The sequence below is a fragment of the Massilia sp. Root133 genome (assembly GCF_001426525.1).
GTDB lineage: Bacteria > Pseudomonadota > Gammaproteobacteria > Burkholderiales > Burkholderiaceae_D > Telluria > Telluria orientalis.
In genome coordinates, this window is the sequence record NZ_LMEW01000013.1 from 1 (window position 1) to 57,671 (window position 57,671).

Genomic DNA, 57,671 nt, shown 5'->3' on the forward strand with positions numbered 1-57,671 from the left:
CCTGGCGAGCCAGCAGGATGTGTTCGCGGGTCTGCGGCATCGGGCCGTCAGCAGCGGAGCACACCAGGATCGCGCCGTCCATCTGGGCAGCACCGGTGATCATGTTCTTGATGTAGTCGGCGTGGCCCGGGCAGTCGACGTGTGCGTAGTGGCGGTTGGCCGTTTCGTACTCGACGTGCGCGGTGTTGATGGTGATGCCGCGTGCTTTTTCTTCCGGAGCCGCGTCGATCTGGTCGTAGGCCTTGGCTTCACCGCCGAATTTCTTCGACAGGACGGTTGCGATTGCCGCCGTCAGGGTGGTTTTGCCGTGGTCAACGTGACCGATCGTGCCGACGTTCACGTGCGGCTTGGTCCGTTCGAATTTTTCCTTTGCCATTTTGATCTTCCTTTAAAAGAACAATTATCTAGTTTTTGTTCAGGCCAGGCGGGGTACCGCCGGCCTGTTATTTGTAACGCTCTTGCGGGACAGAGCAGGGTTCATCGCCTTTGCTCTGTCCCCAACTGACTATTACTTGGCTTTAGCCGTCACGATGGCGTCCATCACATGCTTCGGTGCTTCAGCATAGTGCTTGAATTCCATCGTGTAGGTCGCACGACCCTGGGTTGCCGAACGCAGCACGGTCGAGTAACCGAACATTTCCGACAGCGGGACTTCGGCCTTGATGATCTTGCCGCCGCCGCCCGGGATTTCGTCCATGCCCTGCACCATACCGCGGCGGGACGACAGGTCGCCCATCACGGTACCGGCGTAGTCTTCCGGCGTCTCGACTTCCACGGCCATCATCGGCTCGAGGATGACCGGGTTGGCGCGACGGCAGCCTTCCTTGAATGCCATCGAACCGGCCATGCGGAACGCGTTTTCGTTCGAGTCCACGTCGTGGTACGAACCGAAGGTCAGCGTGACTTTCACGTCGACCACCGGATAGCCGGCCATCACGCCGCTCGACAGCGTCTCGCGCACACCCTTCTCGACTGCCGGGATGAATTCACGCGGAATCACACCACCCTTGATCGCGTCGATGAACTCGAAGCCTTTGCCCGGTTCCTGCGGTTCGATCGACAGCACGGCGTGACCGTACTGACCACGACCACCCGACTGCTTGACGAACTTGCCTTCGACGTCGCTGACCGACTTGCGGATCGTTTCGCGGTAAGCAACCTGCGGCTTGCCGACGGTCGCTTCCACGCCGAATTCACGCTTCATACGGTCGACGATAATCTCCAGGTGCAGCTCGCCCATACCACCGATGATGGTCTGGCCCGATTCTTCGTCGGTGCGCACGCGGAACGACGGGTCTTCCTGAGCCAGACGGTTCAGTGCCAGGCCCATCTTTTCCTGGTCGGCCTTGGTTTTCGGCTCGACGGCCTGCTGGATCACCGGCTCCGGGAATACCATCTTTTCCAGGATGATCGGAGCAGCCGGGTCGCACAGCGTTTCACCGGTGGTCGCTTCTTTCAGGCCCACGGCAGCGGCGATGTCGCCTGCACGGACTTCCTTGATCTCTTCGCGCTGGTTCGCGTGCATCTGCAGAATACGGCCGACGCGTTCTTTCTTGCCCTTGATCGGGTTGAACACGGTGTCGCCCGACTTGATGACGCCCGAGTACACGCGGAAGAAGATCAGCTGGCCGACGAACGGGTCGGTCATGATCTTGAATGCCAGCGCGGCAAATTTCTCGTCGTCCGATGCCGTACGGGTGACCGGCTGGTCGTCCTCGTCGGTACCGCTGACCGGCGGAATGTCGACCGGCGACGGCAGGTACTCGATGACCGCGTCCAGCATGGCCTGCACGCCCTTGTTCTTGAAGGCGGTGCCGCACATCATCGGAACGATTTCCGAAGCGATGGTGCGCTGGCGCAGTGCCTGCTTGATCTCGGCTTCGGTCAGCTCGCCCTCTTCGAGGTACTTGTTCATCAGGTCTTCCGACGCTTCAGCAGCGGTCTCGACCAGTTTTTCGCGCCATTCGTTGGCTTGATCGACCAGCTCGGCCGGGATCTCGCGGTAGTCGAACTTCATGCCCTGGGACGCGTCGTCCCAATAGATCGCCTGCATCTTGACCAGGTCGACCACGCCCTTGAAGTTGTCTTCGGCGCCGATGGGGATCTGCAGCGGGATCGGGTTGGCCTTCAGGCGGGCGCGCATCTGCTCGTACACCTTGAAGAAGTTCGCACCGGTACGGTCCATCTTGTTGACGAATGCCAGACGCGGGACTTTGTACTTGTTAGCCTGACGCCACACGGTTTCCGACTGCGGCTGCACGCCGCCGACTGCACAGTAGACCATGCAGGCGCCGTCCAGGACGCGCATCGAACGCTCCACCTCGATGGTGAAGTCGACGTGGCCCGGGGTATCGATGATGTTGAAGCGGTGCGGCTCGAAATTGTTGGCCATACCCTTCCAGAAGCAGGTCGTCGCTGCCGAGGTAATGGTGATGCCGCGCTCTTGCTCCTGCTCCATCCAGTCCATGGTGGCTGCACCGTCGTGCACTTCACCGATCTTGTGGTTAACACCGGTGTAGAACAGGATGCGCTCGGTGGTCGTCGTCTTACCGGCGTCGATGTGAGCGGAGATACCGATGTTACGGTAGCGCTCAATAGGGGTAGTGCGTGCCATAAATTTTCCTAACTTTTGAATGGACAAAACCGAGCAGCATTCTGGTGATCAAAATGAGCTCGGCCTGAACAACTGATACTGCATGGCCGCACGACCCCGGAGGCGTTCTGCCTCCAAGGGTAGTTGGCCATTCGCTTAGAAGCGGAAGTGCGAGAACGCCTTGTTCGCTTCAGCCATACGGTGCACCTCGTCACGACGCTTCATCGCGCCGCCGCGGCCTTCTGCTGCTTCCATCAGCTCGCCACCCAGGCGCTGCGGCATGGATTTTTCGCTACGCTTGTTTGCGGCTTCGCGCAACCAACGCATAGACAGGGCCATACGGCGGACCGGACGCACTTCAACCGGCACCTGGTAGTTGGCGCCACCGACGCGGCGGGATTTCACCTCGACCATCGGCTTGCAGTTGTTGATCGCGGTTGCGAACACTTCCAGCGGGTCCTTGCCCGATTTGCTCTGGATGTAGTCGAATGCACCGTAGATGATGTTTTCTGCGACCGACTTTTTGCCGGACAACATCAGAACGTTGACGAACTTGGCGAGATCGATGTTGCCGAATTTCGGATCCGGCAGAATTTCGCGCTTGGGTACTTCACGACGACGTGGCATTTCAATTCCTTCCTGTCTTCAGTTGAGTGCTTATCGCACTCGCGAAAGGCCATCAAAGCCCTTCACTTACTCGGCCTTCCGGCCGCCTCAACTAACTCAATATTAATTTACCCAGATTGCAAGAAGATTACTTCTTGGCAGCCTTGGCACGCTTGGCACCGTACTTCGAACGGGCCTGCTTACGGTCTTTCACGCCCTGGGTATCCAGTGCACCGCGGACCATGTGGTAACGCACACCCGGCAAGTCTTTCACACGACCGCCGCGGATCAGCACGACCGAGTGTTCCTGCAGGTTGTGGCCTTCACCGCCGATGTACGAAATGACTTCGAAACCGTTGGTCAGGCGAACTTTGGCGACTTTACGCAGTGCCGAGTTCGGCTTCTTCGGGGTCGTCGTGTAGACACGGGTGCAGACACCACGCTTTTGCGGGCAGTTTTCCAGTGCCGGCGACTTGCTCTTCACAACCGCGGCTTCACGCGGCTTGCGAATCAGTTGATTGATGGTTGGCATCGTTCAAAAATCCAACAAAATAACTACTAGTTAATGACCCGGGGCTCTTGCTTTCCGGGGGCTGAAACCTTGTCCCGCAACTCTCCGTACAGGCGACGAAAGCCACTCACCAGCGGGAGCGGCTGTTATGCGTAAACCATGCGCAGAATAATTCGAGAACTCGCGAGTATAGACCTGAAGCGGGGCCGGGTCAACAAACTTGCTGACCGGGCACCGCGACAGCGGCGGAAGATTGTGTAATTGCTCAGTAGATGTCGTGATAACGACACAACCAGTGTACGCCGGATTTCATCCGTTGTGCAGATGGAATAGCGTTACCAGTGGCAAAAACCGGATAATAGCCGACTTCGCCTCCGCGCTGCCGCACACGTTCGTTCGATGTCATTCCTGCTACGCCCGCGCAACCTGTACGTCGCGCTCACTTATCTGCTCCTGTCCTGCGTGCCGTACGTGGCGCCGCTGTTCGGCCAGCCGCTGTCGCACCCCGGCCAGGTGGCCGGCATCGAACTGCTGGCCTGGCTGGGCGTGTGGGGCGTGTTCAAGCGCCCGGCGTACTTCCACTGGCTGCTGCTGCCCGCCTTCCTCGCGCTGCCCGTCGAGCTTTATTTATATGCGTTCTACGGCCAGGGCATTTCCACGCACCACCTCGGCATCATCGCGGAGACGAGCCCGGCCGAGGCCATGGAATTCCTCGGCAGCAAAGTCTGGCTGCTGATCGGCGTCTTCGTCGGCATGCTCGCGTGGTTCGTCACGAGCTGGATCGCGGCCTGGCGCACGCGCGACCTCGACTGGGCTGACGTGTCGCGCCCCGTCGTGCTGGGCGTGCTGGCGGTCGTGGCCGTCGTGTTCGCCTACGGCCTGAAGTACGGCGTCGCTCCGCCGCCACTCGCGGCTGCCGGCCCGGCAGCTGCCAGCGCGCGGCTCGTGAAAGCCTCCGACAGCGTCGAGGCCGCCAGCGAAGAGACCGCGGCGCCGCGTCCGTCCAGCATACCGCGCCCCGCCTCGCTGCCGCCGCTGGCGCACTGGATGAAGCTGCCGTTCGACCTGGACACGTTCGCGCATTCGTGGCCGTTCGGCCTGGCCGCGCGCGGCGTCGATTTTTACAAGGAACGGGTCTATCTCGCCGACCTGAACCGTCGCAGCGCCAACTTCCGCTTCCACGCCCACCTGGCCGAGCCGAACGACGACCCGCAGGTGATCGTGATGGTGATTGGCGAATCGTCGCGCTACGACCGCTGGAGCCTGAACGGCTACGACCGCGACACGAACCCGCTGCTGTCGCAGGAGCCGAACGTGGTGCCGCTGCGCGACGTGATCACGTCCGTCTCCGCCACGCGCCTGAGCGTCCCCGTCATCATCTCGCGCAAGCCGGCCACGCAAAGCCTCAAGGACGGGTTCTCGGAAAAATCGTTCCTGACCGCGTTCAAGGAAGCGGGCTATAAAACGTTCTGGCTGTCGAACCAGATCTCGTTCGGCAAGTTCGACACCCCCGTGTCCGTGTTCGCGAAGGAAGCGGACGTCGTCGACTTCCTGAATCTGGGCGGTTTTACCGACAATTCGAATTACGACGAAATCCTGTTCGGCCCTTTGAAACATGCCGTCGCGGATCCGGCGCCGAAGAAACTGATCGTGCTGCACACGCTGGGTAGCCACTGGAACTACAGCCACCGCTACCCGAAGCAGTTCGACAAATGGCTGCCGTCGCTGTACGGCATCGACAAGCCCGTCTACACGGACATCAGGATCAAGGACAAGCTGAACAACAGCTACGACAGCTCGATCCTGTACACGGACTGGTTCCTCGACCACGTCATCGGCACGCTGAAGGAAGCCGACAAGCCGGCCGCCATGCTGTACGTGGCCGACCACGGCCAGACGCTGTACGACAACAGCTGCCGGCTCGCCTTCCATGGCCACAACACGCAATACGAATTCCACGTCCCCGCGTTCGCCTGGTATTCGGATGCGTACGCGGCGCGCTTCCCGGACAAGGTCACGCAGCTGCGCCGCCACCGCAAGGCGAAGCTGGCAACCGAAAACATGTTCCACACCCTGCTCGACCTGGGCGACGTGCGCTACCCGGACGAGCGCCTGGCGTGGAGCTTCGTCAACGCCGCCTTCAAGCAACACAAGCGCTACGTCGACAGCTACGGCTGGACCGACTACGACAACGCCACCATCAAGGGCGACTGCCACGAAGTGATCGCCAAAGGCAAACCGTTGCCGCGCGACTAGAGCTCAAATTCGGGGTCAGAGCACATTAATTTTCGCGGCTGCTGGCAAATCGCCAGCATGTTCGCGGAATGCCCAACCAACTCCTGCCAACTCGCCGGTCACCGGTCAAAAAATGTGCTCTGACCCCGAATTTTTCCGGGCCGTGCGAACCACGGATAACGGTGCGCGGGCTGCGAGGCCAGCAGGTACAGGAACGCCCAGGCAAGCCGGGCGAGACGGCGACACAAGGTGCTGGCAAAGGTGGACATCGGTGCTCCGCTGCGTGATCGTGATCCATCCCATGCAAGGTCGATGCCCGCCCGCGTCCATCGCCGTGGCGCACGGCCTGCGCGAAATACGCACCAGATCGGCGCATGGACGCACCGCCGCGGCGCGCCGCGAACGTGCGCACGGCACACGCACACAGGGAGCGCTTGTACGAAACCCGCTGGCACCGTTCTTGCAAATTGAACCTGCAACGAGAGGTGGGCCGATGTCGGCATCGCGCACATCTCGACAAGGTGGCTAGGGTTCCGACCGCGCGAGCGGTGCTGGTCCGAGAGCTGCCGGTTCCCCGCCGCCACGCGGCAAGGAGCTACACGGAGGGATAAAAGCCCGGGAGGACGATTGCGCCGCAATCGCTTGCCTCTCGTTTTTATCCACTTCGGGAGCTCCATCATGCGTTTCTTCCAGCATCACCGCATCCTTCGCAGTTCCATCGCAACGGTCCTCGCCCTGTGCGCGGCGCTGTCGGCCGCCGGGCCCGCGCACGCCGAGGTCAAGGTCGGCCTGTCCGACTGGCCGGGCTGGGTGGCCTGGTACGTCGCGGACCAGAAGGGGTTCTTCAAGCGGCACGGCGCCAACGTCAAGCTGGTCTGGTTCGGTAATTACACGGACTCCGTCGCCGCGCTGTCGGCCGGCCAGCTCGACGCCAATGCGCAGACCTGGTCGGACACCATGACGCCGCTGGCGAAGAAGGTCGACGTCAAGGCCGTGCTGGTCAACGACAACTCGGCCGGCAATGACGCGCTGATGGTCGGCCCGAAGATCAAGTCGTTCGCGGACCTGAAGGGCCGCACGGTGGCGCTGGAGCAATTCAGCATCTCGCACTTCGTGCTCGCCACGGCGCTGGCCCGCAACGGCATGAGCATGAATGACGTCAAGGTCGTCAACCTGTCCGCCGGTGATGCGGCCGCCGCGTTCGTGGCCGGCCGCGTGGACGCCGCCGTCGTGTGGAACCCGTGGGTCAACAAGATCCAGGCGAGCGGCAAGGGCCACGCGCTGTTCACGTCGCGCGACATGCCGGGCCTCGTGCCCGACCTGCTCGTCGCCCACGGCAAGTCCCTGCGCGACAAGATCAAGCGCCAGGACCTCGTCGGCATGATCCAGGCGTGGTTCGACACGCAGGCCTTCATCCACGACCATCCGGACGAGGCGGTGCAGATCATGTCGAAAGTGGTCGGCATCAAGCCGGCCGAGTACAAGGTCTTCCTGCCGGGCACGCGCTTCTTCGGCCGCGCCGACAACCAGGCCGCGCTCGACGCCAGCAAGCCGCAGTCGCTCGTCGCGGCCGGTCCCGAGATCCACAAATTCCTCAGCACGAACAAGCTGGTCGCCGGCCCGGTCGACTACGCCGCCGGCATCGACGCCTCGCTGCTGGCCGACGCCCTCAAGAAGTAAGCCATGCGCGACGACCTGTCCCCTCTTGACGGCGCGGCCGGCCCCACGGTGATGCGCAACCGCCGCTCGCCGTGGGACGTGCGCGGCGATCTGCGCCGCCGCAGCGCGCTCGCGCTGGCCGTCGCCGGCTTCGTGCTGCCGCTCGCCGTGTGGATCCTCGTGTCGCTGAACGGCTGGGCCGATCCCGTATTCCTGCCGCCGCCGTGGCAGGTGCTGGCCCAGCTGGGCGAGTGGTACCGCGACGGCGACCTGCTGGGCGACGTCATCGTCAGCATCGGCCGCGTGCTGGGCGGCTTCTGCGTCGCGGCCCTCGTCGCCGTGCCGCTCGGCGTGCTGGTCGGGACGTATGCGCCGGTGCGCGCGTTCCTCGAGCCGCTGACGGAATTCACCCGTTACCTGCCCGCCGTCGCGTTCATCCCGCTGATCATGCTGTGGGTCGGCATCGAGGAAAGCGCGAAGATCGCGGTGATCTGGGTCGGCGTGTTCTTCCAGATGCTGCTGCTCGTCGCCGCCGACGTGGCGCGCGTGCCGGACGCGCCGATCGAAGCGGCGCGCACGATGGGCGCGACGAACGAGGAAATCATCAAGTACGTGCTGATCCCGGCCGCGCGTCCCGCGATCCTGACCACCTTGCGCGGCGCGATGTGCCTGGCGTGGACGTACCTCGTCGTGGCCGAACTGGTGGCCGCGAACTCGGGCCTGGGCTACGCGATCCTGAAGGCGCAGCGCTTCCTCCAGACCGACAAGATCTTCGCCGGCATCCTGCTGATCGGCCTCGTGGGCCTGCTCACGGACCAGGCGTTCCGCTGGCTGCACAAGCGCTGCTTTCCCTGGCATCACCTGCGAGGCTGAACCATGACACCCAAGATAGCCGTACGCGGCCTGTACAAACACTATGGCCGCGGGGCGCGGCGCACGCTCGCGCTGCAGCACGTGGACCTGGACATCGCAGCCAGCGAATTCGTGACCCTCGTCGGCGCGTCCGGCTGCGGCAAATCGACGCTGCTGCGCACGATCTGCGGCCTGGAGGAATACGGACAAGGCAGCATCGTCTGCAACGGCCGCGACGTCGACGGCCCCGGCGCCGACCGCGCCATGGTCTTCCAGAGCTACAGCCTGTACCCGTGGCTGACGGTGAAGGACAACATCCGCTTCTGCCGCCGCCTCAAGCACCACGCCGCCGCCACGTCGAGCGACGTCGAAATCGCATCCGGCCGCGCGGACGCCCTCATCGGCCTGATGGGCCTTGCGCACATGGCGCATGCGTATCCGGCCGAACTCTCGGGCGGCATGCAGCAGCGCGTGGCGATCGCGCGGGCGCTGATGGCGCGGCCGGACGTGCTGCTGATGGACGAGCCGTTCGGCGCGCTGGACGCGCAGACGCGCGAAGTGATGCACGACCTGATCCGCCACGTCCACCACCTGGAAAAGACCACCATCGTGTTCGTCACGCACGACGTCGAGGAAGCGATCTACCTGGGCGAGCGCGTCGTCGTGATGGCGCCGCGTCCGGGCCGCATCGATTCGATCGTCGACGTGCCGTTCGGCGCCAAACGCCACCAGGACCTGAAGCTCGCGCCCGAATTCTCCGCGCTGAAGCGCCAAATCCTGAACCGCATCCGCGAGACGTCCGGCGTCAAGACCGACCTGGAACAGCTCGAAAAACTCACTCGCACGACCTGACGGAGCCACCATGACACACACCGAACACACTCTCGAACTGGCACCGGACCTGGACCCGGCCCGCGTGCTGTGGACCGAACGCTTCCCCGGCGGCGCGCACTGGTCGTACCGCGTGCGGCGCGGCACCACGCTGCGCTTCATCGCCGTGGAAGCCGGCGCCAACACGTCCGTGCTGCTGTATCGCGCCGACGAGCGCATGGAGCGCCTCAACGTGCCGGACACGCTGAAGGCCCAGCACACGGCACACCTGACGGCGGGCCACGTACTGTACTCGGACATGGGCCGCATCCTCGCGTCGATCCCGCGCGACACGGTGGGCTGGCACGATCCGCTGTGCGGCCTGTCGGATGCGGAAGGCATCGCGCGCCGCCACGGCGTCAAGCGCTACCAGGAACACCGCAACGCGATGCACCGCAACGGCAAGGACAGCCTGCTCGTCGAGATGGGCAAATGGGGTTTGGGCCTGCGCGACCTCGTACCGAACCTGAACCTGTTTTCCAGGGTGGCGGTCGATGCCGACGGGCGTTTCCGCTTCGCCGAGAACCACGCAAAGCCCGGCGACTTCGTCGAGCTGCGCTTCGAGATGGACACGCTGGTCCTGGTCTCCACCGCGCCCCACCCGCTCGATCCGCGCCCCGACTACGCGCCGGGTAAGGTCGCCATCGTGGCCTGGGATTCCGGCCCGGCCGGCGAGGACGACGTGTGCCGCCTGTCGTGCGCCGAAAACGGCCGCGGCTTTCATAACACCGAACTGATTTACCGCTGAGGAGACCGTCATGCACACCCTGCGCGAGAGCACGCTCGATCCCGCCGCCGCCCTGGCCATCCACGACCTGCCGGCCGGCGAACCGTGGCTGCACGAAGTCAAACGCGGCCAGACGCTGCGCATCGTCGACCTGGAAGGCAACCAGGCCGTCGACACGATCTTCTACAACGCCGCCGACACGGCTGAAAGCTACAGCGTGACCGACACGCTGCAGCGCCAGGGCGGCATCTACCTGTCGGCCGGCTCGGTGCTGTATTCGAACCGCGGCCGGCCGATGCTGGCTATCGTGGCCGACACGTGCGGCCGCCATGACACGCTGGGCGGCGCCTGCGCGGCCGAGAGCAACACGGTGCGCTATGCGCTGCAGAAGAAATTCATGCACAGCTGCCGTGACAACTACCTGCTCGCGCTGGCGCGAGCGGACATCGGCATGGACAAGCGCGACCTCGTCCCCAACGTGAACTTCTTCATGAACGTGCCGGTGACGGAAGGCGGCGGCCTGTCGTTCGAGGACGGCCTGTCCGCGCCGGGCAAGTATGTCGAGCTGCGCGCCGAGATGGACGTGCTGGTGCTCGTGTCGAACTGCCCGCAGCTGAACAACCCGTGCAATGCCTACAACCCCACCCCGGTCCGCTTCGTGATCTGGGGGACCTCCCCCTCCGCCTGAAAGACCGCCATGTTCGACAAGATCCTGATCGCCAACCGCGGCGAAATCGCCTGCCGCGTGATCCGCACCGCGCGCCGTCTCGGCATGAAGACGGTGGCCATCTATTCCGAGGCCGACGTCGAATCGCTGCACGTGCGCCTGGCCGACGAAGCCGTGTGCGTGGGCCCGGCCGCCGCCAGCGACAGCTATTTGTCGGCCGAGCGCGTGCTGGCGGCGGCGCGCAACACGGGTGCGCAGGCGATCCACCCCGGCTACGGCTTCATGAGCGAGAACGCCGGCTTCGCGGAAGCGTGCGCCGCCGCGGGCATCGTGTTCATCGGCCCCACGCCGCGGCAGATGCGCGACTTCGGCCTCAAGCACACCGCACGCGAACTGGCACGGCAGGCCGACGTACCGCTGCTGCCGGGCACCGGCCTGCTGGACGGCGTCGAGGAAGCGCTGACGGAAGCGCGCCGCATCGGCTACCCCGTCATGCTGAAAAGTACGGCGGGCGGCGGCGGCATCGGCATGCGCCTGTGCCGCGACGACGACGAACTGGCCGGCGCCTACGCGTCCGTGCGCCACCTGTCCGAGAACAACTTCAAGAACAGCGGCATCTACCTGGAAAAATTCGTGCAGCGCGCGCGCCACGTCGAGGTACAGATCTTCGGCGACGGCCGCGGCAACGTCGTGTCGCTGGGCGAGCGCGATTGCTCCGTCCAGCGCCGCAACCAGAAGGTGATCGAAGAGACGCCCGCGCCGGACCTTTCGGACGGCACGCGCCATGCGCTGGCCGCCACCGCCGTGCGCCTGGGCGCAGCGATCCACTACCTGTCGGCCGGCACCGTCGAATATGTGCTGGACGCGGACACGGGCGCGTTCTACTTCCTCGAAGTGAACACGCGCCTGCAGGTGGAGCACGGCGTGACGGAAGAAGTGTTCGGCGTCGACCTCGTCGAATGGATGATCCGTGCGGCGGCCGGCGAGCTCACGCTGCCGGACCAGGCATCGCTCGTGCCGCACGGCCACGCGATGCAGCTGCGCGTGTACGCGGAAGACCCGGCGCGCAATTTTCAACCCTGCTCCGGCGTGCTGACGGCCGTCGAATTCGCGCCGGGCCTGCGCGTGGACACGTGGGTCGAGCGCGGCGTCACCGTCAGCCCCTACTATGACCCGCTGCTGGCCAAGCTGATCGTCAAGACGGACAACCGGGCCGCGTCGGTCGACCAGCTCGTGCGCGCTCTCGAGACGTCGCGCATCGACGGCATCGAGACCAATCTTGCCTACCTCGCGCGCATCCTGCGCTACGGCGATTTCGTCGCCGGCCGCCAGATCACGCAGATGCTGGCCGCGATGGACTTCGCGCCGCAGACCGTCGAAGTGCTGGACGGCGGCATCCAGACGACGGTGCAAGACTACCCGGGCCGCCTGGGCCTGTGGGCCGTCGGCATCCCGCCGTCCGGGCCGATGGACGCCTACGCGCACCGCGTGGCGAACCACCTGCTCGGCAACGATGTCGCCGCGCCGACGCTGGAGATGACCTTGCAGGGCGCGGCCCTGCGCTTCAACTGCGCGTGCACGATCGCGCTGGCCGGCGCCGATCTCGGGGCCAGCGTGTCCGGTGCGGACGGTAAACGCGACCTCGCGAACTGGCAAGCACACGCCATCGCGGCCGGCGAAACGTTGCGCTTCGCCGGCGTGCGCGGCGCGGGCGTGCGGGCTTACGTCGCATTCGCGGGCGGCCTGGACGTGCCGGACTATCTCGGCAGCCGCGCCACGTTCACGCTGGGCCAGTTCGGCGGTCACGGGGGCCGCGCCGTGCGCGCGGGCGACATGCTCAAGCTGAAGCCCGTGCCGGCGTTCACTCGCGAACTCGCACCCGCCGCGATCCCGGCCTATGCGCACCACTGGGACATCGCCGTCCACTACGGCCCGCACGGCGCGCCGGACTTCTTCACCGGCGACGACATCGTGACGTTCTTCGGCACGGACTGGCAGGTGCACTTCAATTCCAGCCGCACCGGCGTGCGCCTCGTCGGCCCGAAACCGCGCTGGGCGCGCACGGACGGCGGCGAAGCGGGCCTGCACCCGTCGAACATCCACGACAACGCCTATGCCATCGGCTCCATCGACTTCACCGGCGACATGCCCGTGATCCTCGGTCCGGACGGCCCGAGTCTCGGCGGCTTCGTGTGCCCCGCGGTGATCGTATCGAGCGACCTGTGGAAGATGGGCCAGCTGAAACCGGGCGACACGGTGCGCTTCCACCGCGTGTCCGTCGACGAGGCGGCGGCCATGCGCGCGGCGCTGGACGCCGTGTTCGAGCGGTCGGACGCGGCGCCCGTGTGGACGCCGCCGGCGTCGCCGCTAGGCCTGGCCCAGCCGGCCGTCGCGGGCGAAGCAGCGCTGCCGGACGGTACGCGCGTCGTGTTCCGCCGCGCCGGCGACGACTACCTGCTGGTGGAATTCGGCGACCTCGCGCTGGACATCAACCTGCGTTTCCGCGTGCATGCGCTGATGTGCGCGCTGGAAGACGCACGCCTGGGTGGCGTCGTCGACCTCACGCCCGGCATCCGCTCGCTGCAGGTCCACTTCGACCATCGCCGCCTGGGCGCCACGCGCCTGCTGGAGCGGATCGGCGCGCTGCTGGCGGCGCAGGGACCGGTCGAGGACATGGTCGTCCCGTCGCGCATCGTGCACCTGCCGCTCGCGTGGAACGACACGCAGACGCGCCTCGCGATCCAGAAGTACGAGACGACCGTGCGCCCGGACGCGCCCTGGTGCCCCAGCAACATCGAATTCATCCGCCGCATCAATGGACTGGACTCGATCCGCGACGTGTACGACGTCGTGTTCAAGGCCAGCTACATGGTGCTGGGCCTGGGCGACGTCTACCTGGGCGCGCCGGTCGCGACGCCGGTCGATCCGCGCCACCGCCTCGTGACGACGAAGTACAACCCGGCGCGCACGTGGACGCCGGAAAACGCGGTCGGCATCGGCGGCGCCTACCTGTGCGTGTACGGCATGGAAGGCCCGGGCGGCTACCAGTTCGTCGGCCGGACAGTCCAGATGTGGAACCGCTACCGCCAGACGGCCAGCTTCCGCGACGGCAAACCGTGGCTGCTGCGCTTCTTCGACCAGATCCGGTTCTACGAGGTGACGGAAGACCGTTTGCTCGAGCACCGGCGCGATTTCCCGCTCGGCCGCTTCGACGTGCGCATCGAGGAGACCACGTTCTCGCTGGCCCACTACAACGCGTTCCTGGCGCGCGAAGCGGATGCGATCGCCGCGTTCAAGTCGCGCCAGCAGGCCGCGTTCGAGGCCGAGCGCGAACGGTGGCGCACGAGCGGCCAGGCCGAATGGGTCAGCGAGGAAGCGACGCTCGATGTGGGCGCGCCGGCCGACCTGCCCGACGGCAGCCAGTACCTGTCCGCCGTCGTTCCCGGCAGCGTGTGGAAGATCGTCGTGCCGCCCGGCGCCGCCGTGCGCGAGGGCGAGACGCTGGCGATCTTCGAATCGATGAAGATGGAAATCCCCGTCGTCGCCACCGCCGACGGCGTGCTGGACGAATGGCTCGTCGCCGAGGGCAAGCCCGTCGCCGCCGGCCAGCGCATCGCCGTCTTCACTGCATCCTGAATCCGAACTACCCAACACAAGGAGTCCCGCATGTACGACAAGAAGATCGCTCTCGCCATCGCCACGCTGCTGCTGGCAGGCACCGCGCAAGCCGACGACGCGCCTGCGTTCACCGGCCACGTGGACCTGGTCAGCAAATACATCCTGCGCGGCGTCAGCTCGACCTATGGGCCCGGCCTGCCGGGCCTGGGCAACGCCGGCGCCGACGCGCCCGAGTCGGACCAGCCCGCGCTGCAATGGGGCGTCGACTGGAACGATCCGTCCGGCTTCTTCCTCGGCTACTGGGCGTCGCAGATCAACTACTCGTACAAACGCCTGGGCGAGTCGTATGCCGATCGCAGCATCGCCGACTTCCAGCACAAGAAATCGATCGAGAACGACTTCTACGGCGGCTACAACGGCAAGGTGGGCGACATCGGCTACACGGTCGGCCTGACGGGCTATTACTACGTCAACGGCGAGCACGCCAACGCGTTCGAGACCAAGCTGGGCGCCAGCTACGGCCCGTTCAGCGTGACGGCGCAGACCCTGCTCAAGGACGTCGTCTGGGGCAACCGGGGCGACACCTACTGGACCTTGGCCGCGAGCCAGCCGCTCCCGCACGACATCACTCTCTCCGCCACCCTCGGCTTCTACACGTACCACAAGGAAGGCCGCTACCTGGGCACGGTCGACACGCTGACCGGCACGCGCTGCGCGGCCGGCACGAGCTTCATCGTCAACGGCTGCTTCGCGGGCGGCGCGCCGTCGTCGGGCGGGTGGCGCCACCTGACCGTCGGCTTCACGCAGCCGCTCGGCGCCGGTTTTACCTGGGGCCTGCAAGGCCTCCTCGGCGGCGACAACCGCTACGGCGTCAAGCAGGGCAACCGCCTGCTGGCCACCCTCGGCTACGCCTTCTGATCCTTTTACGCGAGACATCATGACGATCACCGACATCCACGCCGACTACCTGAGCGGCGCATCGACGCCCAGCCGCTGCATCGAGCAGGTACTGGCCCGCATCGCCGCCGCGGACCGCCCCGAGATCTGGATCAGCCGCATGGACGCCGCCGCGCTGCGCGCGCAGGCCCGCGCGCTCGACGCCGTGCTGGCGGCCGAAGGCGCCGCCGCGCTGGCGCGCCTGCCGCTGCTGGGCATCCCGTTCGCCGTCAAGGACAACATCGACGTGACCGGCATGCCCACCACGGCCGCCTGCCCCGCCTACGCCTACGTACCGGACGAATCCGCGCCGGTAGTGCAACGACTCCTTGCGGCCGGCGCCCTGCTGGTCGGGAAGACGAACCTGGACCAGTTCGCGACGGGCCTCGTCGGCACACGTTCGCCGTACGGCGCAGTGCGCAACGCGGTCGATCCTGCCTATGTGTCGGGCGGCTCGAGTTCCGGCTCCGCCGTCGCCGTGGCGCTGGGGATGGCCGCGTTCGCGCTCGGCACGGATACCGCCGGATCCGGCCGCGTGCCGGCGGGCCTGAACGGCATCGTCGGGCTGAAGCCCACGCGCGGGCTGCTCTCGACGCGCGGCGTGGTGCCGGCGTGCCGGACGCTCGATTGCGTCTCCGTGTTCGCGGCGGACGTGGCCGACGCGTGGAAGGTGGTGCAGGCGGCGGCCGGGTACGATGCGCACGACCCGTATTCACGCCGCATTGCACCGCAGGGCGTGCGCCGGCGCGGCTATCGCATCGCCGTGCCCGCGCAGCTGGAATTCTTCGGCGACGTCGCCGCGCAAGCCGCCTTCGAGGCGACCCTGGCACGCCTGCGCGACCTCCCCGGCTGCACGTTCGGCACGGTCGACTACACGCCGTTCCGCGACGCCGCCGCCCTGCTGTACCAGGGCCCGTGGGTCGCGGAGCGTCACGCCGCCGTCGGCGCCTTCATCGACGCGCAGCCGGACGCCGCGCATCCGGTAGTCGCAGGCATCATCGGGCAGGCCCGGGAATACGATGCGACCGATGCGTTCATGGGCCAGTACCGGCTGGCGGCGCTGCGCCGTGCGGCCGAGGACAGCCTCGCGGGCTACGACTTCCTGCTGGTGCCCACCACGCCGACCATGCCGCGCATCGCCGACGTGCTGGCGCGCCCCGTGGAACTGAATGCGCAACTGGGGTATTACACGAACTTCGTGAACTTCTTCGACATGGCCGCGCTGGCCGTGCCGGGGATTTCCCGTGCGGACGGCCTGCCGGCGGGCGTCACACTTATCGGCGCCGCCGGCAGCGACCACCTACTGGCGACGGCGGTCGCGGCGCTGCTCGGCGGCGCGGAAGCCGATGCGCTGGCTGCGGATCCCCTGCCGTTCGCCGAACCGACAGTACAGGTGGCCGTCGTCGGCGCGCACCTGGCGGGCCAGCCGCTGAACTGGCAGTTGCTGGAACGGGGCGCGCGCAAGGTGGCGGCCACGCACACGGCGCCGCACTACCGCCTGTACGCGCTGCCGGGCACGACGCCGCCCAAGCCGGGCCTCGCGCGGGTCGACCGCGACGGCGCGGCGATCGAGGTGGAAGTGTGGGAACTGCCGCTGCGCCGCTTCGGCGAATTCGTGGCCGAGATCCCGGCGCCGCTGGGCATCGGCTCGCTCGAACTGGCGGACGGGCGCTGGGTCAAGGGCTTCATCTGCGAACCGGCCGCCATCGCCGACGCCACCGACATCAGCATGTTCGGCGGCTGGCGCGCGTACCTGTCACGACAGGCTGCCTGACAGCCGGGTTTGCGCCAGCCACGCGGCCACCTGCTCCGCGCGGCGCTGCACGTCCGTGTCGAAGCCGTGTTCGACCAGCAGCGCCACGCCGTTCGTGCGTCCCAGCACGCCGGGCTCCAGTTGCAAACCGTCGCCACGACGCACGATGCGCCACGGCGCCAGCGCGTCGGCAAGCAGCGAACCCAGCACGAGGTTGTGCGACGACACGACCACCAGCGCATGCCGCGCGAGTGCGTCGACGACGGCCGTTGCGGCGGACACGGATTCTTCGTGGTTCGTGCCGCGGAAGATTTCATCGACGAGGCACACCACGGGTCGCGGACCGCGGGCGCGCGCCAGCAGCATCCGCGCCCGCGCCAGCTCGGCGATATACAGGCTCTGGCCACCCAGCAGCGAATCTTCGTTCTGCATGCTGGCGACGACCGGCAACGCCGGCAGGCTCGCTGACTGCGCGTAGCAGAAGCCGAACGCACGCGCGGTCACGAGGTTCAGGCCCAGCATGCGCAGGAACGTGCTTTTGCCCACGCCGTTCTGGCCCGACAGGAACGCGCCCTTGCCGTCCAGGGTCACGGACAGTCCGCGCGCCTCGTCCAGCAGCGGATGCACGCCGCCGTCGATCGCCAGCGTGCGCGCGCCGGTGCGCGTGGCCCAGCACCAGGTGGGACGCTCGCGCAGGTGACGGGCCAGCGTCACGTCCGCCTCCAGTTCCGCGCACAGCCAGTAGCACTCGCGCAGGAAGTCGCGCGCGCCGAACACCCGGGCCAGCGTACGGTAGTAGTGACGCACGTCGGCCGCCGCGAACCAGTCCGCGTATTCGCGCGCGCCAGGCACGCCGGATGCGGCGAGCAGCGAACGGTCCAGCGAGCGGCTCAACCGCCCTGCCCGCGCGCCCCGTCCCGCGAAGGGCTTGCTCAGCGCCTGCTCGCTGCCGTCCAGCAGCGAGCAGGCGCGCAACAGCATCTGCAGCGCGCGCAGCGATCGTGTCCAGAGGCCGACGCGGTCCTGGTAGCGCATGTGCACCATCACGAGGAAGTACATGGCGACCCCGACGCCGACCCAGCCCCACGGCGAGACGAGCAGCGCGGCCGCGATCGACGCCACCAGCAGCACGGGCAGCCAGAGCAGCCGGCCGACCCAGCCGGGGCGCGGCGGCTGCGTGTCCGCGAACAGCAACGCGGCCACGTCGATGTCCGCTTCGCGCAGGCAGGCCAGCTTGCGCTCGAGGGCGTCCAGCTGCGCGGGATCGTCCAGCAACGCCTGCACGCGGGCGCGTCTCGATGCCACCGCCGCGTCATCGAGGCCGCCGCGCAGGTCGCGCTCCAGCACCTGGCGCCCGAAGAGGCTCGTGCCGGCTGCGAGCGTGTCCGTGTAACCGGGCAGCAGCTGATCGCGCCAGGTGGCATCGTCGAGCAGATCGTCCGCGTCGGGCGGCACGGCAAGGCGCAGGACCGCCACCTCGTCCGGTTCAGGTTTGTATGAGGTCATGCAGGACTTTCCTCGGCGGCGCCGGACTATTGTTGGCAAGAAACTATGGCCGGTTTCCAGAATATCAAGACCGTCCGCGACTGTCCGTCCACACCGCCCCCGGACAGTCGCGGACGCGGCCGTGTCCACTGTCCCCGCCTGTGAAATCAATGGGTTAGCACATGGCACGGATCGTGCAAATACAGGCACTGTCCACAACCCGTGTCCACATCATGATCCGCGATACCTCACAACAAGACGCCGTCATTGCCCCGCCCCCGGGCCACAAGCTGAAGCGCCGCGCGCTCTGGGTCGGCAGCGCCGTCCTCGTGGCCGCCCTGTGCGCCGGCCTCGTGTCGACATGGCGCGGCAGCGAGGCGTCCGTCAGCGCGTCGCGCCTGCGCATCGCCGAGGTCACGCGCGGCACGCTCGTGCGCGACGCCTCCGTCAACGGCCGCGTCGTCGCCGCCGTCAGCCCGACGCTGTATGCCAAGGCCCCCGCCACCGTCAACCTGAAGGTCGCGGCCGGCGACACCGTCAAGAAGGGGCAGGTGCTGGCCGTGCTCGAATCGCCCGACCTGGCGGACGTGCTGAAACGCGAGACGTCCGCGTACGAAGGCCTGAAGGCCGAGGTGGCGCGCCAGCAGATCCTGTCGCGCAAGCAGAAGCTGCTGGCGCAGAAGGAGGCCGACACCGCCGAGATCGACCGCCTGTCCGCCCAGCGCACCCTGGAGCGCTACGACAGCGTGGGCCAGTTCGGCGTCATCGCCAAGATCGATTACCAGAAGGCGAAGGACGCGCTGCAGTCCGCACAGATCCGCGCGAAGCACGCGACGCAGGCGGCGAGCCTGGAAAGCGAGGACGTCGCGCTCGCGATCAAGACGAAGCTGAACGATCTGGAACGCGCGCGCCTGTCGATGGAAGAAGCGCAGCGCCGCGTCGACGAGCTGACCGTGCGCGCGCCCGTCGACGGTTTCATCGGCACCCTGAACGTGCAGGACCGCATGGTCGTCGCCGCGAACGCGCCGCTGATGACGCTCGTCGACCTGTCGAAGCTCGAGGTCGAGATCGAGGTGCCGGAGACGTATGCGGCCGACCTGGGCCTGGGCATGAACGCCGAGGTCACGCTGCCCTCGGGCACCGCGACGGGCAAGTTGTCGGCGCTGTCGCCGGAAGTCGTCAAGAGCATGGTGCTGGCGCGCGTGCGCTTCGACGGCGAACAGCCGAAGGGCCTGCGCCAGAGCCAGCGCGTGACGGCGCGCCTGCTCATCGAGGAACGCCCGAACGTGCTGATGGTGGCGCGCGGCCCGTTCGTCGAGAGCGAGGGCGGACGCTATGCCTACGTCGTGCGCGACGGGATCGCCACGCGCACGCCGATCCGCATGGGCGCCACCAGCATGTCGGCCGTCGAAATCGTGTCGGGCCTGAAGCTGGGCGACAAGGTCGTCGTCGCCGGCACCGACGCATTCAATAACGCGAACCGCATCTCGATCAACCAGTAACCAACCAAAGGATCCGCCATGCTGCGCATGACCAATCTCTCCAAGGTATACCGCACCCACATGATCGAGACGCACGCGCTGCGCGGCTTCGAGATCGAAGTCCGCGAGGGCGAGTTCGTCACCGTGACCGGCCCGTCCGGCTCGGGCAAGACGAGCTTCCTCAACATCGCCGGCCTGCTCGAGGAATTCACGTCCGGCGAATACATCCTCGACGGCGTCAACGTGAAGGGGCTGGACGACAACGCCCGCTCGCGCCTGCGCAACGAAAAGCTGGGCTTCATCTTCCAGGGTTTCAACTTGATCCCCGACCTGAACCTGTACGACAACGTCGACGTCCCGCTGCGCTACCGCGGCTTCAACGCGGCCGAGCGCAAGAAGCGCATCGAGGACGCCCTGGCGAAAGTCGGCCTGGCGTCGCGCATGAAGCATTATCCGGCCGAGCTGTCCGGCGGCCAGCAGCAGCGCGTGGCCATCGCGCGCGCGCTCGCGGGCTCGCCGAAACTGCTGCTGGCGGATGAACCGACCGGTAACCTCGATACGCAGATGGCGCGCGGCGTGATGGAACTGCTGGAAGAAATCAACGCGGCCGGCACGACGATCCTGATGGTCACGCACGATCCGGAACTGGCGGTGCGCACCACGCGCAACGTGCACATCATCGACGGCCAGGTGTCCGACCTCGTTCGCCGCGGCCCGACCCTCGTCGACACGAAGTCCGCCACGGTTACCGCATAAGGAGCGCACCATGTTCGGCTATTACTTCAGGCTCGGCGTGCGCAGCCTGCGCCGCAACCCCGCCCTCACGGCGCTGATGGTGCTGACGCTGGCCGTCGGCGTGGCCGCGAGCGTGTCCACGCTGACGATCCTGCACATGATGTCGAGCGACCCGATCCCGCAGAAGAGCACCCGGCTGTTCGTGCCACTGATCGACCCGGGCCCGGTGAAAGGCTATACGCCGGGCGAACGGCCGGAGGACATCCAGATCACCTACCAGGATGCGATGAACATGCTCAAGAGCGGCCAGGGCGTGCGCCGCACGGCGCTGTACGGCGTCGAAGCGTCGGTCGAGCCGCCGCGGCGCGAGATCGCCCCGTTCAACATGGGCGGCCTGGCGCCAACGCGCGACTTTTTCGCCATGTTCGACGTGCCGTTCGACTACGGTCAGCCGTGGACCGAGGCGGACGAGGCGCGCGCTGCCGACGTCGTGGTGCTGAGCCGCGCGATGGCGGACAAGCTGTTCGGCGACGTCAACCCGGTCGGCCGGCGCCTGAACCTGATGGGCTTTCCGTTCACCGTCGTCGGCGTTACCGCCAAGTGGAAGATGCTGCCGCGCGTCTACCTGCTCCAAGGCGGATCGCCCTACGTCACGGGCGAGGAGTTCTTCATTCCGCTACCGACCGCCATCCGCCACGAAACCCAGCACCGCGGCGGCATGAGCTGCTCCTCGAACGTCGGGCCGGGCTTCGCCGCGCGCCTCGCGTCCGACTGCACGTGGATCACCGCGTGGTTCGAAACCGCGTCGTCCGGCGACCGCGGCGACCTGCAATCCTGGCTCGACAGCTACGCGGCCGAACAGCGCAAGCTGGGCCGCCTGACGCGCAACGCGCCGAACCAGCTGTTCGATGCCCTGGGCTGGATGGAGTACACGCACGTCGTCGGCAAGGACAGCCAGTTGCAGACCTGGCTGTCCTTCGGCTTCCTCGCGCTGTGCCTCGTGAACACCATCGGCCTGTTGCTGGCCAAGTTTTCCGTGCGCGCCACCGAGATCGGCGTGCGGCGCGCACTGGGCGCCTCACGCACCGAGATCTTCCGCCAGTTCCTGATCGAGACCGCCGTCGTGGGACTCGTCGGCGGCGTGCTCGGCCTGCTCCTCGCGTTCGGCGCGCTGGCCCTGATCCGCATGTCGAGCGATTCGATGGCTGCCGTCGCCCACATGGATTGGGAAATGCTGGGACTGACCTTCGTGATCTCGGTCGGCGCCGCCATCCTCGCCGGCCTGCTGCCGACCTGGCGCGCGTGCCAGGTCACGCCGGCGATCCAGCTCAAATCGCAATAACGGCCCTAGGAGAACGCCATGGAATTCCGTCCCATCCTATCCGCGCTGCTGCGCAACAAGACCGGCCCCCTGCTGGTCGCGCTGCAGGTCGCACTCAGCCTGGCGATCCTCGCCAACGCCGTGCACATCGTGAACGAGCGGCGCGCGGTCATGTCGCGTCCGTCCGGCCTCGCCGACGAGCACGCGGTGTTCCACATCGCCGTGCGCACGCTCAGCAACGCCACGCCGGAGCAGCAGCTGGCCGACATCAGACGCCAGACCGAGGTCCTGCGCGCCGTCCCCGGCGTGGTCGCCGCGGCCCAGGTCAGCCAGGTGCCGATGTCGCGCAGCGGCAGCAACACCAGCATCGTGCTCGACCCGCGCCAGGAGCGGTCCAGTACCGACATATCGACCTATGTGTCCGGCGATTCGCTCATCAAGACGTTCGGCCTCACGCTCGTCGAGGGCCGCGATTTCCAGCCGCAGGAACTCGTCGACGTGAACGAGCGCACGGAGGACGTGTATCCGCCGGGCGTCATCATCACGAAGCCGACGGCCGACAAGCTGTGGCCGGGCACGAGCGCGATCGGCAAGACGATCTACTTCGGCGTCGGCGCCGACGCGCATCCGGCGCGCATCATCGGCGTGGTCGAGAACCTGATCAGCGCGCACGCCGAGACCAGGGAACGCGGCATGCATTCCGTGCTGATCCCCCAGCGCCAGTACGGCGGCGGCCGCGGCACGCTGTATGCCGTGCGCACGGAGCAGGGCCAGCGCGACCGCGTGATGAAGGAGGCGGAGGCGGCGCTGCGCAAGTCGTCGGCCACGCCGATGATCATGGAGCTCGGGACTACCGACGACGACCGCAAGAACCGCTACCGCGGCGACGCCGCGCTGCAGTGGATGCTGATCACCGTGAGCGCGCTGCTCGTGCTGATCACCTGTTCCGGCATCGTCGGCATGGCCAGCCTGTGGGTCACCCAGCGCCGCAAGCAGATCGGCGTGCGGCGCGCGCTGGGCGCGAAGAAGACCGACATCCTGCGCTACTTCATCGCGGAGAACTTCATGATCACGAGCGCCGGCGTATTCGGCGGCGTGGCGCTGGGCCTCGCGCTGAACCAGCTCCTCGTCAGCAAGCTGGAGATGGCGCGCCTGCCGGCCGGCTATCTCGTGTTCGGCGCCCTCGGCTTCTGGCTGCTGGGCGTGGCGGCGGCCTACGGTCCGGCGTGGCGCGCGGCCAGCATTTCGCCGGCCACCGCGACGCGCAGCGTGTGACCCGGCAGTGATATGCTAGCGGGCATGCCTACCGTATTGATCATCGATGACAACGCCGCCGTCGGCATCGCGCTCGACGTCCTGTTTTCGCTGCACGACATCGCCTCGCTGCGCGCCGCCTCGCCCGAGGAAGGTCTCGCCCTCCTCGCGCGCGAACAAGTCGATCTCGTCATCCAGGACATGAACTTCACGGCCGACACCACGTCGGGCGAGGAAGGGGTCGCGCTGTTCCGCGCGATCCGGAAAGAATATCCGGACCTGCCGGTGATCCTGCTGACGGCGTGGACGCACCTGGACGCGGCCGTCGACCTGATCAAGGCCGGCGCCGCCGATTACCTGTCGAAGCCGTGGAACGACGACCGCCTGCTCGCGACGGTGACGAACCTGATCGAACTGGGACAGGCCAACCGCGCACTGGGCCAGCGCCTGCAGCGCGAACGCCGCGCGCGGCGCGAACTGGAACAGCAGTTCGACCTGCGTGGCCTCGTGTGGGCCGACCCGGCCACGGAGCGCGTGCTGAGCCTCGCCTGCCAGGTGGCGCGCGCCGACGTGCCGGTCCTGATCACGGGGCCGAACGGCACGGGCAAGGAACGCATCGCCGAAATCATCCAGGCGAATTCGATGGTCCGCGACGGCCCGTTCGTGGTGCTGAACTGCGGCGCGCTGCCGTCGGAACTGATCGAGGCAGAGCTGTTCGGCGCCGACGCCGGCGCGTACACGGGCGCGTCGAAGGCGCGCGAAGGCAAGTTCGAGGCGGCCGACGGCGGCACCTTGTTCCTCGACGAGATCGGCAACCTGCCGCTGGCCGGCCAGATGAAACTCCTGCGCGTGCTGGAGACCGGGCGCTTCGAGCGCCTCGGCTCCAACCGCGAGCGCCAGGTGAAGGTGCGCGTGATCAGCGCGACGAACGCGGACCTCGCGGCGATGATCCGCGCCGGCACCTTCCGCGAAGATTTGTATTACCGCCTGAACGTGATCGAACTGAAGCTGCCGGCGCTGGCCGCGCGTCCCGGCGACATCCTGCCGCTGGCGCACGGCTTCCTCCCGCGCGGCAAGACCCTGCATCCGGGCGCGGAAGCCGCCCTGCTCGCGCACAACTGGCCAGGCAATGTGCGCGAACTGAAGAACGTGATGGCGCGCGCGAACCTGCTGGCCCAGGGCGACGTGATCAAGCCGCCCGACCTCGGCCTGCCGCTGCCGGCCCATGCCGCGCTCGACGCGGAACCGGACCGCGAGGCGATCACGCAGGCGCTCGCGCGCGCGGGCGGCGTGATCGCGCAGGCGGCCGCGGAACTCGGGCTGTCGCGCCAGGCCCTGTATCGTCGCATGGAGCGGCTCGGCATCGCCCGCGCCGCATGAAATTCCGGCTGTCGCTCGTCACGCGCTGGTCGGCCCTCGTCGGCACGCTGCTGGCGGTCGGGATCATCATCGCGCTCGCGCTCGACCATCTGCTGCCGGGCCGTCCGCTCGCGGTGCTGGGCATCTGCCTGCTGTGCGTCGTGCCGATTTCCATCATCACCCTGCGCTCGCAGGTGCAGCCGATCCTGTCGCTGTTCCGCGCGCTGGAGGGCACGGTCACCAGCTACCGCGACGGCGATTTTTCGTTCAGCCTGCACTGGCCGCAGAACGACGAACTGTCGGACCTCATCGCCGCCCACAACGCGCTGGGCGAAGTGCTGCGCGAGCAGAGACTGGACCTCGTGCAGCGCGAACTGTTGCTCGACACGATGGTGCAGAACACGCCCGTCGCCATGCTGCTCGTGACGGAGCCGCCGGGCGCCGCCGGCCGTGTCATCGTCTACGCGAACGTGGCGGCGCGCCAGCTACTGTTCGAGGGCCATAAACTGGAAGGCCACGCGCTGCACGACGTGCTGCAAAAGACGCCGGCCCTCGTGGAAGCGCTGGCGCGCGGCGGCGACGGCCTGTTCACGGCCGGCGACGGCGAAGAGGAAGAGGTCTACCACCTCGCCCGCCGCAACTTCAGCCTGAACGGCCGGCGCCACGAATTGCTGCTGCTGCGCCAGCTGACGGCCGAACTGCGGCGCCAGGAAGTGCAGACGTGGAAAAAAGTCATCCGCGTCATCAGCCACGAATTGAACAATTCGCTGGCCCCGCTCGCATCGCTCGCCCACTCCGGCGCGGAGCTCGTGCGGCGCGGCCAGACGGAGCGCCTGCCGCAGATCCTGCAGACCATCGGCGAACGCACGCGCCACCTGGAGAGCTTCATCCTCGGCTACGCGCGCTTCGCCAAGCTGCCGGCGCCGCGCCTGGAGACGATCGCGTGGGCCGATTTCGTGGCCGGCCTCGCGGGCCAGGTGGCGTTCCGCCTGGGCGGAGAACTGCCGGAATCTCCGGCGCACATCGACCGCGCGCAGATGGAACAGGCGCTCCTCAACCTGCTGAAGAACGCGCACGAATCCGGCTCGCGTCCGGAAGACGTCGAGCTGCACGTACGGCGCGTGCAGGACGTGGTCCGCATCGACGTATTCGATCGCGGCACGGGGATGAACGACGCCGTGCTGACGAACGCCCTCGTCCCGTTCTACTCGACGAAGCGCAGCGGCACGGGCCTCGGCCTGGCGCTGGCGCGCGAAATCGCCGAAGCCCACGGCGGCCGCATCACCCTCGGCAACCGCGAGGGCGGCGGCCTGGCCGTCACCCTGATCCTGCCCGCCTGAACTCGACACTTCGGGGTCAGAGCCCGGTTTTAGGAAATTGCTCAGATTCGGGGTCAGGTCCCTTTTTTTTGACGCCATTCCGCCGGTTGAACGCCGTTCCACGTACTTACCCGCACAATAGGCGAGGTTGAGCGCAACGACCATTTATAATGTGCTCTGACCCCGAATTTGCCGCGAAAGCGCACGATCGTGCGATACTCCCGGTTTCGTCGACGTTGGAGTACGCGAGGAATGATCCGACTACCTTTGTTTTGCATGACCGCGCTGGCGCTGTTGGCCGGCTGCGTCCAGTCTCCCGCCACCCGTACGGCCTCTGCGCCCGCGCAGCCGCAGCAACCGCCGCAGCAGCAGGTGCCGGGCCAGCATTGCGCGCCGCCCGCCTATCCGCAGGAAGCGCTGCAGGCGCGCATGAGCGGCGTGTCGATGATGGCCTTCCTGGTCGGCAGCGACGGCACCGTGCGCGAATCGCGCCTGCTCAAGTCGAGCGGTTACGCGATCCTCGACCACGCCGCGGAAGCCGCGCTCCGGCTGTGCCGCTTCAAGCCCACGCTGAAGAACGGCCATACGGTCGCGGCGTGGCAGCCCGTCCAGTACGCGTGGTCGCTGCCGTAATGACCAACGCCAGGGATCCCCGCTTCGCCCGGCCCGGCCACCCGCCGGCCACGATCACCGAATTCGAAGGCGTGCGCTCGCTGCACCTCGGCACCTCGTGGGTGCAGGGCGCGATGCGGCTGGCGCGGCCCGATGCGATCGAGCTGGAATACGTCCAGATGATGATGATGTGGATGCTGTTCCTGCCGAATCCGCGCCGCATCGTGCAACTGGGCCTCGGCAGCGCCGCGCTGACGAAGTTCTCCCACCTGCGCTTTCCGCAGGCGCGCGTGACGGCCGTCGAGCTGAATCCGAACGTCATCGCCATCTGCCGCGAACACTTCGGCCTGCCGTCCGACGACGACCGCCTGGACGTGCGCGAGATGGATGCGCTGGACTTCGTGATGGACGAGGCCAATCACGGCACGGTGGACGTGCTGCAGGTCGACCTGTACGACGAGGAAGCGCGCGGCCCCGTGCTCGATACGCCCGAGTTCTACGCCGCGTGCGCCGCCTGCCTGAAGAGCGGGGGCGTCATGACCGCCAACGTGTTCGGCGATTTTTCCAACTACGACAAGAACCTCGATGCGATGCGCGATGCGTTCGACGCCGTCGTCTGGCTGCCCGAGGTCCACGACGCCAACATCGTCGTCGTCGCGTTCAAGGACGCGCCGCAGATCGACTTCGCCGTGCTGTACGAACGCGCGGCCGACATCAAGCGGCGCTACAACCTGCCGGCCAAGAGCTGGGTCAACGGGTTGAAGGAGTGGATGCGCGACCACGCCGGCTGATCGTGCGCCGGCCCCGGCCCCGCTCGGGCTAGCATGGGGCATGGCCACCGACATCTCGCTCCTGCGCACCGCGCGCCTGCAACTGGTCGTCCCGGCAGCCCGCCACGCGGGGGCATTCGCGGCCCTGCATGCGAACCCGTACACGATGCGCTACATCGGCCAGGGCCGCCCGCTCGACCGGACGGACGCCTGGCTGCATCTCGCCATGCTGATCGGGCACTGGCAGATGCGCGGCTACGGCGCGTGGATGCTCGAAGATCCCGCCGACGGCAGTTTCGTCGGCCGCGTCGGCCTGTTCCATCCGGCCGGGTGGGACGAAGCGGAACTGGGCTGGATGATCGTGCCCGCGCTGCGCGGCCGCGGTCTCGCCACGGAAGCGGCGCGGGCCGTGCGCGACGTCGCGTTCGGCACGCTGGGCATGACGTCGTTGATCAGCCTGATCAAGCCCGGCAACGAAGCGTCGCGCCGCGTCGCATTGAAAGCCGGGGCCATCGCCGCCGAGACCGTCAGCTTCCCGGACGGTCCCCTGCAGACCTACCGCTACCGCAAATAGTTCCGTCATGCGCGGCGCATACGACTGAGCCAGCGCAACTCAACCAAAAGTGTAATGGGCATTGTCATGAAACGTCATCGACGATTCTGACGGAGCTCAAGCATGAACGTGTTAATGGTTGGCGCCGGCAATGCCGGCTGCGCGCTCGGGGCCCTGCTGGCGCTGGATGGTCACCGTGTCGCCCTGCTCAAGACGTCGCGCGCGCTGCATGACGAGAACTTCGACGCGGTCGCCGCAACACGCGCGATCACGGTGCACGGCAAGGCCGGCGACGGCACACCGCGCACGGCCGCGCTGGCGCTCGCCACGCGCGATCCGGACGAAGCCTTCGGCATCGCGCCCGACGCCGTCGTCGTCACCACGCAGACGCAGTGCCATCCGCACGTCGCCGCGCTGATCGGCCCCCGGCTCGACGGCCGCCCGCTCGTGCTGCTGGCGCCCGGCTACCTGGGCTCGTTCCACTTCCTGCCCTGGCAGGCCCGCGCCGGGTTCCTGCTGGCGGAAGGCGAAAGCCTGCCCTACGACGCACGCCTCGTCGCGCCGGGCACCGTCGACATCCTGTTCCGCAACGTGCGCAACGCGCTGGCCTTCATGCCGCGGGCCCGCGCGGCCGAGGGTCTGGCCCGCGCGGCCCGTTTGTTCCCGACGTATGTCGCGACCCGCACCAACGTGGTCGAATCCGCGCTGCACAATCCGAACCTCGTCGTGCACACCATCGGCACGCTGCTCTCGGCCAGCCGCATCGAATACGCGGAAGGCGAATTCTGGATGTACCGCGAAGCGTTCACGCCCTCGGTCCTACGCCTGCTGGCGCGGCTCGACGCGGAAAAGAACGCCGTCATCGCGGCCACGGGTGGCCAGCCGTCGCCGTATTTAAACGAGTGCCGCTTCCGCAACGCCGACGACCTGGACGAACCCGCGCTGGCCGTGTTCCGCCGCTACGCGCGGGAAGGCGGCCCGAAAGGACCGGCCAGCATGGAGACGCGCTTCATCACGGAAGACGTGCCGATGGGCCTCGCCCTGCTGTCCTCGATCGGCCGCCTGATGGACGTGCCGACACCGGTGGCGGATGCGCTGATCGTGATCGCCGAAGGCCTGCTCGACCGCGATTTCCGCAGCGCACCCGAGGCGCGCACCCTGGCGAGCCTCGGGCTGGGCGACGCGTCGGCGGCCGACTTCCGCCGCCTGCTCGATGCTTGAACGCGCCGCCCTGTACGGCTGGCTGGCGCGCCGCTACTACGCGTGGCGCCCGTATCTTCCGGCCCGCCTGCTGTACCACCCGGACTATTTCCGCCTGCGCGCGCTGCTCGCCGGCGACGCCGCGGCCATCGATGCCCTCGCGCGGCGCCGCCTGCGCCGCATCCTCGTGCACGCGCTCGCGCACGTGCCGCACTACCGCCGCACCGTGCGGCTCGGCGTCGCCGAGGCGGCGCACGAACCGCTCGCCGAGGTGCTGGCCGCCTTTCCCTGGCTGACCAAGGACGAGGTGATGGCGCGGCAGCGCGACTTCCTCGACAGCCGCCTCGACCCACGCCGGCTGCTGTACGCGACGAGCGGCGGCTCGTCCGGCCAGGGCATCGGCATGTGGCGCAACAAGCGCCTGGCCGACATCGAAAAAGCCTTCTTCGCGCACGAGTGGGGGCGCTTCGGCTTCTCGTTCGACAAATCGCGCATCCTGCGCATCGGCGCCGACGCACGCCGCCACGCGCACGAGCCGCCGGTGCGTGTGGCGGGCAACCGCCTGATGCTGTCGCCCTACCACGTCGGCGCCGCGCACCGCGCCGCCATCCTCGCGGCCATCAACCGCTTCCGCCCGGACTACGTGCACGCGTATCCCAGCTCCGCGGCGGCGCTGGCCGAACTGCTCGATCCCGGCGACCTCGATGTCCGCGTGCGCGCCGTGCTGCTGGCGTCCGAGCCCGTCACGCCCGCGCAACTGGCGGCGCTGCGCCGGCTGTTCGATTGCCCCGTCTCGCTCAACTACGGCCTGTCGGAACGCACGAACCTGGCCTTCGCCACATGCACCGGGCTTGCGGGCGCGGACTATCGCTTCCAGCCCCTGTACGGCTGGTCGGAAAACCGCTGGGACGGCGAGCGCGCGGAAATCGCCGGCACCTCGCTGTGGAACGACGTGATGCCGCTGATCCGCTACCGCACCGGCGACTACGGCGTGATCGAGGCAGGCGGCCGCTGCGCCGCCATCGATGGGCGCGCGCAGGAATTCCTGGTCGACCGCGCGGGCAACCGCATCCCCGGCCTCTCTATCGTCATCGACGAAGCCACGTGGGACGTCGTGCGCCTGTACCAGGTGCGCCAGCGGCGTCCCGGCGAGATCGTCCTCGCGGTGGTGGGACGCCACGGCCCGCTCGACGCCGCCCAGCGCGCCTTCCTGCTGGACGCCCAGCGGCGCCGCTGGGGCGACCGGTTCGACATCACCTTGCAGGAAGAAAGCGACATCCCGCTGGCGCCGAACGGCAAGCGCAAGCTGGTGGTCAGCGCGCCGGGTGCGTGAGCGGCAGGGCCGGCGCGGGCATCGCCTCGCGCCACCAGTCGGCGCCCTCCTGCGGCTGCGCGAGCGCAAGGCGCTCGCCCATCATCGGCGTCGCCAGCTTCACGCCGGCCGCGCGCGCAAGATCGGCGATGCGCTCGAACGGTTCGTACCACGGATGCAGCGCCAGGTCGAACGTGCCGTTGTGGACCGGGACCAGCCAGCGCCCGCGCAGGTCCAGGTGCGCCTGCAGCGTCTCCTCGGGCAGCATGTGCACCTCGGGCCACATCGCGTTGTAGGCGCCGTTTTCGACGAACGTCACGTCGAACGGGCCGAAACGCTCGCCGATGGTCTTGAAGTCGTCGTGGTAACCCGTGTCCCCGCTGAAGAACAGCTTCAGTCCCGCCGCTTCGATCACCCACGACACCCACAACGTGCGGTCGCCGTCGCTCAGGCTCCGGCCGGAAAAATGCCGCGACGGCGCCGCCGTCAGGCGCAGGCCCTCGACATCGGTCGACTGCCACCAGTCGAGCTGGCGCACCTTCGCCGGATCGACGCCCCAGCGGACGATGCGGTCGCCCACGCCGAGCGGCGCGATGAACCGGTCGGCCTTGGGAATCAGGCGCTTGATGCTGTCGTAATCCAGATGGTCGTAATGGTCGTGCGACAGGATCACGCCGGCCAGCCGCGGCAGCGCCTCGATGCCGATCGGCGGCGCGTGAAAACGCTTCGGACCGGCCCACTGCACCGGCGCCGCGCGCTCGGAAAACACGGGATCCGTGAGCCAGTAGCGGCCGGCGAGCTTGAACAGCATCGTCGAATGGCCCAGGCGCCACAGGCTCGCGTCGGGCGCGGATTCGATGTCGGCCCTTGTCACCGGCTGCACGGGCAGCGGCTGGTCGGGCGCCGCCGTCTTCGGCTTCGTCGTCGACACTTTCCAGAACAGCGCCAGCATCTCCATGATGCCCTGGCGGCGGCGCGGGACGACGTTGCGGAAACGGCCGTCGGGGTGACGTGGGGCGTTGGTGGATTCAGACATGGCGGAGATGGATCGAAAGACGATGAACGATCATCGCACGTTCGGGAAATTCATGCCGGCTCACCTCCGTTCGCGCCACCACAGCGAGAGCATGGCCAGCGCGAACGCGACGCCGAACGGCCACACGGGCAGCGGCCGCGTACCCGGTGCGACCGGCGCCGGCGTGCGCGCCGCATACTGCGCAGTCGCCGCACGGCGTTCGCTGCGTTGCCACAATGGCCAGTCGCCCGGCGCATACACGTACACCTGGCCGTCGTTCGTGCCCGTTCGCAGATGGAGCCAGCCGCTGGCCGCCGGCCACACGGCCACGCAGGCGGCGTCCACGTGTTCCGGGCGGCGCTGCCAGGCGAGTGTCTGCTTCAGTTCCGCCACGGTCACGCTCCCGCTCACGCCGCGCGCGCAGATCGCGAGACGCCGCTGCGGCAGCGGCATCTCCTCCGGATCGAGCCACGCGACGTCCGCGCGGCGCTGCACGCGCAGGCGGTCGAGAACGTCCTGCCACCACAGCGCCAGCTGGCGCGGTTGCGCGATCGCGTGGCGGTGCCAGTCGCCCAGGCCCAGCCAGGCGATGCGGCCGTCTTTCCAGTCGCGCGTCCACAGGCCGTCCTCGCCGATCCACTCGCCGGCGCGGTCGCCGTTCGGATTCAGGCCGGCGGACGCCATCGGCAGCACCGTGTCGATGGTCTTGTTGGCCGGCTGCGGCGCCAGCGGCAATTTCACGCTGCGCGCCCACGTACTCGCATCGCGCGCATTCGCGCCCAGCACGAGCAGCCGCGCACCGCCTGCCACGCGCGCGAGCAGCGCATCGCGGGAGGCGGCGCCGGCCCGCTCGAACCAGGCCGCGTCGACGATCTCCAGCTCGGGCTTGTCCATTTCCGCGCGCGCCGTCTCCGCACGTCCCAGTCCTTTGCCCAGTTCGACCTGCCAGTCGATGACGGCGCCGCTCGCCGCGAGCAGGTCGTCCAGCACGCGCAGGTCGAACGACGGCGCGCCGAACCGGCCGCGCACCTGCAGCGGCGCGGGATCGGTCACCGTGAACGGCACGGGGCCTTCATCGACGACCTTGCCCGCGGCGTCGAGCAGGCGCGCCCTCAGCACGAGCCGTTGCGCGACGGGCGGCAGCCATTGCACGGCGAGGTCGGTGTCGCCTTTCGCTTCGGCCAATACTTGCCCGTTCTCCGCCAGCAGTTGCAGGCGGCCGGGCGCGGACCACGAACGGTGCACCCTCAGCGTGAACACGCGGCCCAGCGCGATCGTGCGCGGGAAGTCGAGATCGATCGCCGAGGTGTCGGGCTTGTTCCAGTCGAGCGGACGGGCCGGCAGGTCGTCCCACTCGGCCGCACGCAGACCGTCGCCGGCCAGGCGCAAGATGCGCACGCCGGCCAGCGTGCGCGGCGGGTCGGCCGCATCGACCGTCAGCGTGGTCCCCGCCTCCCCCGGCAACGAAAATTCTCCGACCATGCCGGCCAGCGCGACGCCCGCGACCAGCGCCAGCACGGCATCGATCCAGTGCCGGCGCGCGGCATACCCCAGCGCGGCCAGCACGCCAACGACGACAGCGGCAATGGCAATCATCGCCCGCCTCCTTGCAGCGCTTTCGCGAACGGCGTCTCGACGACGGGCCGCGCCTGCAGCAGCACGGGCGCGTCAAGCACGCCGCCGCGCAGCCACGCGGCCAGTTGCGCACGCGCGGCCGGCTTGCCGTCGGCCACGTCCTGGATCGCCCGCTGCGCCGCGAGCCGCTGCTCGTCGTCCGTGATGCGCTCGCGCACCCAGTCATGCGCCGTGCGCGTCCACAACACGGGCAGCGGACCGTCGCCGCCGAGCGCCTGCACGAGGTCGCGCAGGTTCGCCGGCACGATCTCCGCGGCGTCCGACTGCGCCCGCTTGTAGCTGGCCGCGCCGGCCATGTCGCCGCTCATGCGCTTGTCCTCCTTGATCGCCGGCGGCGCGAACGCCGTCTTGTGCAGATAGATGCGTTCCGCCTGCTGCAGCGCCTTGATCGCGTCCAGCGCCTTGTACTCGGGCGGCAGCGCGGTCTTCGGCGTGATGGCGCGCAGCGCCTTTTCCGCGTCCCACATCGCGGACAGCGCGCGCCGCAGCAGTTTTTTCGTCGCGTCGTCGAACAGGGTCGCGTTCTCGACCGAGTCGTGCGCGTGGCCGAATTCGTGCAGCACGTCGAGCTTTGCACCCGGCTTTTCATCATGGTCGTCGTCCTTGCCGAACAACGTGGATTCCTCGCCGAGGAACTGGCCGTAGCGGCGGCGCAGCGCGGCCTGGTCGGCGGCGATGCTTTCGCTGCGCTCGCGCACGTCGTCCTCTCGCATCTTCTTCGACCGCATGTCCGCCACCAGCTGCTCCGTGTCGATGATGACCTGGCGCTGGCTGCGCAGGCTTTCCGGCTTGACGAGCGTGGGCAGCGCCGTCGTCTCTTCAACCTGTTCCGATGGCGGCGCGGGCAGGCGCAGCGTGACCGTGGGCGATTGCACCGTGTGCGGCCGCGCCGCGTTGTCGCTGGCACGCACGAAGAAGTACAACTCGTCGCCGGGCTCCATGCCGAGGTCCGTGAGCAGCCAATCGCGGCTCCAGCTGCGCCGGCGCGGGTCGGTCGATGCGGGCAGCGGCAGTTCGCGGTCGCTGAAGCGGATGTTCTCGCCGCTGCCGCGCGCCAGCGTGAGGTGCAGCGTGGCCTGCTGGACGCGGTAGTCGTCGGTGACGGTCACCACGATGGCCGCGTTCTTTGCATCGCGCGGCAGGTCCTTCGTCATCTCGTTGGGCTGCGTGATCGCGATCTCGGGCGGCTGGTCCGGGATCACCTTCAGCGTGTAGCGCGTGCCGCGCCAGCGCCAGAAGATGGACTCCGTCGCCGTCCAGCGCGCGCACGCCGGTCCCGCGTGCAGGGCCTGGCCGTCGCTCAGTTCGATGGTCTCATCCGCCTTCCGTGGGTCGTCGAGGCACCATTCGACCGCGGTCTGCTCGGGCACCTGCGCATCCTTCGGTGTGGACGACGATGGCGCCACGTCCGTGTACGACGGCGGCGCCAGTTTCACGACCAGTCCCGCATGCGTCGTGGGCGCGGTTGCCGGCCGTCCGGCCGCATGAGCGGCAGTGTGCGGACCCGCCGCGTGCGGCAGCAAGGCCGAACCCCACGCCAGCCCCGCGAGCGCGAGATTCGCGAGCAGCCACGTCCAGCCGAACGGCACGTGCGCGGCCACGATGGCGCGCACGCGGCGCGGCGGCAGCGCGGCGTCGATGCGTTTCAGCAGGCGCTCGCGCTGCAGGCGCGCGACGGGCGTCTCCGGTTCCTCCGCCAGCAGCCCGGCGCTGTCTTCCATCTCGGGCACGGCGCCGTCGACCCAGTGCGTCCAGCCATGCGCCACGCGGCGTTGCAGGTGCAGGCCGTCCCACGCGCAGAACGCGGACCACGCCAGCAGGCCGGGGCCGGAGCGCAGCAGCAGCCAGGGCAGCGCGCCGACGAACCACAAGCCGGCCCGGCGCAGCAATGCGGTGCGCCACAAGCGGCGCGCGAGATCAACGGCGCCGGACATGGGTCACGATCCTTTCGAGTGCGAACAGCGCGACGAGCGCGAGGCCCAGCCAATGGCGCAGCGCACCGGAGGCCGGTCCGGCCGGCGCGGCGGCATCCGGCGCGAGCGCCTGTGCGGGCGCCGTGTAGGGTCGTACGCCGAGATACTGGCGCTGCCACGCGGCGAACAGGGCGCGGGCACCGTCGGCGTCGTGCGGCGGCTCGGCGCGCCACAGCGGTGCGCGCAGGCCGGCCGGCGGCGCGTCGGACCGGTCCCACACGACGAGTTCCGTACGCGGGCCGGGCGCCGCATCCACGACGATATGCCACGGCCCCTCGGCCGCCGCGAACAGCCGGCGCCAGTCGTCGACGCGGTCGCTGAAGACGGCGACGTGACGTTCGACCGGTGCGGCAGGCGCCGCCACCGTGCGCAACTCGACGGCGTGACGGAAGCGCGGCAGCACGGCCGGCATGACGGCATCGCCGACGACGACAAGGCGCGCACCCGGTTCGAATTCGCGCTCGTGCGCATGCAGCCACGTCACGGCGTCGCGATCGGGCAAGGTAATGCGCTGGCCAGCCTCTTTGGCGACGACCGCCGGCGGCGTCCCCGGCACGACCAGCACCGTGTCCCCGCGCCACGCCAGCACGAGGTCGGCCAGCAGCGCGATCAGGGTCGCCAGCAGCAGGCAGCGCAGCGCCAGCAGGATCACGTCGTGCCAGCGCCACACGCGCTGCTGCTTCGGCTCCGCCGCCGGCAGGAAGCGTGCCGAGGCAAGCAAGGCCGTCTTCGTCTGCTCTCGCTTCTGGCGGTGCCACAGGATGGGCAGCAGCACGACCGGCAGCGCCCACCACCACAAGCTCATCCCGTTCATGCGACCCGCGCCCTCCGTAACCAGGCGCGCAGGACTTCACCGGGCGCCTGCTCGATGCGCGCCTGGACCAGCGGCACGTCGTTCTTGCGGCACGCGCGCACGACCTCGTCGAAGTGCGCGGCACGGTTGCGGACGTACGCTTCCTTCACGTCACGGCCGAAGCGGTAGACGGCGCCGCCGTGCTCGGGGTCGCGGTAAGCCGGCGTCGCGTCGAACGCGGCATCCGCCTCGGCCTGCGTGTGCAGGCACAGGGCGCGCACGTCGTGGCGCATGCGGCGCAACCGGAGCAGCGCATCGGACAGCGGCGACGGCCAGTCGAGGAAGTCGCTGGCCACGCACACGACGCCGGGCGCGCGGCTGAAATGCAGGCTGGCGCGCAGGGTGTCGGCGCCGGGCAGCATGCCGCCCGCGTCGGCGCCGTTCAGGCGCGCCAGCACGCGCTGCAGCTGGCGCGGCCCGCGCGCCGCCGGCGTGAAATCGGCACGCTCGCCGCAGCACACGACCAGGCCGAATGCATCGCCCTGGCGTTGTGCGATGGCGGCCACGCACGCGAGCAGCACGCGCGCATACTGCAGTTTCGTGAGTCCTTCGATGCTGCGGCTGGGCTCCGCCATCGATGCCGTCGCATCCAGCACGAGCCAGACGGCGACGTGGCTGTCGCGCTCCGCCTCGCGCACGTAGTACCGATCGGCGCGCGCCAGCAGTTTCCAATCGACGCGGCGCCACTCGTCGCCCGGCGCATAGGCCCGGTATTCCGAGAACTCGACACCCGCACCCCGCTCGCGCCCGGCGTGGATGCCGTGGCCGAGCCCCGCCAGCACGTGGCGCACCACGAGGTCGAGGTTGGTCGTGTGCGCAATCAGCGACGATGGAGACAACATGTCTTACTCGGCCCGGATCCCGGCGTGCAGCGCGGCGAGGATGTCCGCGATGGCGACGCCGTCCGCCTCGGCCTCGAAGTTGCGCAGCACGCGGTGCGCCAGCACCGGCAGCAGCATCGCTTTGATGTCGTCGCGCGTGACGGCGAGGCGGCCATGCATCAGCGCGCGCGCCTTCGACGCCAGCACGAGGGCCTGGCCGGCGCGCGGACCGGCGCCCCAGCCGATGTGCTTGCGGATCGCGTCCACCGGCGAATCGGCCGGGCGCGTGGCGCGCACGAGGCGCGTCGCGTAGCGCAGCATCGCGTCCGAAATCTCGATGTCGCGCACGAGCAGCTGCAGGCGCAGCAGCGTCTCCAGGTCCATCGCGGGATCGGCGTCGCGCAGGCCGGCGTGCGTCGTCGCGCCGACCATCATCATCTCTTCATCCTCGGTCGGGTAGCCGACGTCGATGCGCAGCAGGAAGCGGTCGAGCTGCGCTTCCGGCAGCGGATACGTGCCGGCCTGCTCGATCGGATTCTGCGTCGCGAGCACGAAGAACGGCTTCGGCAGCTTGTGCGTCTGGCCGGCGAACGTGACGGATCGTTCCTGCATCGCTTCGAGCAGCGCGGATTGCGTCTTCGGCGGCGCGCGGTTGATCTCGTCGGCGAGCAGCACCTGCGTGAACACGGGGCCCGGCTGGAAGCGGAACACGCGCTGGCGCGTGGCCTGGTCTTCTTCCAGGATCTCGGTGCCGACGATATCGGACGGCATCAGGTCGGGCGTGAACTGCACGCGCCGGAACTGCATGTCGGTCGCCTGCGCCAGCGATTTCACGAGCAGCGTCTTGCCGAGGCCCGGCACGCCCTCGACGAGCGCATGGCCGCCGCCCAACAGGCACGTCACCAGCAGATCGATCACGTCGCGCTGGCCGATGATCACGCGGCCCATGCTCGCCTTGAGCGCGTCCACCTTCGCCGTCAGGTCGGCGATCTCGTTCTCAGTCCATGCAGCTTCTGCCACTTGCTAGGCTCCTAACGCATATTGAATGATGTTGACGGCGAACCGCGTGTTGTCGACCGCGAGCCAGCGCTTGTTGCGGAAGTCGTAGTCCCACTCGCAGCCGTAGTCCTTGTTCGAGTACAGCACGCCGATGCGGCCACCCACCTCGATGGCGCGCAGGTATTCGTGCACGAGATCGTCGCCCCAGCCGTTCAGCTCCACCGCCGTGTTGGGCGGACCGTCGAAGTGGAAGAAGCTGGAATACAGGCGGTGATTATTCGGGATCTTGTGCAGCGCCTTCGGGCCGAAGATGCGCGCCATCTCGGCCTCGAACGATTTGGCGAACAGGCCGTCGATGTCGTGGTTGCAGTCGTCCACGAACACGAAGCCGCCGCCCTTCACGTAGCGCTCGAAGTTGCGCCGCTCGGCGGGGGTGAACTGGACGAGCTTGTGCCCGGCCAGGTAGCAGAACGGCGCTTCGAGCATCTTCGGATCCGCCAGGGCGACGATGCGCTCCGCGGTATCCACCCTGAGCGTCGTGTACTCGACGAGCGAGTTCAGGACGTTGCTGGGCATGCGTTGGTCCACGTCCCAGTCGCCCGACTCGTACGTCAACCGCGTGAAGTAGAAGTCGTACGTCGCCATTCTCTTCAGCCGATCTTGCGGCCCGTGTTGATCACGTTGATGCCGTTGAAGCGCGTGGTCGACGTGCCGTGCGAGACGGCACTGACCTGGCTCGGCTGGCCCTTGCCGTCGAAGAAGGAGCCGCTCATGCGCCAGTCGCGTTCATCGCAGATCGCCGTGCACGCATTCCAGAAGTCCTGCGTGTTCGACTGGTACGCCACGTCTTCCAGCATCTGGCCGATCTTGCCGTCTTTGATCTCGAAGTACAGCTGGCCGCCGAACTGGAAGTTGTAGCGCTGCTGGTCGATGGAGTAGGAGCCGCGGCCGAGGATGTAGATGCCCTTCTTGACGTCCTTGACCATCTCGTCCGGGGTCATCTTCAGCTTGCCCGGAACGAGCGACACGTTCGGCATGCGCTGGAACTGCACCTTGCTCCAGCTGTCCGCGTACGAGCAGCCGTGCGATTCCTTTTCGCCGATGATGTGCGCCTGGTCGCGCGTGGCCTGGTAGTTGACGAGGATGCCGTCCTTGATGATGTCCCAGCGCTTCGCGGGCACGCCCTCGTCGTCGTAGGCGACGGCGCCCAGCGAACCCGGCGCCGTCTTGTCGCCCGTGAAGTTGACGATCTTCGAACCGAAATTGAAGTTACGGGACTCCCACTTGTCCAGCGTGCAGAAACTCGTGCCGGCGTAATTGGCTTCATAGCCCAGCACGCGGTCCAGCTCCGTCGGGTGGCCGACGGATTCGTGGATCGTCAGGAACAGGTTTTCCGGCGCCAGCACGAGGTCGTACTTGCCCGGGTCGACGGTCCGCGCGGTCAGCTTCTCGCGCGCCTGGCGGCCCGCGTTCTTCGCTTCCTCGACGATGTCGTAGCCGCCGTTGTACAGCGTGGCCACGCCGCCGGCCGCGCGCACCTTGTGCTCCGGCTTCACGTCGAACCATTCATAGCCCATGCCGACCGGCGGCGCCAGGCCCGCGCGCGAACGGAATCTGCCGGTCGCCTTGTCGACCGCGGTCGCGTTGATCGGTGCCCACAGGCGGTGGATGTCCTGGTCGATGTACGAGCCGTCGGTCGATGCAAAATACTTCTGTTGGTTCACCTGGAACAAATTCGCCGTCATGAAGCTGGCGCCCGCGGCGAGGCCCGCCTTGTTCGCGGCGATCAGCATATCGGCCTTGTCCTTGACGGGGACGGTGCGCCAGTCTTTCCTGATCGGCGTGGCCCACGCGACTTCGCCCACACCTTTCACGGGCGCGAGCTGCACGGGTTCCGTCTGCAGCTTCGCGTTGGCCTGCGCGATGGCCACGGCCTGGCGCGCGGCGCCGGCGACGGCGTCTGGGGTCAGGGAATTCGTGGCGGCGAAGCCGTAGGCGCCGGCGGCGATCACGCGCACGCCGATGCCGGTCGATTCGGTATTCGTCACGCTCTCGACGTTCAGGTCGCGCGTGGTGATGTACTGGTTCAGGTAGCGGCCGATGCGCACGTCGCAGTACGAGGCGCCCGCTTTTTTCGCGGCGTCCAGCGCGGTGTCGGCCAGCGACTTCTTGAAGCTCAACGCGAGGGGATTGAGCAGTTCCTCGGCGGCGATCGCGTTGCCGAACACGGGGACCAGCATGGCGCCGGCCGTGCCGGCACCGATTTTGAGGAAGGTACGGCGTTCCATGAATTCTCCATTACCGCAAAACCGTCGTTCCCGCGGAGGCGGGAACCCAAGTAAGGTATGCGGCCTTGCGGCGTGAAACCATGCCGCAAACGAAATTGGGTCCCCGCCAAGGCGGACGGCCAGTCCGGGGACGACGTGCTTATTTTTACACCGCGTCCGAAAGCGACGTGAAGTTGAAGTCGCGTACCTTCATCGGCGGAATCAGCATCTGGAACGGCACCTCGTCGCCACCGATGACGACCGGCTTGCCGATCTCCTCGATGTTGTTGAGCATCGTGACGGGGCTTTCGTTGAAGCGGAAGTTCTTGATCGGGTACTTGATCTTGCCGTTCTCGATGTAGAACGTGCCGTCGCGGGTCAGGCCCGTCAGCAGCACCGATTGCGGATCGACCATGCGGATGTACCACGTGCGGGTCACGAGCACGCCCTTCTTCGTGTTGGCGATCAGCTCCGCCGTCGACTTGTCCGTGCCGGCCATGATGATGTTGCCCGGCGTGGCCGTCGCCGGCACGCCCTTCTTCTTGGCCCAGTACTGCGAGTAGTTCAGCGCGTTGACCTTGCCGTCCTTGATCAGGTCCATGCGCTTGCGCGCGATGAGGTTCTCGGTGTCCCACGGCAGCACGGGCACGTCCGGGTTCCACGGGTCGGCCCAGATGTTGACCTGCTGGTCGAACAGCTTGTCCCCCAGGCGCGAGGCGCCGCCCTTCTTCGACAGGAAGCTGCGGCCTTCGTCGGTCTGGCGCGCATCGAAGCCGAACAGCATGTAGCCGAGCAGCTCCGACGTGGCCGCCGGTTCCAGGATCACGGTGTAGCGGCCCGGTTCCAGTGCTTTCGCGTCGACGGAGCGCAGCGCCTTTTCGATCGCGACATCGGCCGCTTCGCGCGCGTCGAACCTGTTCGCGTCGGTGGCCGAGCGCTTGACCCAGCCGGAGCCGCGGCCGTCTTCCGTGCGCACGGTGCAGGTGAAATCGAGACTCGTCTGCTGCTGGTGGCCATACACGCCGTTCGAGTTGGCCACGCTGGAGAACTGGTTACCGTCCGTGAAGAAGCCGGCGGCGACGAGCTTGTTCTTCTTGCAGGCTTCGATCGCATACGCCGCGGTCTGGGCGCGGAAGTCCGGATCGATGGCGGCCGTCTTCGCGCTGAACGTCTGCGACGCCTTGTACTCCTGCTTCGACACGGCCGGCATGAATTCCGGATTCTCCGGCGCCAAGCGGGCGAGGTCCTCGGCGCGGCGCACGACTTTTTCCAGCGACTTGTCGTCGAACTCGTTGATGGTGGCGGTGCCCTGGCGCTTGCCGAAAGCGACCGTCACCGAGATGTTGGTGTCGTCCGCGAGGCCGGCGGTGGAGACCTGGTTGCGCGCGAAGCGGATGTTGCCGTTGCGGCTGCCGCTCACGGTGACGATGCATTCGTCGGCCTTCGAGAACGAGAGGACGCGGTCGGTGATGTGTTTGGTCTGTTCCTGGGTCAGGATGGTCATGATGCAGGTCCCCTTAGCCGATCTTGCGGGCGGTGTTGATGACGTTGATGCCGTTGAAGCGCGCGGTCGACGACCCGTGCGACACGATGCTGATCTGCGGAGGCTGGCCCTTGCCGTCGAAGAAGGAGCCGCCCATGCGCCAATCGCGCTCGTCGCAGATCGCCGTGCACGCATTCCAGAAGTCCTGCGTGTTCGACTGGTATGCCACGTCTTCCAGCATCTGGCCGATCTTGCCGTTGTTGATCTCGTAGAACAGCTGGCCGCCGAACTGGAAGTTGTAGCGCTGCTGGTCGATCGAGAACGAACCGTCGCCCACGATGTAGATGCCCTTCTTGATGTCCTTGACCATCTCGTCGGGCGTGAGCTTCTTCTTGCCGGCCTGCAGAGACACGTTCGGCATGCGCTGGAACTGCACGTTGCTCCAGCTGTCCGCGTACGAGCAGCCGTCCGATTCTTCCTTGCCGATGATGTGCGCCTGGTCGCGCGTGGCCTGGTAGCTGACGAGGATGCCGTCCTTGATGATGTCCCAGCGCTTGGTCTTGACGCCTTCGTCGTCGTAGCCCACGTTGCCCAGCGAGCCCGGGGTCGTCTTGTCGGCGACGATGTTCACCAGCGGCGAGCCGTACTTGAACGACTTCGACTCCCATTTATCCAGCGTGGCGAAGCTGGTGCCGGCGTAGTTCGCCTCGTAGCCCAGCACGCGATCCAATTCGGTCGGGTGGCCGACGGATTCGTGGATCGTCAGGTACAGGTGTTCCGGCGACAGCATCAGGTCGTACTTGCCCGGCGTGACCGACTTCGCGGTCAGCTTGCGCTTGGCGTCGCGGCCCGCGGCGCGCGCGTCCTCGACGATATCGTACGATTTCGTGTACAACGTGGCGACGCCGCCCGCCGCCTTGATCTTGTCTTCCTTGCGGGCGTCCAGGTATTCGTAGCCCATGCCGACCGGCGTCGACAGGCCGCTGCGCGAACGGAACTTGCCGCTGGCCTTGTCCACCGCGGTCGCGGAGAACGGCGCCCACAGGCGCTGCACGTCCTGGTCGATGTACGAACCGTCGGTCGATGCGAAATACTTCTGCTGGTTCACCTGGAACAGCATCGACTGCATGAAGCTCGCGCCGGCATCCATGCCCGCCTTGTTCGCCGCGATCAGCAGTTCGGCCTTGTCCTTGATGGGCACCGCGCGCCAGTCCTTGACGATGGGGGTTGCCCACGACACCTCGCCCACGCCCTTGACCGGTGCGAGACGGACCGGCTCGGACTGCAGCCTGGCGTTCGCCTTGGCGATCGCCACCGCCTGGCGCGCCGCGCCCGCGATGCCGTCCGGGGTCATGTCGTTGGTGGCGGCGAAGCCGTACGCGCCGTTGACCACCACGCGCACGCCGACGCCGGCCGATTCCGTGTTCGTCACGTTCTCGACGTTCAGGTCGCGGGTGATGATGTACTGGTTGAGATAGCGGCCGATGCGCACGTCGCAATAGCTCGCGCCGGCCTTGGTGGCGGCGTTCAGCGCGGTGTCGGCCAGCGCCTTCTTGGCCGCGATGGGCATCGCGGTGAGCAGCTCCTCGGCGGCGATGGCGTTGCCGAAGACGGGTACCAGCATGGCACCGGCGGTTCCGGCACCGATTTTAAGGAAGGTACGGCGTTCCATGGGTTCTCCTGAAATCACACACTTCTTTTTGGTCAGCGCCCCGGGTGGCGGGCCGCTCCTTTTTTTACTGCGGGGGTCATGAAGCCGATGCACCTTAGCAGCAAGTTGACGTTTTGAATAGGCAATCTTCATGCCACGTGGCAGGCGGCGGATTTGCACGCGTTCCGGCGTTTTTCGGTGTCCGCGACTGTCCGCCCGGTGTCCGCGACAGGTGGGCCGGACACCTCGCATATGCATGCGTCATTACGCCTGGATGCAACACGAGATTACTGAATGGTTACGCGTGAGAATTCGTGCATTTTTATAGTTAAGCACCGTGTATATTGCGACGGCAACGTTTGCATGTCACATTTGCACACCAAGACAGGGATTCCATGAAGATCGTTCGCCTTGCGGCGGCCGCCGCAATCGCGCTGGCCAGCTGCACGCTCCAGGCCCAGGAAATCAGCCAGGCCACCGCCCCGCCAACCGCCGCGCCGCCCGTATCGCCTGCCGTCGAAAACTCGGTCGTCAAGATCTTCAGCACCCTGCGCCGCCCGGACCCGTTCAAGCCCTGGACCAAGGCCACGCCGCAGGAGATCACCGGATCCGGCGTGGTCATCGAAGGCAAGCGGATCCTCACCAACGCCCACGTCGTCGGCTACGCGAGCCAGGTGCAGGTGCAGGCGAGCCAGGACGGCGACAAGGTCGGCGCCACCGTCGTCGCCATCGCTCGCGGCATGGACCTCGCGCTACTGAAATTGGACGACGAATCGTTCTTCGACAAGCACCACCCGGTCAAGCGCACGAGCGTCCTGCCGGACGTGCGCGAGGCCGTCATGGCCTACGGTTATCCGATGGGCGGCACGTCGCTGTCCGTCACCAAGGGCATCGTCTCGCGCGTCGAATTCGTCCCCTACGGCTACGGCAGCGCGGGCCTGCGCGTGCAGATCGACGCGCCCATCAACCCCGGCAACAGCGGCGGCCCTGTGATCGACGGCGACAAGATGATCGGTCTCGCGTTCTCGATGGCGGCGAATGCCCAGAACATCGGCTACGTGATCCCGAACGAGGAAGTGGAACTGTTCCTGCGCGACGTGGCCGACGGCCGCTACGACGGCAAGCCGCTGCTGCTGGACGATATCCAGACGCTGGAGAACCCGGTCCTGCGCCAGTACCTCAAGCTGGACAACGCGGTCGACGGCGTCGTCGTGCACCGCCCGTACCGCAGCGATGCCGCGTACCCGCTGAAGGAATGGGACGTCATCACGCGCATCGGCGACTACCCCATCGACAACCAGGGCATGGTCAGGCTGGGGGCCAACCTGCGCGTGCGCTTCCAGTACCGCGTGCAGCAGGTCGCGAAAAACGGCAAGGTACCGCTGACCATCGTCCGCGGCGGCAAGACCATGCAGGTACAGGTGCCCGCGAGCGGCCGGCGTCCCCTGTTGATTCCCGCGCTGGACGGCGACTATCCGTCGTACTTCGTGTACGGCCCGATCGTGTTCTCGCGCGCCACGGCCGAATACCTGTCCTTCATCAGCAACAACGCGCAACTGCTGAACGCCTACAGCTTCAACGCCAGCCCGCTCGTGACGCACCGCGGCGACGAGCCGGACGCGCAGCGCGAAGAACTCGTCGTCATCAGCTCGCCGTTCTTCCCGCACAAGCTCGTGACGGGCTACAGCAACCGCTTCGGCTCCGTCGTCGACTCCGTCAACGGCGTGCCGGTACGCAGCCTGCGCCACCTGGTGGCCCTGTTGCGCGACCTGAAGGACGACCTCGTCGTGCTGCGCTTCGACCAGCGCCTGGGCGAGACGATGGTCCTGCCGCGCCAGGCGATGGTCGACGCCACCGAGGGCGTCCTGCAGGACAACGGCATCCGTTCGCAAGGTTCGCAGGACATGCTGGACGTCTGGAACGGCAAGAAGAATTGATGGCGCCCGCGTTTTCGTTACGCCGCGCCGCGCTCGGCGCGGCCGTGCTGTCCGCCTGCGTGCCCTGCTTCGCCGCGGCCGCGCAACCGTTACCCACGCCGGCCCAGCTGGCTGCGCTGGCCTTTCCCGGCTGGAGCGAGAGCGCGGCCGGCCGCGTGCACAGCGCGGCCTTGCCGCCGCTTCCCGGCACCGGGCACGGCATCTACGCCGGCTGGAACGTGGGGCCGAACCGCGTACTCGTCGAACCGAAACTGGTGCTGCGCACGGACCCCTCGCACCTGACCCTCATCGCGGGCCTCGTGCCGGCCGGGGACGACGGCCGCTCCAGCGCCGTCCAGGCGACGCCGCTGGCACTGGCTGCCTACCAGTTCGAACAGCATGGCGGCACGTGGGGCGTGAGCGGACGCCAGGGCATCTTCGCGCTGCGCGGCTTTTCCGGCGCCGCCGCCGTGCGCGAGGTCGCGCTGGCCGCGCGCCGCCAGGCCGTTGCGGTGGAATACGGCAGTTGCTGGCAGGGTTACTGCGGCACCTGGCTCGCCGTGTACGAAGTCGGCCACGACGCGGTCCGGCGCGAGCCGGCCGTGGAGCTGGCACTGTCCGGCATCAACGTCGACAGCGCGGCGGATTGCCAGCACCGCCTGGCGCCGCTCGTGAAGCCGCACGCGCAGGACCCCATCGCACGCGACGACGGCGGTGCGCCGGACACGCATGACTGCTATGCGATCGAGAGCAGCTGGAGCATCGACGCGACGCATGAGCAGCCGGGCGACCTGACCATCCGCTACCAGGGGGCGATCAGCCGCGCGGAGTCGTATGGGGGGCCGCCGGCGGCGATCGACCAGAAGCAGGTGCTGCGGTACGGGAATGGGAAGTATCGGGCGGTGTCGGGGTACTCGCCGGTGCCGGCGATTTAAATATACCGTCGTCCCCGCGCAGGCGAGGACCCAAGTACATATACCGTCGTCCCCGCGCAGGCGGGGACCCAAGTTTATCTGAGTAGCCGCGCACGCAAAATTGGCCCCCTGCCTTCGCTGGGGCGACGGTTCATGGGCCGCAGGCCGATAGTCATGGCACCGCTTTCTTCACCGGCGTGAAGTTCAGATCCTGGAAGTCATAGCTGAAATCCGTCTCCGTCGAGATGGGCTGCATCCGCATCCGCTCGATGCTGCCGTCCGGATTCAGCGCGAACGTGACGTACGCATCGGCGTTGAAGTTGCGCTCCTTCCAGCGCACGATGAACGTGTCGTGCTGGTAGTGTTCCAGTTCGCCCGTCAGGTCGGGCGTGCGCGACATCGTCAGGATCTGTCTGTTCCCCTCATGCTTGATCGTCGCGATGCCGTACCACGGATCCTGGTACTCGCCGTCGTACGCCGCGCGCGCCAGCGACGGTTGCGACTTCGCCGCGCGCGCGGCGTTCGCCTTGCCGATGCGCGCCAGTTCCTTCGCGTGGTTCTCGTCCTCGACGGCTTTCACGATGCCGATCCAGTCGGTCGCCGCGGCCGGGTCCAGCATGCGGTCGAGCAGCTGGTATTGCAGCGCGTTCAGCGACCCGCCGCTTTCCGCGTTGGTCAGGATGGCGATGCCCAGCTTCGCTTCCGGCACCAGCACCACCTTCGAATAAAAGCCCTGCAGCGCGCCGCTGTGCATCGCGACCAGCCTGCCCTGCCAGTCGCGCAGTTGGAAGCCGAGGCCGTACGCGAGGAAGTTCGGGCGCGTGGCCGCCAGCTTGGGATCGGGCTCGCTGATGCGCATCGGCGTCTGCGCCGTCCACATCTCGCGCGCCTGCTTCGCGCTGTACAGGCGAATCTCCTTCCCGTTCGCGTCCGTGCCCACCTTGCCGCCGGCCAGCAGCACGTTCATCCAGCGCGCGATATCCTCGGCATTCGTATTGATGCCGACGGCGCCCACGGCGTTCGCCACCGGCATCGCCTTCACGGCCGCGATCCTGTCGTTGATCTTGCTGTGCGCGTTCGCCACGTCCGGATTGCCCGCGTTTTCCGCAAGGCTCGTCGTCGTGGAGACCATGCCGACCGGCGCGAGGATGCGCTCGTGGATCGTCTCGCCCCACGTCTTGCCCGACTTGGCCGCGATGATCTTGCCGGCCACGATGTACAGCAGGTTGTCGTACGCGTAGCTGCTGCGGAAGCTCGTGGCGGGGCGGATGAAGCGCAGCTTGTGGATGATCTCGTCGGTCGAGAAATTCGTCGTGGGCCACCACAGCAGGTCGCCGGCGCCGAGACCCAGGCCGCTGCGGTGCGTGAGCAGGTCGCGCACTGTCATCTCGTGCGTGACGTACGCGTCGTACATCTGGAAGTCCGGCAGGTGCTTCGTGACCGGATCGTCCCACGCGAGCTTGCCTTCGTCGACGAGCATCGCCAGCGCGGCCGCCGTGAACGCCTTCGAGTTCGACGCGACCTCGAACAGCGTCTTCGCATCGACCTTGTCCGGCGCGCCCAGCTTGCGCACGCCGAAGCCCTGCGTGGCGACGACCTTGCCGTCCTTGACGACGGCGATCGCGATGCCGGGCACGTCGAACAGCTTCATCGCGCGTTCGACGTCGGTGGCCAGCCAGGCGTTCAGGGCTGAGGCATCCTGCGTAATGACGGTTGCGGCGGGGGCGGTGGAGGGTGTCTGCGCCAGTGCGGCGCCGGAGAAAGCGAGCAGGATCGCTGCTGCGATGCGGGTCATGGATTGCACTCTTGGATTCCTCGGATGGTGGAAGCGCGGGGCAGGATAGCATGTTCGCGTCGGCGGCACACCTCTGCTATGATCCGCCTTTCCATGGATGCCTTCCTCGTTTCCACCGGCATCGTCGCCCTCGCCGAAATCGGCGACAAGACGCAGTTGCTGGCCTTCCTCCTCGCCGCACGCTTCCGCCGTCCGCTGCCCATCGTGGCCGGCATCTTCGTCGCGACCATCGCCAACCACGCCTTCGCCGCCGCCGTCGGCGCGCTCGTGAGCCGCCTGCTCGGCCCCGACGTCATGCGCTGGGTGCTGGGCATCGCCTTCCTCGGCATGGCCGCCTGGATCATGGTGCCGGACGAGATGGACGAGGACGAGGCGCCGCTGGCGCGCTTCGGCGTTTTCCTCACCACGGTGCTCGCGTTCTTCGTCGCCGAGATGGGCGACAAGACGCAGGTCGCGACCGTCGCCCTGGCCGCGCGCTACGCGTCCGCCGTGGCGGTGGTCGCCGGGACGACGCTCGGCATGATGCTCGCGAACGTGCCGGCCGTGTACTTCGGCGACCGGATCGCCGGCCGCGTCCCCTTGAAACTCGTGCACGGCCTGGCGGCGCTGATCTTCGCCGTGCTGGGCGTCGCCACCCTGTCCGGCGCGGGCCGCAGCCTGGGCTTCTAGGGCTGCTGCGTCACCCACACCGGGGCCGACCACAGGATCTTGCCGTCGTCCTGCGTCACCTTCGCATAATAGAAATGCGCGCCCGGCGCAGGCGCCGTCGTGACGTCGGCCTTGTCGGAGAGCTGGCTCACGTCGCCGTTGCGTCCCGGGACGCCTTCGATGATCGCCACCGTCGCGGCCTGCCGTCCCGTCGCGCTGGCGTAAGCCACCTGCAGCCGCAGCGCGCCCGTATTGTCGAAGCGCTCGCCCATCAGGTGGCCGTTCGCGGTGAGGACCACCTGCGCATCCTTGTCCATCGTCGCGAACACGCGGCGGGCACGCACGGCCTCGAGGAAGCTGGCGCGCGTCAGCGGCACGCCGTTCGGGATCAGCACGGCGCTGCGGTTGCTGTACGACGCGCCCCAGTTGGCGCAGTGGTTGTCCTGGTTGCTGCTGAACGCCACGTGGTAGCCCGCTTCCAGCAGCTTGTTGCAGGCCAGCTCGAAATTGCTGCGCCGCGTCTCGCCCTCGTTCTCGCTGACGGAAAACGCGGAGCTGTTGACCACTTCGCACAAGGCCATCACGGCGTCGCCGTCGGGAGTGTATGCGAGCGGCGTGCCGTTCACGGTGAACTGGCCGGTCAGCGCAGGATGGTTGAACTGGCCGGTCAGGCCGCGCTGGCGCATCAGCGCGTACAACGCGGCGTAGTCGCTCTTGGCCGTCGGCGTGTCCGCAAGCAGCTCGCCCTTCCCGTTCTTTTCCCAGCCGAGCAGCTCGTCGCTGTCGAAGATGTTCAGGTGGCCGCCATTGCCGATCACGCCCCATTCCATGCCGTACAGCGCGAGGAAGCCCGGATTCGCATCCGAGTAATCGCGCGCCGTCTTCAGGCCGGCCCGGTACAGCGCCTTCGCTTGCGCGGGATCGGCATCCGGGTTCGTGCCGTCCGAACCGTCGTACATGTGGTTGTGCTCGGAGACCATCAGGAAGTCCAGTCCGTGCCTGCGCGCATACGGATACGCTGCGTCCGGACCGTAGGGCGCCGTCTGCGGGTCTTGCGCGCCGTGGCAGTTGTCGACGGGGCCGCCGCCGTCGCTGTCGCGCGTCTGGCTGTGCAGGTTGCCGTAATAGACCGTGTACGGCAATGCGCCCGGCGCCGGCATGGCCATCATGCGTGCACGGCCCGTCGGCAGCGGAGAGAACGCGGGCAGCGCGGGCGTCGGCACGCTGCCGACGGCGATGTCCCACGCCTGGTCGGCCGTCTCGCTGCCGCTCGCGGCATGCAGGCGCACGCGGTAGATGCCGGGCGTGGGCCGGCGGCCGGCGAGGATGCCCGACCAGCGTACGGCAACGTCACGCGGCGTGCCGCCCAGCGCCAGCCGCCCCTGCCATTGGGCGACGCGGCGGCCGGACGGCGTGACGAGCTCCAGGCGCCACGTCACGGGACGGCGTGCCTTTCGACCTGCCTGCAGGCCGGGATACTCGAACGACAAGGTGAACGTGCGCGCATCGCGGACGTCGCCGTGGTACGGCGCGAGCAGGGTCGCATCGAACTCGTTATGTTCGAGCGTCGCGGCCGGCGCAGCGCTACACCAGGGGTTGAACACGCCGGCCGCGGCCAGCACCAGGGAGAGAGTGGGGATCGAGGTTTTCATGATGCAATTTTTGCAATTGCATGCATGCCGGCCTTGATCCAAGGCTCATAAAATTGTCATTTAGATATTAACTTATTGACAAATTTTAAGGCCGTTCAAAAGTGGTACTCGGCCCTTACCATCGGGGTGCTGGCGCGCTGGCCCCGGTTGCCGGTCGTGCCGGCCGTGTTACCGAATTTATTGTTCCAGAACTGGTATTCGAGGCCGATGCGCAAACGTTTTTTCGGCTGGCCGACATGGCTGCCCACGTCGTACATCAATTGCATGTCCAGGTTCGTCTCGGCGCCGGTGCCGCTGCCGACCTCGTCGCGGCCCTTGGCGCCGATGAAGTTCAAATAGCCCTCGAACGCCCAGCCTGGCGCCCACCGTTCGGGGATCGGGATGCCCCAGCTGGCCGAGAACATCGGGTGGATGTCGTAGGTGTAGCGTCCGCGTACCTGGGAGATCGGCGGGAACGCGCCGCTCGGCGCATTGCTTTCGTGGACCAGCAGCAGGCCCGTGCTAAGAAAGCCGGGCACGTCCCACATCAGGGCCGGCCCCGCCACCAGCATGCGCTTGCGCGAGTTGTAGCCCACGTCGTTCTTCGTGTTCCAGTCGAAGCCCAGCACGAGCCCCACGCCCTTGACGGCGCCGTAGGCCAGCGGCGCGCCGCGCAGTGCGCCGATATCCAGTGTGTGGCGGTAGACGACGTAGGCCTCCTGCGCGCCCTCGTTCTGCGTCCGCGACGCGGGATCGTTGCGGTCGGACTGCAGCAGGTCGACGTTGACGTAATTCGAGCCGTACTTGTAGCCGCTCGCATGCGTCAGCGCGACGATGTGCTTCTTGATGTCGGACGGATTGAACGGCTCGCGGAAGCGCTGGCCGTAGCGCCAGCTGAGCGCCGTGTCGCTCCAGTCGGCGGCGTGCGCCGACATGCTTACCGTCCCGATCAGGAAAGCCACCGCATGCGCACGTCGCGTGTTCATGGTCGCATCTTTTCGCAGGTCGTCCAGTTCATGTGCGGCGCCGGGGCGGCCGGGTCGTGGCGGGAAGCCACGTGCAGTTCCACCTCGTGCGTCCGGCCGTCGTCCACCAGCGCGATCGTATTGCCCTGCTGCGCCACCCCGTCCACGTGCAGCAGCGGCTCGTCCGCGCGCCGCACGGCGATCGTGTACTGGCTGCCGCGGTAGCGGTAGTGTAGACGGAAGCCTTCCCAGTTGGCAGGCAGGCGTGGCATCAAGGTCAAGGTTTCGCCGGCTCGCGTCACCCCGAGCAACGATTCGACGATCAACCGGTACATCCCGCCGGCCGAGCCCGCGTACCAGCTTGCCGTCATCACGTAGGGCGCCGTGCGCTCGGCCGGGACGAGCATGCGCGCCAGTGCCCACGCACGCTCCGTGTCGCCCAGGTGCGCGAACGCCATCGCCGCCCAGATCGCCGCCTGCGTGTCCTGGACGCCGCCGCCGTCGCGCACGAGATGGGCGTCCACCGCCTCCATCGCGATGCGGGCCCGGTCCCGGTCGGCCGCGCCGGACAGCACGGCCCAGCTTTGCGTGGCCGCATCGATGCCGCTCGCGCTGTCGTCGCCATACGCGCGCCGGTACCAGGCGCCGTCCCACGCGTTGCCGTCGAGGTTGTGCGCGAGGACCTGGGCCGCGCTGCGGCACGTCGTGCAGAAGCCGTAGTCGCCGCGGCGGTCGGCGAGTTCCGCGAAGCGGCACAGCACGTCGTACAGGAAGAACCCGAGCCGGACGCTCTCGCCAACGCCACCCGCCCCCGGCGGCAGGCCGTGCGGCCCGAACACGAGGGCGCGGCGTAGCGCGCGCACGCAGTGTTCGTAGATGCTGGCCTGTTCCTGCGAACGCTCGGGCAGGTCGCAATACGCCGCCTCGTCCTGCCTGAGCGCGCGGCCTTCGATGAACGGCGCGATCTCGTCCAGCAGTGCGTAGTCGCCCGTCACGCCCACGTAGCGGTGCACCGCGAGCGGCAGCCACAAGGCATCGTCCGGGCAGCGTGTGCGCTCGCCGCGGCCCGTCGGCGGATGCCACCAGTGCTGCACGTCGCCTTCGACGAACTGGTGGCCGGCGAACAGCAGGATGTGGTCGCGCAGCAGTTCCGGACGCACGTGCACGGCCGCCATCGCATCCTGCAACTGGTCGCCGAAACGGTATGCGCCCACCGACTGGTCATGGCTCGTGCGCGCCCACATGCGGCACGCGATCGCCTGCACCATCAGCCAGCCGTTGACGAGGACGTCGAACGCGGGCTCCGGCGTCTCGATGCGGACGGCGCCGAGCGTGTCGTCCCAGAAGTCGCGCACGCGCGCCAGGTCGGCGGCGGCGGTCACGGCACCGCTGTGGCGCTGGACCATGCCGGTGGCGTCCAGGTTGCGGCGTCCGCCCACGCCCAGCATGAACACGAGTTCCTGTTCTTCTCCCGGCGCCAGGTCGATGACGGTTTGCAGCGCGGCGCACGGATCGAGCGCGGCGCCGCTGCGGCCGGACAAGGTCGTGCGAGCGAGCGCGGCCGGATGGGCGAGGCTGCCGTCGCGGCCGATGAATTCCGCGCGGTCGCAGGTAAACGCCACGTGCTCGGCATCGAGGTGGAAGAACGCGACGCGGCCCGCGAAATCCCCGTTCCACGCGTTGCGGGCAAACAGCGCGCCGCTGACGGGATCCTGCTCCGTCACCACGTGCGGCGCGGCGTCCGCGCGCAGCTCGCCCAGCACCCACTCCACGTAGCCCGTGACGGACAGGCGCCGCGCCGCGGTCCCGTCGTTGCGCAGCTTGAGCACGATGTGTTTCAGCGGCGCGTCCAGCGCCACATACGTCAACAGCTCGCTGTGGATGCCGTGCGCCGCGTGCTCGAACACGCTGTAGCCGAAGCCGTGGCGCGTGACATGGCCGGCGCCGGACGGTGCCGGCAGCGCCGTCGGCGACCAGAACACGCCCGTCTGCTCGTCGCGCAGATAAAACACTTCGCCGCCGCGGCCGGCCACGAGGTCATCGTCCCACGGCGTCAGACGGAATTCATGGGCATTCTGGTTCCAGCTGTACGCCTGGCCGCTTTCCGAGATCACCGTGCCGAACATCGGGCTCGCCAGCACGTTGACCCACGGCGTGGGCGTGTGCCGGCCTGGGCCCGTGCGGATGACGCATTCGCGGCCATCGGCCGTAAAGCCGTCGATGTCGTCGTCCGGGACGGCCGGCGCGGTCCCTTCGTCCTGGTCCGGCGCCGCGGTCGGCACCAGCGCCGGCGGCAGCTCGGCCTTGCGCGCGGCCGCGCGGCGCAGCTGCTCGGCGAGGCTGCCCTGGTCGTCGGCCAGGACCACGCGCGCCACGGCCTGCATCAGCATGCGCTCGTCCAGCGACAGCTGCTCGGACGTGCACACGTACACGCCGCCCGCGCCGGGCAGCCGCATGACCTCGTCCTGCAACGCCGCCGGGCCGTCGCACCAGACCACGAGGTTCGCGGCGAGTCCTTTCGCGCGCCACCACGCATACGCCTGGACCGCCTGGCGCGCGAGGTCGAGGTTGGCGGCGTCGCGCAGGTGCAGCAGCACGAGCGGACGGTCGCCCGGAATGCCGAGCGCTTCCAGGTCGGCCCGGCCGTACTGGTTGCGCGCGATGACGGCCGGGTCGGCGCGCAGCGCAGGCTGCGGACACAGCACGCTGCCGGCCAGGCGCGCGTACGACTGGGCGTCCGCCTCGCTCGCGTTCAACTGGCGCAGCATGACCTGGCCGTGCGTCCACGCGAGTTCGGGCACGCGGTCGGCCACCTGGCGGTCGCGGTATTTGTCGATCAGGCGCAGCGCGTGGTCGCGCGTCTCGGCCACGCCCAGCACGATGTCGACCGTCGCTTCCTGGTGCGGCGCCAGCGTCAGGATGCGGCGGATCGCCAGCACCGGATCGGCCACGATGCCGTCCAGGCCGTCCAGCGGCGCGCGTCCCTCCAGCGCGGCGGGATGCGCCCTGCTCCGTCCGCGGCCGATGAAGTGCGCGCGGTCCGTCCCGAACTGGGCCGCGGGTGCGTCCGCGCCGTGCACCGTCATCACGTTCAGCAGCCATGCCTGCCCATGCGTGCACAGGAGCGCATCGCGCTGTGCCAGGATCTCCATCTGCACGGTTGCCGGCGCCGCCTCCGCGTAGCTCGTCAGCTCGATGGTGCGCGTCGTGCCCGTCCGGTTGGCGATGCGCAGGCGGCGCAGTTCGACGTCGTCGTCGGGCGCGACGACGATCTCCGTGTGCAGTTCGATGCCGTGGTCGCGCCGGTGGAATGCGGCGCGGCCTTCGGAGAACCGGGCTTCGTCATGCTCGGGCCGCGCCAGCGTGGGCCGCCAGGTGTTCGACCACACGGCCCCGCTGTCCACGTCGCGCACGTAGCAGACATGGCCGCCGTCGCCGGCGGTCGGATCCGCGCGCCAGCGCGTGACGGCCAGGTCGCGCCACGCGCTGTAGCCGGCGCCGCTCGCCGTCACCAGCACGTGGTAGCGGCCGTTGGACAGCAGTTGCACGTCCTGCGGCGCGGCGTCCGGTTGCGTCACCGTGCGCGCCGTCGTGGCGCTGTCGGGCGCGCGCGGGCGCATGTCTTCGACCTCCACGTGCCGCCCCGCACCGGCGCGCGGCACCGGTTCCTGCAGCAGCGGCAACGCGGCCTGGAACTGCGGCTCGGCGGCGAAGCGGCGCTGCATGGGCCGGTCGTGCAACAGGCAGGACAGCGCCAGCAAACCCATGCCCTGGTGGTGCGCCATGAACGCGCGCACGATCGCATGGGCCTGGCCCGCGGGCCGCCGCGCCGGCGTGTAGTCGACGGCTTCATAGAAACCGTAGCGGCCCTTGAAGCCCAGCTGCGCCATGCGCTCCAGGTTGGCGCAGGCGCGCTCCGGTTCGACCATCAGCGCCAGCAGCGCGGCGTATGGCGCGACGACGAGGTCTTCGCCTGACGCCCGTTGCGTCCCCGTGCCGGGTACGCCGAAGGCGCGGTACTGGTAATGCAGCGCGGCGTCCATCGCGTTGTAGCCGGATGCCGCAAAGCCCCACGGCACGTCGCGGCGGCGGCCGTATTCCGCCTGCGCGCGGACGATGCCCCGGTACGTCTGGTCCAGCAACGTGTCGCGGTACGCCGGCATCACCAGCAGCGGCGCCAGGTAGTCGTCCAGCGCGCCGTCCGTCGACAGCAGCACCGGGTGGCCGTACGCGCGGCACGACTGGCGGCCCAGCGCGGTCCAGTGTTCCTGCGGCAGCTGGCCGCGCGCGATGGCGGTGAAGCTGGCCAGGCGGGCATCCGATGCGAGCAGGCCCGTGTCCGCGTCGGCCAGCAAACCGAAATCCATGTCCGCACACGCGCGCGCGGCACGCGCCAGCTGCTCGATCTCCTGCAGGCGCACCTGCGCGTTCGTGCTGCCTTCCGCGACAAGCCCGGCGAGCAGCAGCTGGCGCGTGCGCTCGTCCGGTTCCAGGTCGTCGCCCGGCGCCTTCATGCCGAAGCCGGCCAGCTCGCGCACCGTCGGGATGCGGGTGAGGCTCGAATCGATCACGTATTCCTGCACGACGCGCATCCACGGCGCCATCGCCAGCAGGTCCGCCTGCGCGGCCGCCGTTTGCCGCGCCAGCCTGCCGGCCCAGTCGCGCAACTGCGGATCGGCGTCGTCCGGCACGGCGGCGCACAACGCCTCCGCGTGGCGCGCCAGCGTTTGCAGGCAATCGGCGAGGCCCGGCAACGTGCCCGCATTGCGGCAGCGCTCCGGCGAGAGGTGCAGGCGCAGCGCGGCGATCGCCTCGCGCACGGCGGGCACGGCGTGTTCTTCGACGACGTCCAGCGTGTCGCGGATGCCGTCCAGCGCGCGGCTGGAGGCGATGGGCTCGTTGGCCAGCCGTTCCAGGCCGGCGGCCAGCGTGAGCAGGTGCGCCGCCAGGTTGCCGCTGCCGGTGGCCGCCACGGACAGGGGCTCCAGCGTGCGCGTGTCGTACGCGTCGTGGAAATGGCCGCGCTGGCGTTCCAGCCGGCCCATCGTGTCCAGCGCCGCACGCGTGCGCGCCAGCAGGTCGCCCGCAGGCGCGTAGCCGAAGTCCCAGGCCGTCATGTTGGCCAGCAGCGCGAAGCCCACGCTTGCGGGCGACGTGCTGTGCGCGACGACGGGGGCCGGGTGTTCCTGCAAGTGGTCCGGCGGCAGCCAGTTGCTCTCGGCCGTGACGTGGTCCTCGAAGAATGCCCACGTGCGGCGGGCCGTCGTGCGCAGGAACCGGCGCTGCGCCTCCGCCAGGTGCGGTGCATGACGCGCAGCCGGCAGGCTGACCCACCATGCGACCACGGGCGACAGGAACCACAGCAGCAGCAGCGGCGCGGCCGCGAACAGCGCGAGCGGGTTCGCAAAGCTGAGCAGCACGGCGACGCCCACCGCGAACGCGGGCGCGAACCACATGTTCTGCCAGTTCGACTCCATGTCCGTGCTGGAGCGCGACAGGGTGGGCGCGCGCCATTCCAGGCGCAGCCGTTTCGACACGAGCATGCGCCACGCGCCGCGCGCGATCGCGTCCACGCTGTAGCTGGCCTCGTGCGGCAGGAAGGCCGTGTCCAGCAGCGCGTGATAGAGGCCGATGCGCGCGTCGTGCGCGCAGTGCCGCAGGTGCGCGCCGGGCGCGACGTCGTGCGGCTTGTCGGCCAGGGCGACGAGCGTGCGCAGCGCGAACGGCACGAAGAACACGGCCAGCACGGCCGCGGTCCAGAACGCGGGCGCCGGCAGCAGCGCCCAGCACAGCACCAGCAGGATGCACAACGTGGGCGCGACGAGGCTGCGGCGCAGGTTGTCGAACAGCTTCCAGCGCGCCAGCGGCGGCAGCGGATTCGCTTCGCGGCTGCGGTCCGCCCGCGGCACGCGGTCGCGCAGCCAGCCGGCCAGTTGCCAGTCGCCGCGGATCTGGCGGTGGCGCCGGGCGACATCGTCGCTGTAGCGCGCCGGGCATGGCGCCACGAGGTGGGCGTCGCCCAGCAGGCCGGCACGCAGGTAGCTGCCTTCCAGCAGGTCGTGCGACAGCACCCGGTCGTCCGGCAGGCGGCCGCGCAGCACGCGGTCGGCCACGGCCAGGTCGTAGATGCCCTGGCCCGCGAACGTGCCTTCGCCGAACAGGTCCTGCTCGATGCCGGATGCGCCGCCGCACAGGCGTTCGTAGCGCGACGCGTGTTCCGGCGGCAGCGCGGCCGTCATGCGCGGCTGCAGCAGGCCGTGACCGGCCACCACGCGCCGGCCCGCGTCATCGAGCACGGGGCGATTGAGCGGATGCGCCATCGCGGCGACGAAAGCGCGGGCGGCGTCGCGCGGCAGGCCGGTGCCGGCGTCCAGCGTGATCACGTAGCGGATCTCGTCCACGCCGTCGACGGGCCCTTCGATCACGGCGAACGGCGCGCGCTCGCCGCGCAGCAGGAACGCATTCAGGTCTTCCAGCTTGCCGCGCTTGCGGTCGCGGCCGATCCACGCGCCCTCGCCGTCGCTCCACGTGCGCTGGCGGTGCAGCAGCAGGAACGGCCGGCAAGCTCCATACTTCGCATTCAGCGCGGCGATGCCGGCGCGCGCCTGTTCGATCAGGTCGGCGTCGCCGTACACCTCTTGCCGCGGCGCGTCGGCCAGGTCGGTCAGGAGGCAGAA

43 protein-coding genes and 1 riboswitch (1 of these 44 running past the window's edge) are annotated in these 57,671 nt (G+C 68.1%); of the genes, 23 read left to right on the forward strand and 20 right to left on the reverse strand.

The window, feature by feature from the left end:
* From ASD28_RS13530 to rpsL, 4 genes are all read right to left on the reverse strand, one after another.
* A partial coding sequence (locus ASD28_RS13530) for a GTP-binding protein (RefSeq protein WP_200951825.1) occupies positions 1-376 on the reverse strand: 376 nt, incomplete at its 3' end.
* A 132-nt stretch (positions 377-508) separates the two neighbouring features.
* Positions 509-2,614 (reverse strand): elongation factor G, encoded by a 2,106-nt coding sequence (gene fusA, locus ASD28_RS13535; protein WP_056128506.1) that lies wholly within the window; start codon positions 2,612-2,614, stop codon positions 509-511.
* Positions 2,615-2,749: 135 nt separating this feature from the next.
* Positions 2,750-3,220 (reverse strand): 30S ribosomal protein S7, encoded by a 471-nt coding sequence (gene rpsG / locus ASD28_RS13540; RefSeq protein WP_056128507.1) that lies wholly within the window; start codon positions 3,218-3,220, stop codon positions 2,750-2,752.
* A 127-nt stretch (positions 3,221-3,347) separates the two neighbouring features.
* Positions 3,348-3,731 carry a 30S ribosomal protein S12 gene (gene rpsL / locus ASD28_RS13545; protein ID WP_036240557.1) on the reverse strand — a complete coding sequence of 128 codons (384 nt, stop codon included), beginning with the start codon at positions 3,729-3,731 and terminating at the stop codon, positions 3,348-3,350.
* A 378-nt stretch (positions 3,732-4,109) separates the two neighbouring features.
* Between rpsL and ASD28_RS13550 the strand changes: the two genes are divergently transcribed.
* Positions 4,110-5,966: a phosphoethanolamine transferase gene (locus ASD28_RS13550; RefSeq protein WP_056128509.1), complete on the forward strand. Its 1,857-nt coding sequence runs from the start codon at positions 4,110-4,112 to the stop codon at positions 5,964-5,966.
* A 98-nt stretch (positions 5,967-6,064) separates the two neighbouring features.
* Here the strand turns inward: ASD28_RS13550 and ASD28_RS31810 are convergent, their stop codons facing one another.
* Positions 6,065-6,214 carry a hypothetical protein gene (locus tag ASD28_RS31810; RefSeq protein WP_156403821.1) on the reverse strand — a complete coding sequence of 50 codons (150 nt, stop codon included), beginning with the start codon at positions 6,212-6,214 and terminating at the stop codon, positions 6,065-6,067.
* Between the two features lie 245 nt (positions 6,215-6,459).
* Positions 6,460-6,569, forward strand: a riboswitch (guanidine-I (ykkC/yxkD leader).
* Between the two features lie 54 nt (positions 6,570-6,623).
* Between ASD28_RS31810 and ASD28_RS13555 the strand changes: the two genes are divergently transcribed.
* Genes ASD28_RS13555 through atzF form a run of 8 tightly spaced genes read left to right on the forward strand, consistent with a single transcriptional unit; the run spans position 6,624 to position 17,048 of the window.
* Positions 6,624-7,625, forward strand: coding sequence for an ABC transporter substrate-binding protein (locus ASD28_RS13555; protein ID WP_056128511.1), 1,002 nt, complete (start codon positions 6,624-6,626; stop codon positions 7,623-7,625).
* A 3-nt stretch (positions 7,626-7,628) separates the two neighbouring features.
* On the forward strand, positions 7,629-8,477 hold the full coding sequence (locus ASD28_RS13560) for an ABC transporter permease (protein WP_056128513.1): 849 nt from the start codon (positions 7,629-7,631) through the stop codon (positions 8,475-8,477).
* Positions 8,478-8,480: 3 nt separating this feature from the next.
* Positions 8,481-9,308, forward strand: a complete 828-nt coding sequence (locus ASD28_RS13565; RefSeq protein WP_056128515.1) for an ABC transporter ATP-binding protein — start codon at positions 8,481-8,483, stop codon at positions 9,306-9,308.
* Positions 9,309-9,318: 10 nt separating this feature from the next.
* On the forward strand, positions 9,319-10,074 hold the full coding sequence (locus ASD28_RS13570; RefSeq protein ID WP_056128518.1) for an urea amidolyase associated protein UAAP1: 756 nt from the start codon (positions 9,319-9,321) through the stop codon (positions 10,072-10,074).
* Between the two features lie 10 nt (positions 10,075-10,084).
* Positions 10,085-10,741, forward strand: a complete 657-nt coding sequence (locus ASD28_RS13575; protein WP_056128521.1) for an urea amidolyase associated protein UAAP2 — start codon at positions 10,085-10,087, stop codon at positions 10,739-10,741.
* Between the two features lie 9 nt (positions 10,742-10,750).
* Complete coding sequence (gene uca, locus ASD28_RS13580) at positions 10,751-14,356, forward strand: urea carboxylase (RefSeq protein WP_056128524.1); 3,606 nt, start codon at positions 10,751-10,753, stop codon at positions 14,354-14,356.
* 30 nt (positions 14,357-14,386) lie between these two features.
* The gene (locus ASD28_RS13585) at positions 14,387-15,256 is read left to right on the forward strand and encodes a TorF family putative porin (protein ID WP_056128527.1); all 870 of its coding nucleotides are present in this window, start codon (positions 14,387-14,389) and stop codon (positions 15,254-15,256) included.
* A gap of 19 nt (positions 15,257-15,275) precedes the next feature.
* The gene (gene atzF, locus ASD28_RS13590) at positions 15,276-17,048 is read left to right on the forward strand and encodes an allophanate hydrolase (protein WP_056128528.1); all 1,773 of its coding nucleotides are present in this window, start codon (positions 15,276-15,278) and stop codon (positions 17,046-17,048) included.
* Here the strand turns inward: atzF and ASD28_RS13595 are convergent.
* On the reverse strand, positions 17,031-18,533 hold the full coding sequence (locus ASD28_RS13595; protein ID WP_056128530.1) for a hypothetical protein: 1,503 nt from the start codon (positions 18,531-18,533) through the stop codon (positions 17,031-17,033). The two genes, atzF and ASD28_RS13595, sit on opposite strands and share 18 nt — an antisense overlap.
* Before the next feature lie 212 nt (positions 18,534-18,745).
* On the opposite strand from ASD28_RS13595, the gene ASD28_RS13600 reads away from it, so the two are divergent.
* The 11 genes from ASD28_RS13600 to ASD28_RS13650 all read left to right on the forward strand — a co-directional run bounded on the left by ASD28_RS13600 (position 18,746) and on the right by ASD28_RS13650 (position 30,449).
* Positions 18,746-20,014 (forward strand): efflux RND transporter periplasmic adaptor subunit, encoded by a 1,269-nt coding sequence (locus tag ASD28_RS13600; protein WP_056128532.1) that lies wholly within the window; start codon positions 18,746-18,748, stop codon positions 20,012-20,014.
* A gap of 18 nt (positions 20,015-20,032) precedes the next feature.
* A complete protein-coding gene (locus ASD28_RS13605) occupies positions 20,033-20,749 on the forward strand; it encodes an ABC transporter ATP-binding protein (RefSeq protein WP_056128535.1) in 717 nt (238 codons plus the stop codon).
* A gap of 10 nt (positions 20,750-20,759) precedes the next feature.
* Positions 20,760-22,070, forward strand: a complete 1,311-nt coding sequence (locus tag ASD28_RS13610; protein ID WP_056128547.1) for an ABC transporter permease — start codon at positions 20,760-20,762, stop codon at positions 22,068-22,070.
* An 18-nt stretch (positions 22,071-22,088) separates the two neighbouring features.
* Positions 22,089-23,324, forward strand: coding sequence for an ABC transporter permease (locus ASD28_RS13615; protein ID WP_056128550.1), 1,236 nt, complete (start codon positions 22,089-22,091; stop codon positions 23,322-23,324).
* 24 nt (positions 23,325-23,348) lie between these two features.
* Positions 23,349-24,683 carry a sigma-54 dependent transcriptional regulator gene (locus ASD28_RS13620; protein ID WP_056128553.1) on the forward strand — a complete coding sequence of 445 codons (1,335 nt, stop codon included), beginning with the start codon at positions 23,349-23,351 and terminating at the stop codon, positions 24,681-24,683.
* Positions 24,680-26,002: a PAS domain-containing sensor histidine kinase gene (locus tag ASD28_RS13625; RefSeq protein ID WP_056128556.1), complete on the forward strand. Its 1,323-nt coding sequence runs from the start codon at positions 24,680-24,682 to the stop codon at positions 26,000-26,002. Before ASD28_RS13620 ends, ASD28_RS13625 begins: the two co-directional genes overlap by 4 nt.
* Before the next feature lie 231 nt (positions 26,003-26,233).
* On the forward strand, positions 26,234-26,614 hold the full coding sequence (locus ASD28_RS13630) for an energy transducer TonB (protein ID WP_082579137.1): 381 nt from the start codon (positions 26,234-26,236) through the stop codon (positions 26,612-26,614).
* The gene (locus ASD28_RS13635) at positions 26,614-27,384 is read left to right on the forward strand and encodes a spermidine synthase (protein WP_056128562.1); all 771 of its coding nucleotides are present in this window, start codon (positions 26,614-26,616) and stop codon (positions 27,382-27,384) included. The genes ASD28_RS13630 and ASD28_RS13635 overlap by 1 nt, the downstream gene beginning before the upstream one ends.
* 40 nt (positions 27,385-27,424) lie before the next feature.
* A complete protein-coding gene (locus ASD28_RS13640) occupies positions 27,425-27,937 on the forward strand; it encodes a GNAT family N-acetyltransferase (RefSeq protein WP_056128565.1) in 513 nt (170 codons plus the stop codon).
* A 102-nt stretch (positions 27,938-28,039) separates the two neighbouring features.
* Positions 28,040-29,137 (forward strand): NAD/NADP octopine/nopaline dehydrogenase family protein, encoded by a 1,098-nt coding sequence (locus tag ASD28_RS13645; RefSeq protein ID WP_056128568.1) that lies wholly within the window; start codon positions 28,040-28,042, stop codon positions 29,135-29,137.
* The gene (locus ASD28_RS13650) at positions 29,130-30,449 is read left to right on the forward strand and encodes an AMP-binding protein (RefSeq protein ID WP_056128571.1); all 1,320 of its coding nucleotides are present in this window, start codon (positions 29,130-29,132) and stop codon (positions 30,447-30,449) included. The genes ASD28_RS13645 and ASD28_RS13650 overlap by 8 nt, the downstream gene beginning before the upstream one ends.
* Here the strand turns inward: ASD28_RS13650 and ASD28_RS13655 are convergent.
* The 10 genes from ASD28_RS13655 to ASD28_RS13700 form a co-directional block, all read right to left on the reverse strand.
* On the reverse strand, positions 30,430-31,464 hold the full coding sequence (locus ASD28_RS13655) for an MBL fold metallo-hydrolase (protein ID WP_056128574.1): 1,035 nt from the start codon (positions 31,462-31,464) through the stop codon (positions 30,430-30,432). The two genes, ASD28_RS13650 and ASD28_RS13655, sit on opposite strands and share 20 nt — an antisense overlap.
* Before the next feature lie 60 nt (positions 31,465-31,524).
* Positions 31,525-33,039, reverse strand: coding sequence for a hypothetical protein (locus ASD28_RS13660; RefSeq protein ID WP_056128578.1), 1,515 nt, complete (start codon positions 33,037-33,039; stop codon positions 31,525-31,527).
* The gene (locus ASD28_RS13665) at positions 33,036-35,012 is read right to left on the reverse strand and encodes a DUF4175 family protein (RefSeq protein ID WP_056128581.1); all 1,977 of its coding nucleotides are present in this window, start codon (positions 35,010-35,012) and stop codon (positions 33,036-33,038) included. Before ASD28_RS13665 ends, ASD28_RS13660 begins: the two co-directional genes overlap by 4 nt.
* Positions 34,996-35,865, reverse strand: a complete 870-nt coding sequence (locus ASD28_RS13670; protein ID WP_229412392.1) for a BatA domain-containing protein — start codon at positions 35,863-35,865, stop codon at positions 34,996-34,998. The genes ASD28_RS13665 and ASD28_RS13670 overlap by 17 nt, the downstream gene beginning before the upstream one ends.
* On the reverse strand, positions 35,862-36,746 hold the full coding sequence (locus ASD28_RS13675; protein WP_056128589.1) for a DUF58 domain-containing protein: 885 nt from the start codon (positions 36,744-36,746) through the stop codon (positions 35,862-35,864). Before ASD28_RS13675 ends, ASD28_RS13670 begins: the two co-directional genes overlap by 4 nt.
* Positions 36,747-36,749: 3 nt before the next feature.
* Complete coding sequence (locus tag ASD28_RS13680; RefSeq protein WP_082577342.1) at positions 36,750-37,673, reverse strand: MoxR family ATPase; 924 nt, start codon at positions 37,671-37,673, stop codon at positions 36,750-36,752.
* A 75-nt stretch (positions 37,674-37,748) separates the two neighbouring features.
* Positions 37,749-38,369 carry a DUF4159 domain-containing protein gene (locus ASD28_RS13685; RefSeq protein WP_036240140.1) on the reverse strand — a complete coding sequence of 207 codons (621 nt, stop codon included), beginning with the start codon at positions 38,367-38,369 and terminating at the stop codon, positions 37,749-37,751.
* A 5-nt stretch (positions 38,370-38,374) separates the two neighbouring features.
* Complete coding sequence (locus ASD28_RS13690) at positions 38,375-40,012, reverse strand: TldD/PmbA family protein (protein ID WP_056128594.1); 1,638 nt, start codon at positions 40,010-40,012, stop codon at positions 38,375-38,377.
* Between the two features lie 145 nt (positions 40,013-40,157).
* On the reverse strand, positions 40,158-41,495 hold the full coding sequence (locus tag ASD28_RS13695) for a TldD/PmbA family protein (protein ID WP_056128598.1): 1,338 nt from the start codon (positions 41,493-41,495) through the stop codon (positions 40,158-40,160).
* A gap of 13 nt (positions 41,496-41,508) precedes the next feature.
* Positions 41,509-43,146: a TldD/PmbA family protein gene (locus tag ASD28_RS13700; RefSeq protein ID WP_056128602.1), complete on the reverse strand. Its 1,638-nt coding sequence runs from the start codon at positions 43,144-43,146 to the stop codon at positions 41,509-41,511.
* A gap of 374 nt (positions 43,147-43,520) precedes the next feature.
* On the opposite strand from ASD28_RS13700, the gene ASD28_RS13705 reads away from it, so the two are divergent.
* Both ASD28_RS13705 and ASD28_RS13710 read left to right on the forward strand, forming a co-directional pair.
* Entirely contained in the window at positions 43,521-45,062 is a 1,542-nt protein-coding gene (locus ASD28_RS13705; RefSeq protein ID WP_056128606.1) for a S1C family serine protease, read from the forward strand.
* Positions 45,062-45,976 carry a hypothetical protein gene (locus ASD28_RS13710; protein WP_056128609.1) on the forward strand — a complete coding sequence of 305 codons (915 nt, stop codon included), beginning with the start codon at positions 45,062-45,064 and terminating at the stop codon, positions 45,974-45,976. Before ASD28_RS13705 ends, ASD28_RS13710 begins: the two co-directional genes overlap by 1 nt.
* Before the next feature lie 151 nt (positions 45,977-46,127).
* Here ASD28_RS13710 and ASD28_RS13715 read toward each other — a convergent pair whose 3' ends face one another.
* Positions 46,128-47,750, reverse strand: coding sequence for a serine hydrolase (locus ASD28_RS13715; protein WP_082577333.1), 1,623 nt, complete (start codon positions 47,748-47,750; stop codon positions 46,128-46,130).
* A gap of 93 nt (positions 47,751-47,843) precedes the next feature.
* Between ASD28_RS13715 and ASD28_RS13720 the strand changes: the two genes are divergently transcribed.
* Complete coding sequence (locus ASD28_RS13720) at positions 47,844-48,419, forward strand: TMEM165/GDT1 family protein (RefSeq protein WP_056128724.1); 576 nt, start codon at positions 47,844-47,846, stop codon at positions 48,417-48,419.
* Here the strand turns inward: ASD28_RS13720 and ASD28_RS13725 are convergent.
* From ASD28_RS13725 to ASD28_RS13735, 3 genes are all read right to left on the reverse strand, one after another.
* Positions 48,416-50,050 (reverse strand): CehA/McbA family metallohydrolase, encoded by a 1,635-nt coding sequence (locus tag ASD28_RS13725; RefSeq protein WP_056128614.1) that lies wholly within the window; start codon positions 50,048-50,050, stop codon positions 48,416-48,418. The genes ASD28_RS13720 and ASD28_RS13725 overlap by 4 nt on opposite strands.
* Before the next feature lie 95 nt (positions 50,051-50,145).
* Positions 50,146-51,015, reverse strand: coding sequence for a hypothetical protein (locus tag ASD28_RS13730; RefSeq protein WP_056128618.1), 870 nt, complete (start codon positions 51,013-51,015; stop codon positions 50,146-50,148).
* Positions 51,012-57,671: the 3' portion of a GH36-type glycosyl hydrolase domain-containing protein gene (locus ASD28_RS13735; RefSeq protein ID WP_229412393.1), read on the reverse strand. It continues 1,524 nt past the right edge of the window; the window shows 6,660 of its 8,184 coding nt (coding positions 1,525-8,184); its start codon lies off the right edge, out of view — the gene reads right to left on this strand; it ends in the stop codon at positions 51,012-51,014. Before ASD28_RS13735 ends, ASD28_RS13730 begins: the two co-directional genes overlap by 4 nt.

What these genes read in the sequence shown, in the direction of transcription:
- fusA (WP_056128506.1), bottom strand. Translation starts at nt 2,614, where the DNA reads ATGGCACGCACTACCCCTATTGAGCGCTACCGTAACATCGGTATCTCC.
- rpsG (WP_056128507.1), bottom strand. Translation starts at nt 3,220, where the DNA reads ATGCCACGTCGTCGTGAAGTACCCAAGCGCGAAATTCTGCCGGATCCG.
- rpsL (WP_036240557.1), bottom strand. Translation starts at nt 3,731, where the DNA reads ATGCCAACCATCAATCAACTGATTCGCAAGCCGCGTGAAGCCGCGGTT.
- ASD28_RS13550 (WP_056128509.1), top strand. Translation starts at nt 4,110, where the DNA reads ATGTCATTCCTGCTACGCCCGCGCAACCTGTACGTCGCGCTCACTTAT.
- ASD28_RS31810 (WP_156403821.1), bottom strand. Translation starts at nt 6,214, where the DNA reads ATGTCCACCTTTGCCAGCACCTTGTGTCGCCGTCTCGCCCGGCTTGCC.
- ASD28_RS13555 (WP_056128511.1), top strand. Translation starts at nt 6,624, where the DNA reads ATGCGTTTCTTCCAGCATCACCGCATCCTTCGCAGTTCCATCGCAACG.
- ASD28_RS13560 (WP_056128513.1), top strand. Translation starts at nt 7,629, where the DNA reads ATGCGCGACGACCTGTCCCCTCTTGACGGCGCGGCCGGCCCCACGGTG.
- ASD28_RS13565 (WP_056128515.1), top strand. Translation starts at nt 8,481, where the DNA reads ATGACACCCAAGATAGCCGTACGCGGCCTGTACAAACACTATGGCCGC.
- ASD28_RS13570 (WP_056128518.1), top strand. Translation starts at nt 9,319, where the DNA reads ATGACACACACCGAACACACTCTCGAACTGGCACCGGACCTGGACCCG.
- ASD28_RS13575 (WP_056128521.1), top strand. Translation starts at nt 10,085, where the DNA reads ATGCACACCCTGCGCGAGAGCACGCTCGATCCCGCCGCCGCCCTGGCC.
- uca (WP_056128524.1), top strand. Translation starts at nt 10,751, where the DNA reads ATGTTCGACAAGATCCTGATCGCCAACCGCGGCGAAATCGCCTGCCGC.
- ASD28_RS13585 (WP_056128527.1), top strand. Translation starts at nt 14,387, where the DNA reads ATGTACGACAAGAAGATCGCTCTCGCCATCGCCACGCTGCTGCTGGCA.
- atzF (WP_056128528.1), top strand. Translation starts at nt 15,276, where the DNA reads ATGACGATCACCGACATCCACGCCGACTACCTGAGCGGCGCATCGACG.
- ASD28_RS13595 (WP_056128530.1), bottom strand. Translation starts at nt 18,533, where the DNA reads ATGACCTCATACAAACCTGAACCGGACGAGGTGGCGGTCCTGCGCCTT.
- ASD28_RS13600 (WP_056128532.1), top strand. Translation starts at nt 18,746, where the DNA reads ATGATCCGCGATACCTCACAACAAGACGCCGTCATTGCCCCGCCCCCG.
- ASD28_RS13605 (WP_056128535.1), top strand. Translation starts at nt 20,033, where the DNA reads ATGCTGCGCATGACCAATCTCTCCAAGGTATACCGCACCCACATGATC.
- ASD28_RS13610 (WP_056128547.1), top strand. Translation starts at nt 20,760, where the DNA reads ATGTTCGGCTATTACTTCAGGCTCGGCGTGCGCAGCCTGCGCCGCAAC.
- ASD28_RS13615 (WP_056128550.1), top strand. Translation starts at nt 22,089, where the DNA reads ATGGAATTCCGTCCCATCCTATCCGCGCTGCTGCGCAACAAGACCGGC.
- ASD28_RS13620 (WP_056128553.1), top strand. Translation starts at nt 23,349, where the DNA reads ATGCCTACCGTATTGATCATCGATGACAACGCCGCCGTCGGCATCGCG.
- ASD28_RS13625 (WP_056128556.1), top strand. Translation starts at nt 24,680, where the DNA reads ATGAAATTCCGGCTGTCGCTCGTCACGCGCTGGTCGGCCCTCGTCGGC.
- ASD28_RS13630 (WP_082579137.1), top strand. Translation starts at nt 26,234, where the DNA reads ATGATCCGACTACCTTTGTTTTGCATGACCGCGCTGGCGCTGTTGGCC.
- ASD28_RS13635 (WP_056128562.1), top strand. Translation starts at nt 26,614, where the DNA reads ATGACCAACGCCAGGGATCCCCGCTTCGCCCGGCCCGGCCACCCGCCG.
- ASD28_RS13640 (WP_056128565.1), top strand. Translation starts at nt 27,425, where the DNA reads ATGGCCACCGACATCTCGCTCCTGCGCACCGCGCGCCTGCAACTGGTC.
- ASD28_RS13645 (WP_056128568.1), top strand. Translation starts at nt 28,040, where the DNA reads ATGAACGTGTTAATGGTTGGCGCCGGCAATGCCGGCTGCGCGCTCGGG.
- ASD28_RS13650 (WP_056128571.1), top strand. Translation starts at nt 29,130, where the DNA reads ATGCTTGAACGCGCCGCCCTGTACGGCTGGCTGGCGCGCCGCTACTAC.
- ASD28_RS13655 (WP_056128574.1), bottom strand. Translation starts at nt 31,464, where the DNA reads ATGTCTGAATCCACCAACGCCCCACGTCACCCCGACGGCCGTTTCCGC.
- ASD28_RS13660 (WP_056128578.1), bottom strand. Translation starts at nt 33,039, where the DNA reads ATGATTGCCATTGCCGCTGTCGTCGTTGGCGTGCTGGCCGCGCTGGGG.
- ASD28_RS13665 (WP_056128581.1), bottom strand. Translation starts at nt 35,012, where the DNA reads ATGTCCGGCGCCGTTGATCTCGCGCGCCGCTTGTGGCGCACCGCATTG.
- ASD28_RS13670 (WP_229412392.1), bottom strand. Translation starts at nt 35,865, where the DNA reads ATGAACGGGATGAGCTTGTGGTGGTGGGCGCTGCCGGTCGTGCTGCTG.
- ASD28_RS13675 (WP_056128589.1), bottom strand. Translation starts at nt 36,746, where the DNA reads ATGTTGTCTCCATCGTCGCTGATTGCGCACACGACCAACCTCGACCTC.
- ASD28_RS13680 (WP_082577342.1), bottom strand. Translation starts at nt 37,673, where the DNA reads ATGGGCCGCGTGATCATCGGCCAGCGCGACGTGATCGATCTGCTGGTG.
- ASD28_RS13685 (WP_036240140.1), bottom strand. Translation starts at nt 38,369, where the DNA reads ATGGCGACGTACGACTTCTACTTCACGCGGTTGACGTACGAGTCGGGC.
- ASD28_RS13690 (WP_056128594.1), bottom strand. Translation starts at nt 40,012, where the DNA reads ATGGAACGCCGTACCTTCCTCAAAATCGGTGCCGGCACGGCCGGCGCC.
- ASD28_RS13695 (WP_056128598.1), bottom strand. Translation starts at nt 41,495, where the DNA reads ATGACCATCCTGACCCAGGAACAGACCAAACACATCACCGACCGCGTC.
- ASD28_RS13700 (WP_056128602.1), bottom strand. Translation starts at nt 43,146, where the DNA reads ATGGAACGCCGTACCTTCCTTAAAATCGGTGCCGGAACCGCCGGTGCC.
- ASD28_RS13705 (WP_056128606.1), top strand. Translation starts at nt 43,521, where the DNA reads ATGAAGATCGTTCGCCTTGCGGCGGCCGCCGCAATCGCGCTGGCCAGC.
- ASD28_RS13710 (WP_056128609.1), top strand. Translation starts at nt 45,062, where the DNA reads ATGGCGCCCGCGTTTTCGTTACGCCGCGCCGCGCTCGGCGCGGCCGTG.
- ASD28_RS13715 (WP_082577333.1), bottom strand. Translation starts at nt 47,750, where the DNA reads ATGACCCGCATCGCAGCAGCGATCCTGCTCGCTTTCTCCGGCGCCGCA.
- ASD28_RS13720 (WP_056128724.1), top strand. Translation starts at nt 47,844, where the DNA reads ATGGATGCCTTCCTCGTTTCCACCGGCATCGTCGCCCTCGCCGAAATC.
- ASD28_RS13725 (WP_056128614.1), bottom strand. Translation starts at nt 50,050, where the DNA reads ATGAAAACCTCGATCCCCACTCTCTCCCTGGTGCTGGCCGCGGCCGGC.
- ASD28_RS13730 (WP_056128618.1), bottom strand. Translation starts at nt 51,015, where the DNA reads ATGAACACGCGACGTGCGCATGCGGTGGCTTTCCTGATCGGGACGGTA.